The 55,280-nt window shown below is 71.6% G+C and carries 53 protein-coding genes and 1 pseudogene (2 of these 54 cut by a window edge); 33 read left to right on the top strand and 21 right to left on the bottom strand.

Annotated features, from left to right (window positions below):
• From ACWFR3_RS11410 to ACWFR3_RS11390, 5 genes are all read left to right on the top strand, one after another.
• On the top strand, positions 1–27 hold the 3' end of the coding sequence (locus ACWFR3_RS11410) for a PRC-barrel domain-containing protein (RefSeq protein WP_453734334.1). The gene continues 405 nt to the left of window position 1, outside the view; 27 of the gene's 432 nt are visible here — the last part of the coding sequence; its start codon lies off the left edge, out of view; its stop codon occupies positions 25–27.
• A gap of 329 nt (positions 28–356) precedes the next feature.
• A complete protein-coding gene (locus ACWFR3_RS11405; RefSeq protein ID WP_361840963.1) occupies positions 357–560 on the top strand; it encodes a cold-shock protein in 204 nt (67 codons plus the stop codon).
• Positions 561–867: 307 nt separating this feature from the next.
• Positions 868–2,358 carry a DEAD/DEAH box helicase gene (locus ACWFR3_RS11400; protein ID WP_453734333.1) on the top strand — a complete coding sequence of 497 codons (1,491 nt, stop codon included), beginning with the start codon at positions 868–870 and terminating at the stop codon, positions 2,356–2,358.
• Between the two features lie 50 nt (positions 2,359–2,408).
• Positions 2,409–2,717, top strand: a complete 309-nt coding sequence (locus tag ACWFR3_RS11395; RefSeq protein WP_453734332.1) for an SCO5918 family protein — start codon at positions 2,409–2,411, stop codon at positions 2,715–2,717.
• Positions 2,718–3,192: 475 nt separating this feature from the next.
• A complete protein-coding gene (locus ACWFR3_RS11390; RefSeq protein ID WP_453734331.1) occupies positions 3,193–3,531 on the top strand; it encodes a MerR family transcriptional regulator in 339 nt (112 codons plus the stop codon).
• Positions 3,532–3,546: 15 nt separating this feature from the next.
• Here ACWFR3_RS11390 and ACWFR3_RS11385 read toward each other — a convergent pair whose 3' ends face one another.
• Positions 3,547–4,128, bottom strand: coding sequence for a PAS domain S-box protein (locus tag ACWFR3_RS11385; RefSeq protein ID WP_453734358.1), 582 nt, complete (start codon positions 4,126–4,128; stop codon positions 3,547–3,549).
• A 233-nt stretch (positions 4,129–4,361) separates the two neighbouring features.
• Here ACWFR3_RS11385 and ACWFR3_RS11380 point away from each other — a divergent pair, with 233 nt between their 5' ends.
• Positions 4,362–7,595 (top strand): bifunctional cytochrome P450/NADPH--P450 reductase, encoded by a 3,234-nt coding sequence (locus ACWFR3_RS11380; protein ID WP_453734330.1) that lies wholly within the window; start codon positions 4,362–4,364, stop codon positions 7,593–7,595.
• A gap of 42 nt (positions 7,596–7,637) precedes the next feature.
• On the opposite strand, the gene ACWFR3_RS11375 is transcribed toward ACWFR3_RS11380, so the two are convergent.
• Positions 7,638–8,339 (bottom strand): HAD family hydrolase, encoded by a 702-nt coding sequence (locus tag ACWFR3_RS11375; RefSeq protein WP_453734329.1) that lies wholly within the window; start codon positions 8,337–8,339, stop codon positions 7,638–7,640.
• Positions 8,340–8,349: 10 nt separating this feature from the next.
• Positions 8,350–8,925 carry a PadR family transcriptional regulator gene (locus tag ACWFR3_RS11370; RefSeq protein ID WP_453734328.1) on the bottom strand — a complete coding sequence of 192 codons (576 nt, stop codon included), beginning with the start codon at positions 8,923–8,925 and terminating at the stop codon, positions 8,350–8,352.
• 81 nt (positions 8,926–9,006) lie between these two features.
• On the opposite strand from ACWFR3_RS11370, the gene ACWFR3_RS11365 reads away from it, so the two are divergent.
• Positions 9,007–9,399, top strand: coding sequence for a nuclear transport factor 2 family protein (locus ACWFR3_RS11365; RefSeq protein ID WP_453734327.1), 393 nt, complete (start codon positions 9,007–9,009; stop codon positions 9,397–9,399).
• A 13-nt stretch (positions 9,400–9,412) separates the two neighbouring features.
• Here the strand turns inward: ACWFR3_RS11365 and ACWFR3_RS11360 are convergent, their stop codons facing one another.
• A complete protein-coding gene (locus tag ACWFR3_RS11360; RefSeq protein WP_453734326.1) occupies positions 9,413–10,372 on the bottom strand; it encodes a LysR family transcriptional regulator in 960 nt (319 codons plus the stop codon).
• 108 nt (positions 10,373–10,480) lie between these two features.
• Here ACWFR3_RS11360 and ACWFR3_RS11355 point away from each other — a divergent pair, with 108 nt between their 5' ends.
• The 3 genes from ACWFR3_RS11355 (at position 10,481) to ACWFR3_RS11345 (ending at position 13,138) form a co-directional block, all read left to right on the top strand.
• Complete coding sequence (locus ACWFR3_RS11355; RefSeq protein WP_453734325.1) at positions 10,481–11,176, top strand: type 1 glutamine amidotransferase domain-containing protein; 696 nt, start codon at positions 10,481–10,483, stop codon at positions 11,174–11,176.
• 5 nt (positions 11,177–11,181) lie between these two features.
• Positions 11,182–11,748, top strand: a complete 567-nt coding sequence (locus tag ACWFR3_RS11350) for a TetR/AcrR family transcriptional regulator (protein WP_453734324.1) — start codon at positions 11,182–11,184, stop codon at positions 11,746–11,748.
• 61 nt (positions 11,749–11,809) lie between these two features.
• Positions 11,810–13,138, top strand: coding sequence for an aldehyde dehydrogenase family protein (locus tag ACWFR3_RS11345; protein ID WP_453734323.1), 1,329 nt, complete (start codon positions 11,810–11,812; stop codon positions 13,136–13,138).
• A 33-nt stretch (positions 13,139–13,171) separates the two neighbouring features.
• Here ACWFR3_RS11345 and ACWFR3_RS11340 read toward each other — a convergent pair whose 3' ends face one another.
• Complete coding sequence (locus ACWFR3_RS11340) at positions 13,172–13,870, bottom strand: response regulator (RefSeq protein ID WP_453734322.1); 699 nt, start codon at positions 13,868–13,870, stop codon at positions 13,172–13,174.
• Between the two features lie 41 nt (positions 13,871–13,911).
• Entirely contained in the window at positions 13,912–15,303 is a 1,392-nt protein-coding gene (locus tag ACWFR3_RS11335; protein ID WP_453734321.1) for a sensor histidine kinase, read from the bottom strand.
• A gap of 111 nt (positions 15,304–15,414) precedes the next feature.
• Between ACWFR3_RS11335 and ACWFR3_RS11330 the strand changes: the two genes are divergently transcribed.
• The 8 genes from ACWFR3_RS11330 (at position 15,415) to ACWFR3_RS11295 (ending at position 23,785) form a co-directional block, all read left to right on the top strand.
• Positions 15,415–16,380 (top strand): ABC transporter ATP-binding protein, encoded by a 966-nt coding sequence (locus ACWFR3_RS11330; protein WP_453734320.1) that lies wholly within the window; start codon positions 15,415–15,417, stop codon positions 16,378–16,380.
• Positions 16,377–17,948, top strand: coding sequence for an ABC transporter permease subunit (locus tag ACWFR3_RS11325; protein WP_453734319.1), 1,572 nt, complete (start codon positions 16,377–16,379; stop codon positions 17,946–17,948). Before ACWFR3_RS11330 ends, ACWFR3_RS11325 begins: the two co-directional genes overlap by 4 nt.
• Complete coding sequence (locus ACWFR3_RS11320; RefSeq protein WP_453734318.1) at positions 17,945–18,790, top strand: ABC transporter permease; 846 nt, start codon at positions 17,945–17,947, stop codon at positions 18,788–18,790. The genes ACWFR3_RS11325 and ACWFR3_RS11320 overlap by 4 nt, the downstream gene beginning before the upstream one ends.
• Before the next feature lie 255 nt (positions 18,791–19,045).
• Positions 19,046–20,653 (top strand): maltose/glucose-specific PTS transporter subunit IIBC, encoded by a 1,608-nt coding sequence (gene malX, locus ACWFR3_RS11315; protein WP_453734317.1) that lies wholly within the window; start codon positions 19,046–19,048, stop codon positions 20,651–20,653.
• 3 nt (positions 20,654–20,656) lie between these two features.
• On the top strand, positions 20,657–21,850 hold the full coding sequence (locus tag ACWFR3_RS11310; RefSeq protein WP_453734316.1) for a MalY/PatB family protein: 1,194 nt from the start codon (positions 20,657–20,659) through the stop codon (positions 21,848–21,850).
• Positions 21,851–22,170: 320 nt separating this feature from the next.
• On the top strand, positions 22,171–22,455 hold the full coding sequence (locus ACWFR3_RS11305) for a hypothetical protein (RefSeq protein WP_453734315.1): 285 nt from the start codon (positions 22,171–22,173) through the stop codon (positions 22,453–22,455).
• A gap of 123 nt (positions 22,456–22,578) precedes the next feature.
• A complete protein-coding gene (locus ACWFR3_RS11300; RefSeq protein ID WP_453734314.1) occupies positions 22,579–23,067 on the top strand; it encodes an Lrp/AsnC family transcriptional regulator in 489 nt (162 codons plus the stop codon).
• Between the two features lie 25 nt (positions 23,068–23,092).
• On the top strand, positions 23,093–23,785 hold the full coding sequence (locus ACWFR3_RS11295) for an HAD family hydrolase (protein WP_453734313.1): 693 nt from the start codon (positions 23,093–23,095) through the stop codon (positions 23,783–23,785).
• On the opposite strand, the gene ACWFR3_RS11290 is transcribed toward ACWFR3_RS11295, so the two are convergent.
• Complete coding sequence (locus ACWFR3_RS11290) at positions 23,769–25,415, bottom strand: AMP-binding protein (RefSeq protein ID WP_453734312.1); 1,647 nt, start codon at positions 25,413–25,415, stop codon at positions 23,769–23,771. The two genes, ACWFR3_RS11295 and ACWFR3_RS11290, sit on opposite strands and share 17 nt — an antisense overlap.
• A gap of 48 nt (positions 25,416–25,463) precedes the next feature.
• Positions 25,464–26,090: a TetR/AcrR family transcriptional regulator gene (locus ACWFR3_RS11285; RefSeq protein ID WP_453734311.1), complete on the bottom strand. Its 627-nt coding sequence runs from the start codon at positions 26,088–26,090 to the stop codon at positions 25,464–25,466.
• A 70-nt stretch (positions 26,091–26,160) separates the two neighbouring features.
• On the opposite strand from ACWFR3_RS11285, the gene ACWFR3_RS11280 reads away from it, so the two are divergent.
• Complete coding sequence (locus tag ACWFR3_RS11280; RefSeq protein ID WP_453734310.1) at positions 26,161–29,394, top strand: carboxyl transferase domain-containing protein; 3,234 nt, start codon at positions 26,161–26,163, stop codon at positions 29,392–29,394.
• An 18-nt stretch (positions 29,395–29,412) separates the two neighbouring features.
• Here the strand turns inward: ACWFR3_RS11280 and ACWFR3_RS11275 are convergent, their stop codons facing one another.
• Positions 29,413–30,024, bottom strand: a complete 612-nt coding sequence (locus ACWFR3_RS11275; RefSeq protein ID WP_453734309.1) for a hypothetical protein — start codon at positions 30,022–30,024, stop codon at positions 29,413–29,415.
• A 332-nt stretch (positions 30,025–30,356) separates the two neighbouring features.
• Between ACWFR3_RS11275 and ACWFR3_RS11270 the strand changes: the two genes are divergently transcribed.
• Positions 30,357–30,848: a DNA-binding protein gene (locus ACWFR3_RS11270; RefSeq protein ID WP_453734308.1), complete on the top strand. Its 492-nt coding sequence runs from the start codon at positions 30,357–30,359 to the stop codon at positions 30,846–30,848.
• 6 nt (positions 30,849–30,854) lie between these two features.
• Here the strand turns inward: ACWFR3_RS11270 and ACWFR3_RS11265 are convergent, their stop codons facing one another.
• Positions 30,855–31,334 (bottom strand): GNAT family N-acetyltransferase, encoded by a 480-nt coding sequence (locus ACWFR3_RS11265; protein WP_453734307.1) that lies wholly within the window; start codon positions 31,332–31,334, stop codon positions 30,855–30,857.
• Positions 31,335–31,351: 17 nt separating this feature from the next.
• Between ACWFR3_RS11265 and ACWFR3_RS11260 the strand changes: the two genes are divergently transcribed.
• A complete protein-coding gene (locus ACWFR3_RS11260; protein WP_453734306.1) occupies positions 31,352–32,137 on the top strand; it encodes an SGNH/GDSL hydrolase family protein in 786 nt (261 codons plus the stop codon).
• A gap of 7 nt (positions 32,138–32,144) precedes the next feature.
• Here the strand turns inward: ACWFR3_RS11260 and ACWFR3_RS11255 are convergent, their stop codons facing one another.
• Positions 32,145–32,516 carry a hypothetical protein gene (locus tag ACWFR3_RS11255; RefSeq protein WP_453734305.1) on the bottom strand — a complete coding sequence of 124 codons (372 nt, stop codon included), beginning with the start codon at positions 32,514–32,516 and terminating at the stop codon, positions 32,145–32,147.
• 86 nt (positions 32,517–32,602) lie between these two features.
• Positions 32,603–32,953, bottom strand: coding sequence for a hypothetical protein (locus ACWFR3_RS11250; protein ID WP_453734304.1), 351 nt, complete (start codon positions 32,951–32,953; stop codon positions 32,603–32,605).
• Between the two features lie 166 nt (positions 32,954–33,119).
• Between ACWFR3_RS11250 and purB the strand changes: the two genes are divergently transcribed.
• Positions 33,120–34,562, top strand: coding sequence for an adenylosuccinate lyase (gene purB / locus ACWFR3_RS11245; RefSeq protein WP_453734303.1), 1,443 nt, complete (start codon positions 33,120–33,122; stop codon positions 34,560–34,562).
• 3 nt (positions 34,563–34,565) lie between these two features.
• Here the strand turns inward: purB and ACWFR3_RS11240 are convergent, their stop codons facing one another.
• Positions 34,566–35,243, bottom strand: coding sequence for a DedA family protein (locus ACWFR3_RS11240; RefSeq protein WP_453734302.1), 678 nt, complete (start codon positions 35,241–35,243; stop codon positions 34,566–34,568).
• Between the two features lie 134 nt (positions 35,244–35,377).
• Between ACWFR3_RS11240 and ACWFR3_RS11235 the strand changes: the two genes are divergently transcribed.
• Both ACWFR3_RS11235 and ACWFR3_RS11230 read left to right on the top strand, forming a co-directional pair.
• Positions 35,378–36,514 carry a sensor histidine kinase gene (locus tag ACWFR3_RS11235; RefSeq protein ID WP_453734301.1) on the top strand — a complete coding sequence of 379 codons (1,137 nt, stop codon included), beginning with the start codon at positions 35,378–35,380 and terminating at the stop codon, positions 36,512–36,514.
• A complete protein-coding gene (locus ACWFR3_RS11230; RefSeq protein ID WP_453734357.1) occupies positions 36,514–37,149 on the top strand; it encodes a response regulator in 636 nt (211 codons plus the stop codon). Before ACWFR3_RS11235 ends, ACWFR3_RS11230 begins: the two co-directional genes overlap by 1 nt.
• Positions 37,150–37,167: 18 nt before the next feature.
• Here ACWFR3_RS11230 and lysA read toward each other — a convergent pair whose 3' ends face one another.
• Together lysA and ACWFR3_RS11220 are read right to left on the bottom strand one after the other, a co-directional pair.
• On the bottom strand, positions 37,168–38,508 hold the full coding sequence (gene lysA / locus ACWFR3_RS11225) for a diaminopimelate decarboxylase (RefSeq protein WP_453734300.1): 1,341 nt from the start codon (positions 38,506–38,508) through the stop codon (positions 37,168–37,170).
• A gap of 85 nt (positions 38,509–38,593) precedes the next feature.
• Positions 38,594–38,998, bottom strand: coding sequence for an SAV_915 family protein (locus ACWFR3_RS11220; protein WP_453734299.1), 405 nt, complete (start codon positions 38,996–38,998; stop codon positions 38,594–38,596).
• 236 nt (positions 38,999–39,234) lie between these two features.
• Between ACWFR3_RS11220 and mutA the strand changes: the two genes are divergently transcribed.
• The 5 genes from mutA to ACWFR3_RS11195 all read left to right on the top strand — a co-directional run bounded on the left by mutA (position 39,235) and on the right by ACWFR3_RS11195 (position 45,990).
• Entirely contained in the window at positions 39,235–41,085 is a 1,851-nt protein-coding gene (gene mutA / locus ACWFR3_RS11215) for a methylmalonyl-CoA mutase small subunit (RefSeq protein WP_453734298.1), read from the top strand.
• Complete coding sequence (gene scpA / locus ACWFR3_RS11210; protein ID WP_453734297.1) at positions 41,085–43,286, top strand: methylmalonyl-CoA mutase; 2,202 nt, start codon at positions 41,085–41,087, stop codon at positions 43,284–43,286. The genes mutA and scpA overlap by 1 nt, the downstream gene beginning before the upstream one ends.
• A 2-nt stretch (positions 43,287–43,288) precedes the next feature.
• Positions 43,289–44,281, top strand: coding sequence for a methylmalonyl Co-A mutase-associated GTPase MeaB (meaB, locus tag ACWFR3_RS11205; protein WP_453734296.1), 993 nt, complete (start codon positions 43,289–43,291; stop codon positions 44,279–44,281).
• An 89-nt stretch (positions 44,282–44,370) separates the two neighbouring features.
• Positions 44,371–45,438, top strand: a complete 1,068-nt coding sequence (locus tag ACWFR3_RS11200) for an enoyl-CoA hydratase/isomerase family protein (protein ID WP_453734295.1) — start codon at positions 44,371–44,373, stop codon at positions 45,436–45,438.
• 6 nt (positions 45,439–45,444) lie between these two features.
• On the top strand, positions 45,445–45,990 hold the full coding sequence (locus ACWFR3_RS11195; protein WP_453734294.1) for a GNAT family N-acetyltransferase: 546 nt from the start codon (positions 45,445–45,447) through the stop codon (positions 45,988–45,990).
• Here the strand turns inward: ACWFR3_RS11195 and ACWFR3_RS11190 are convergent.
• The 3 genes from ACWFR3_RS11190 to ACWFR3_RS11180 all read right to left on the bottom strand — a co-directional run bounded on the left by ACWFR3_RS11190 (position 45,968) and on the right by ACWFR3_RS11180 (position 48,171).
• Positions 45,968–46,423, bottom strand: a complete 456-nt coding sequence (locus ACWFR3_RS11190) for a hypothetical protein (RefSeq protein WP_453734293.1) — start codon at positions 46,421–46,423, stop codon at positions 45,968–45,970. The genes ACWFR3_RS11195 and ACWFR3_RS11190 overlap by 23 nt on opposite strands.
• 75 nt (positions 46,424–46,498) lie before the next feature.
• A complete protein-coding gene (locus ACWFR3_RS11185; RefSeq protein WP_453734292.1) occupies positions 46,499–47,236 on the bottom strand; it encodes an ABC transporter permease in 738 nt (245 codons plus the stop codon).
• 2 nt (positions 47,237–47,238) lie between these two features.
• Positions 47,239–48,171 carry an ABC transporter ATP-binding protein gene (locus ACWFR3_RS11180; protein ID WP_453734291.1) on the bottom strand — a complete coding sequence of 311 codons (933 nt, stop codon included), beginning with the start codon at positions 48,169–48,171 and terminating at the stop codon, positions 47,239–47,241.
• A 108-nt stretch (positions 48,172–48,279) separates the two neighbouring features.
• Here ACWFR3_RS11180 and ACWFR3_RS11175 point away from each other — a divergent pair, with 108 nt between their 5' ends.
• From ACWFR3_RS11175 to ACWFR3_RS11165, 3 genes are all read left to right on the top strand, one after another.
• Positions 48,280–49,497 carry a sensor histidine kinase gene (locus ACWFR3_RS11175; protein WP_453734290.1) on the top strand — a complete coding sequence of 406 codons (1,218 nt, stop codon included), beginning with the start codon at positions 48,280–48,282 and terminating at the stop codon, positions 49,495–49,497.
• 27 nt (positions 49,498–49,524) lie between these two features.
• Entirely contained in the window at positions 49,525–50,187 is a 663-nt protein-coding gene (locus ACWFR3_RS11170) for a response regulator transcription factor (RefSeq protein ID WP_453734289.1), read from the top strand.
• Positions 50,188–50,293: 106 nt separating this feature from the next.
• Positions 50,294–51,451 (top strand): ROK family transcriptional regulator, encoded by a 1,158-nt coding sequence (locus ACWFR3_RS11165; protein ID WP_453734288.1) that lies wholly within the window; start codon positions 50,294–50,296, stop codon positions 51,449–51,451.
• Positions 51,452–51,481: 30 nt separating this feature from the next.
• Here ACWFR3_RS11165 and ACWFR3_RS11160 read toward each other — a convergent pair whose 3' ends face one another.
• Both ACWFR3_RS11160 and sigJ read right to left on the bottom strand, forming a co-directional pair.
• Positions 51,482–52,243, bottom strand: a complete 762-nt coding sequence (locus ACWFR3_RS11160) for a GntR family transcriptional regulator (protein WP_453734287.1) — start codon at positions 52,241–52,243, stop codon at positions 51,482–51,484.
• A 257-nt stretch (positions 52,244–52,500) separates the two neighbouring features.
• Positions 52,501–53,391, bottom strand: a complete 891-nt coding sequence (gene sigJ / locus ACWFR3_RS11155) for an RNA polymerase sigma factor SigJ (protein ID WP_453734286.1) — start codon at positions 53,389–53,391, stop codon at positions 52,501–52,503.
• Between the two features lie 184 nt (positions 53,392–53,575).
• Here sigJ and ACWFR3_RS11150 point away from each other — a divergent pair, with 184 nt between their 5' ends.
• Positions 53,576–54,421, top strand: coding sequence for an alpha/beta fold hydrolase (locus tag ACWFR3_RS11150; protein ID WP_453734285.1), 846 nt, complete (start codon positions 53,576–53,578; stop codon positions 54,419–54,421).
• Positions 54,422–54,877: 456 nt separating this feature from the next.
• Here ACWFR3_RS11150 and ACWFR3_RS11145 read toward each other — a convergent pair.
• Positions 54,878–55,280: pseudogene (locus ACWFR3_RS11145) on the bottom strand (EamA family transporter) (its annotated part continues 2 nt past the right edge of the window); the annotation flags it as partial.

Below are 55,280 nucleotides of genomic sequence, written 5' to 3'. Positions count from 1 at the left end.
TACGCACTGGTACTCGGCGCCGGGTGATCCCCCGCTGCCACACCCGCGGAGAAACGCTGTGTTTCGAGCGAAGCAATATATGTGCCGGCCGTATGAGAAATCAGCGTGACGCGCTCTGAGAGTTTCTTGTGCGACACCCGGAACGGAATTATTTACCACACGGGGCCGACCGCACCGTGCTACTGTCGTTCTCAGTTGCAGTTGTGGTTCCCAAAAAACTTCAAGTGCCCTCACCGCCTTTTCCGGCCGGTGGGAGCACTTTTGTATTTCCGGTCATTTCCGGCGGGGCGATCATCGCGGCGACACGGAGTTCGCACAGTGCGGGCTCCGGGCACTGCCCCGAATGGAGATTAGACATGGCTATCGGCACCGTGAAGTGGTTCAACTCGGAAAAGGGCTTCGGCTTCATCGAGCAGGACGGCGGCGGCCCCGACGTCTTCGCCCACTACTCGAACATCGCCGCCCAGGGCTTCCGTGAGCTCCAGGAAGGCCAGAAGGTGAACTTCGACATCGCCCAGGGCCAGAAGGGCCCGACGGCCGAGAACATCGTTCCCGCCTGACGCTCACGCGTACTTCGCAGCTGGGGCCCGCACCTTGGGGTGCGGGCCCCAGCTCGTGCATTTTCCGCACCATCCAGGGCCACGGATTTCCCGCGCGAACTCCTTCGTCATCAGTACGGATTCGCTCCTCCGCCGTGCCCCTGTCCGGAACGCCACTCGTTCCCGCGCATCCGCCCGCAGAACATTTGCCGCCGGCCGGATTCGCTTTACGCATCTCCCCGGCCCGTTCTCGCGATTCTCCGCGCTGCGCTCTCGCGCTCCCGCTGCGGAAATTCCTTGGTACGTGCCGCGTCAAGGAAGGTTCCGCATGAACCGCACACACACGAACGACCGCTCCTCCCGCGCCCGCCACGGCGCGCCGTCCCGCGGGCGCTCCGGCGGCCAAGGCCGTTCGGGTGGCGGCGGCTACGGCCGCCGACCGTCCGCGCCGCAGGGCGAGTTCGCCCTGCCGGTCACGGTCACCCCCGCGCTCCCGGCCGTCGAGGCCTTCGCCGATCTCGCGATGCCCGCGCCGCTGCTCGCCGCTCTCGGCCGCGAGGGCATGACCGTGCCCTTCCCGATCCAGGGCGCGACGCTGCCCAACTCTCTCGCGGGGCGCGACGTACTGGGCCGTGGCCGCACCGGCTCGGGCAAGACCCTCGCCTTCGGCCTGGCACTCCTGGCCCGCACGGACGGGCAGCGCGCCGAGCCGCGCCAGCCGCTCGCTCTGGTCCTCGTCCCCACCCGCGAACTGGCCCAGCAGGTCACCGACGCGCTCACGCCGTACGCCCGCGCCCTGCGGCTGAAGCTCGCCACGGTGGTCGGCGGGATGTCGATCGGCAAGCAGGCCGGTGCGCTGCGGGCCGGCGCGGAAGTCGTCGTCGCCACGCCCGGCCGGCTGAAGGACCTCATCGACCGCGGCGACTGCCGGTTGAACCAGGTCGGCATCACCGTCCTGGACGAGGCCGACCAGATGGCCGACATGGGCTTCATGCCCCAGGTCACCGCGCTGCTCGACCAGGTGCGCCCCGAGGGCCAGCGGATGCTGTTCTCGGCCACGCTCGACCGCAACGTCGACCTGCTCGTCCGCCGCTACCTCTCCGACCCGGTGGTCCACTCCGTCGACCCGTCGGCGGGCGCGGTCACCACGATGGAGCACCACGTGCTGCACGTGCACGGCGCGGACAAGCACCGGACGACCACCGAGATCGCGGCCCGCGACGGCCGGGTGATCATGTTCCTGGACACCAAGCACGCCGTCGACCGGCTGACCGAGCACCTCCTGAGCAGCGGCGTCCGCGCCGCCGCGCTGCACGGCGGCAAGTCCCAGCCCCAGCGCACGCGGACCCTGTCCCACTTCAAGACCGGGCATGTGACGGTCCTGGTGGCGACGAACGTCGCCGCGCGCGGGATCCACGTCGACAACCTCGACCTGGTCGTGAACGTCGACCCGCCCACCGACCACAAGGACTACCTCCACCGCGGCGGCCGTACGGCCCGCGCCGGTGAGTCCGGCAGCGTCGTCACGCTGGTGACGCCGAACCAGCGGCGCGACATGAGCCGTCTGATGGCCGCCGCGGGCATCACCCCGCAGACCGCCCAAGTGCGCTCGGGCGACGAGGAGTTGAGCCGGATCACCGGCGCCCAGACCCCTTCGGGCATCCCGGTCACCATCTCCGTACCGGCCTCCGAGCGCCCCCGCCGCGGCAGCTCTTCCTCGTCCCGTGGCCGCCGCAGCCCCGGCGCCCGGGACCGCCGCACCGACCGCGCACCGCGCCGCACCTCCCAGGGCCCGTCGGCCTCCAGTTCAGCGGCCTGAGGCCGCACGACCACCAGGCTCACCCACCCTCTCCGCACCTGCGAGGCATCATGCGCTGCGTCATCGCCCGGTTCCCGTTCGACCTCACCAAGAATGGGGTGCTCGACGCGATGAAGGGGGTCAAGCCCGAGCCCGTCACGGGTGACTCCGTCATCATCGGCCGCCGCCACTACCCCATCAAGCAGGTGGGCGCGGTCATCACCCGGCAGGACCGCCGTGACTTCAGCGCCGGGGAAGTCACCCGCGCCATGACGTCCCTCGGCTTCACCTGCCGCACCCACACCGAGGACGCGGCCCCGCGCGGCCTCACCCCGTTCGAGACCGCGTCGGCCCTGCTCGGCACCTCCGCCGCCGGGTAGCGGAGGCCCGGACAGCAGAAGCAGAGACAGACACAGAGGGTCCCACCGGCGCACGCCGATGGGGCCCTCTCTGCGTGCCGCCGTGCGCACCTCTCTGCGTGCCCCTGTGCGCACCTCTGTGCGAACGTCGCGCAACAGCGCACAAAATCTATGCCCGCCACGGTAGACATTGGGTGCTCACATGATTAGGGTTTCTCCCGTAGCTAGCTGTAGACCAAGTGGGAGAAACGGAGGAGCAGACGCCATCAGGATCGCCCGGCCCGGAACGTTTCGGCCGGGTGCCGCAAGACCCCGGATTGGAAGGTGGTCCTCGGTCACGCATCAGCGATCCCCGCTTCCCGCCCTGTTCTCGGGCCGGACGGCGGAAACAATAGGTCGGCGCAGCGACTGGGCCGACAGATGGTGTTGAATTTCCTTCGGGGCCCTGGTGCCGTACGGCACCAGGGCCCCTCGACGCGTGGCATAACGAGGTGACATGACTGCAGATACCCCGCTCAGTGGTCGTCTGGACGACGACGACTATCCCGCCTACACCATGGGGCGGGCCGCCGAGATGCTCGGCACCACACCAGGCTTCCTGCGGGCCATCGGTGAGGCCCGCCTGATCACACCGCTCCGCTCCGAGGGCGGGCACCGGCGATACTCCCGCTACCAGCTGCGGATCGCCGCGCGCGCCCGCGAACTGGTGGACCAGGGCACCCCGGTCGAGGCGGCCTGCCGCATCGTCATCCTCGAGGACCAGCTCGAAGAGGCGCAGCGCATAAACGCCGAGTACCGCAGGGCCGCGGCCGCGTCGAGCGACACCCCGGGCTGATCCGGCGGGCTCGATTCAGGCGGCCGGAGGCCACACCCCCGCAGTGAGCACCCCCAGCGCATACGCCCGCGCCACCAGCTCCGTCCGGTTCGCCGCGCCCCAGCGCTCCGTGAGTCGGCGCAGGTGGTAGGTGACGCCGTCCGGGGTGAGGCCCGTCTCGCGGGCCGCCATCGCCGTGCTCGCGCCGCCCGCGAGCAGGGCCAGGATGCGGGCCTCGGCAGGGGACGCTGCCGCGACGGGCGCCTCGGCGGGGACGGCGTCCTCGCCCAGGACGCGGAGCAGCACCAGCAGGCCGGGGACCTCGTCGACCGTGTCGCTCACCGGCTCCGCCGTCAGCTCGCCGTGGCGCCGCACCCCGTCAGGAGCCTGCCAGTGCACCGCGACGGGGTAGCGCGAGCGGTGCCGCAGCCGCAGCGCCTCGGCGATCCGCAGGACCTGCGTCTTCTCCTCGGGGCGGAACAACTCCAGTACGTTGCGGCCCCGCAGGTTCCCCGAGGTCTCGCCCCACTCCGCCGTCATCGCCGGGTTGGCCAGGATGATCGCCCCGCTCGCGTCGCACACCGCGACGGGCATCGGGATGCGGTTGAAGAGGAGCATGGCGCGGTTGCGCCACAGGACGGAGTCCTCGGACTTCACGGAGCCCTCCGATTTCACGGAGTCCTCGGGTTTCACGGAGGTCACAGGGCAACTCCTTCCGGCCGGGAGCAGTCAAGAGCAGGGCGTCGTTCATCACTACACAATCATGTAGCGGGACGGCGCAATCCCCCGGGGACCTGCAACGAAGGTTAGGGAGCAGTGACTTCCGTACGGCGAAAGGCAGTTGTCACGCCATGCCCCCCACCACCACCGCACCGCTCTCCCCGGACGCCGGATCCGACCTCGACGGTGTGCCTCTGATCGACATCTCCGCCACCGGACCGGGGCCCGCCCCGCTGCAGCAGGCCATGGAACTGATCCGCCGGCACGGGCCCGTGCTGCGCAGGCGGCTGCACGGCCGCGACGCGCTGTTCGTGAGCGACCTCGATCTCGTGACCGAGCTCGCCGACGAGACCCGCTTCGCCAAGCACGTGGGCCCCGCGCTGCAGAACGTGCGGGAGTTCACCGCCGACGGACTGTTCACCGCGTACAACGACGAGCCCAACTGGGCCCGCGCGCACGACATCCTGATGCCCGCGTTCGCGCTCGGTTCGATGCGTACGTATCACCCGGTGATGCTGCGCGTCGCCCACCGGCTCATCGAGTCGTGGGACCGCGGCGCGCGGGACGGGCGGCCCGTGGACGTGCCGGGCGACATGACCCGGATGACCCTGGACACGATCGGACTCGCCGGGTTCGGCTACGACTTCGGTTCGTTCGAGCGGGCCGAGCCGCATCCCTTCATCGAGTCCATGGTCCGCTGCCTTCAGTGGAGCATGACACGGCTCAGCCGTACGCCGGGCAGTGACCACTCGGCGGCCGACGCCGCCTTCCGGGCCGATGCCGACTATCTCGCGCAGGTGGTCGACGAGGTCATCTCCGCGCGGGCCGACGGCACGCCCGGCGCCGGGCCCGCCGAGGATCTGCTCGGCCTCATGCTCAGCGCCGCGCACCCCGGCGACGGCTCGAAGCTGGACACCGCCAACATCCGCAACCAGGTGATCACCTTCCTGATCGCGGGGCACGAGACGACGTCCGGTGCGATGTCGTTCGCGATGTACTACCTCGCCAAGCATCCCGCCGTCCTCGACCTGGTGCGGCGCGAGGTCGACACCCTGTGGGGCGACACACCCGATCCCGAGCCGACCTTCGACGACGTCGGGCGGCTCACGTACACCCGCCAGGTGCTCAACGAGGCGCTGCGGCTGTGGCCGACGGCTGCCGCGTTCGGCCGGCACGCCCGTGAGGACACGCTGCTCGGCGGCCGCATCCCGCTGCGGGCCGGGCAGGGCGTCACCGTGCTCGCGCCGATGCTGCACCGGCAGCCGGTGTGGGGCGACAACCCGGAGCTGTTCGACCCCTCGCGCTTCACCGCCGAAGCGGAGGCCGCACGTTCCCCGCACGCGTTCAAGCCGTTCGGCACCGGTGAACGGGCCTGCATCGGGCGGCAGTTCGCGCTCCACGAGGCGACCATGCTGCTCGGGATGCTGGTGCACCGCTACCGCCTTCACGACCACGCCGACTACAAGCTGACCGTCAAGGAGACGCTCACCCTCAAGCCCGACGGCTTCACGCTCACGCTCACGCCGCGCACCGCCGCCGACCGCGTGCACGCCGGGCTGCCGGGCGTGACATCCGGACCGGCAGCGGCGGAGACCGTCGCCACCGCCCTGCCCGCGCGCGTCGCGCCCGGCACCCGTGCGCTCTTCCTGCACGGCAGCAACTACGGCACCTGCCGGGACTTCGCCGCCCAACTCGCCGACGAGGCAGCATCGGTGGGCTGCGCGACCGAGGTCGCACCGCTGGACGACTACGCCGGTGCGCTGCCCGCCGACCGCCCGGTCGTCATCACCGCCGCCTCGTACAACGGCCGCCCCACCGACGACGCCACGGTGTTCGCCTCCTGGCTGGACGGTGCCCCCGCGGCCACCGCCGAGAACGTCACGTACGCGGTCCTCGGCGTGGGCGACCGCAACTGGGCCGCCACATACCAGCACGTCCCGACGCGCTTCGACGAACGGCTCGCGTCGCTGGGCGGTGACCGGCTCCTGGAGCGCACGGCGGCCGACGCATCGGGTGATCTCGGCGGCACCGTCCGGGACTTCACGGCGCGGCTGCGGACGGCTCTGCTGGAGCGGTACGGCGACCCCGACGCGCTGGATGCCGCCCCGGAAGCCTCCGCGCCCTCGGATGCGTACGAGGTCCGGGAGCTCACCGGCGGTCCGCTGGACGCGATCGCCGCGCGGCACGGCCTTGTCCCGATGACGGTCAGCGAGGCCTACGACCTCACCGCGCCCGGCCACCCCCGTACGAAGCGCTTCGTACGGCTCGCGCTGCCCGACGGCGTCACCTATCGCACCGGCGACCATCTCACCGTGCTGCCCGTCAACGACCCGGAGCTCGTCGACCGGGCCGCCACCGCGCTCGGCGTCGACCCGGAGACGGTGCTCGACATCCGTGCGAGCCGTCCGCGACGGGACGGTCTCGCCGTGGACCGGCCTTTGACGGTGCGCCAACTCCTCTCGCAGTACGTCGAGTTGCAGGACAGGCCCACCGCGGACCAGTTGGCGGTGCTCGCCGCCGCCAACCCCTGCCCGCCGGAGCGTGCCGTCCTCGGCGCCCTGGCCGACGACGACGCGGCCCGCGCGGCCGACGGGCGCACGCTGCTCGAACTGGTCGAGGCCTGCCCCGCGCTGCGCGGCGCCCTGGAGTGGCCGCGGCTGCTCGACGTGCTCACGCCCCTGCGGCCCCGCCACTACTCGGTGTCCTCCTCGCCGGCGGTGCACCCCGCTCACGCCGACCTGATGGTGTCCCTCCTGGAGGCCCCGGCGCGCTCGGGCAGCGGGCGGCTGTACCGCGGCACGGGCTCCGGCCACCTCAACGGGGTGCGTCCGGGCGACACCGTGCTGGCCCGCGTCCAGCCGTGCCGCGAAGTCTTCCGCATCGACCACGCGGACGCGGCGCCCGTCATCATGATCGCCGCGGGCACCGGCCTCGCGCCGTTCCGCGGCACGATCGCGGACCGGGCGCGACTGACGGCCGCGGGAGCCCGACTCGCGCCTGCCGTCTGCTACTTCGGGTGCGACGACCCGGACGCCGACTTCCTGCACGCCGATGAGCTGCGCGCGGCGGAGGCCGCCGGTGCGGTTTCGCTGCGCCCCGCCTTCAGCGCCTCCCCCGTCGACGGGGTGGCCTTCGTCCAGCACCGCATCGCGGCGGAGGCCGACGAGGTGTGGGACCTGCTGGCCGCCGGTGCAAGGGTGTACGTGTGCGGCGACGGCTCACGCATGGCACCGGGCGTACGCGACGCCCTGCGCACGCTGCACCGGGACCGCACCCCGGGGGCCACGGCGGCGGACTCCGAGCAGTGGCTGGGCGAACTGACCGCGCAGGGGCGTTACGTCGAGGACGTGTACGCGGCCGGGTAGGCGCCCCGAGCCGCTCGCATGCCCGGACCGGCGTGCGAGCGGCTACCGGGCGAGCGAGCTGACGCCGAACAACTCGCCCAAGGCGCGCACCGTTTCGTCGCTGTCCACGTGGTGCAGGCCCCGGATGCCGAGGCGGGCCGCTCCGCTCAGGTTGTGCTCCAGGTCGTCGATCATGACGCAGGCGGACGGTTCGACGCCGAGGCGGTCGCAGGCCGTCTGATAGATGCGGCGGCCCGGCTTGCGGGAGCCGATCTCGCTGGAGATCACGACGACGTCCGCGAGCGCCTCCATGTCGTACCCCTGGTAGCAGTCGTCACCGAGCGCGTTCGACACGATCGCCACCGGGATGCCCTCGGCGCGCAGTCCGGCGAGCGCCGCGAGCATCTTCTCGTCCGGTCGCAGCCCCGCCCCGATCGCGGCGACGAGCCCCGCCGGTTCCACGTCCACGCCCTGCTCGCGCAGCCGCTCGGCGATGCCCCGCTCGAAGTCGGCCTCGCTCATCCGCCCGCACTCGTGCTCCACGAGCAGCGCCGACGCCTCCGTGTCCTTGCGGAACAGCCGCTCGATCAGCAGCGGATCCTCGCTCACCCGCGCGGAGTAGGAGCGGAACGAGTCGAGCACGCTGGTGGTCAGCACACCGCCGAAGTCGGTGAGCACCGCACGCGGCGGCTCCGCCGGCGCGCCTGCCTGCGCACCTGCCTTCGCAGCCTCGGGCACTGCGTCCGCAGCCGTCTTCCCCTCCACTTCTGCCTCCTCAATTCACTTGCTTGTCCGCGTAGTTGAAGCGTCGGTCGAGGATCTCCAGGACCTGCTCGCCCCAGCGCAGGTTCGATTCCTCCAGGGAGCGGCCCGCCATCAGTGTGAGGTAGGGCCCGATGCGTTCGGTGTCGCGCAGGTACTCCGCCTCGTCGCGGCCGGCGAGGAGGTGACGGCGCAGGCGTTCGTACCGGGCGAGTTTGCCGCGCGACCACTCCATGCGCTCCTCGATCAGCGCGCGGGTGGCCGCGGGGTCGGCGCCGTCCATGGCCTGCACCTTGACCATGAGTTCGTCCCGGATGGCGATGGGGCGGGGCGGCTCCGCGGCGAAGGCGTGCAGATCCCGCAGGCCGGTTGCGGTGAGCGTGAACATCCGCTTGTTCGGCCTGCGTTCCTGCTGCACCACGCGCGCGTCGATCAGTCCGTCACCCGCAAGGCGCTCCAGCTCGCGGTAGAGCTGCTGGGGAGTCGCGGACCAGAAGTTCGACACGGAGACGTCGAAGATCTTGGCCAGGTCGTAGCCGGACGACTCGCCCTCCAGGAGCGCCGCGAGCACCGCGTACTTGAGAGACATCTGGACACCGTACACCGATGTGATTAGTCTCCATCGCACCTACTCAACAAATTGACTATCAACGAAGACCGAGGTGTGGGCATGCAGGCTTTCCGCAAGGCCGTCGAGGCAAATGATCACGCGGCGATGGAGGCTCTCCTGGCCGAGAACGTCGTCTTCACCAGCCCCGTCGTGTTCCAGCCCTATCCGGGCAAGGCGACGACCTCCGCGATCCTGCGCGGCGTCACGCGCGTCTTCGAGGACTTCCGGTACGTACGCGAGATCAACGACGCCTCGGGGCGCGATTCCGCCCTCGTCTTCGAGGCCCGGGTCGGCGACCGGCAGATCACCGGCTGCGACTTCCTCCATCTCGACGAGGACGGACTGATCGACGAGTTCATGGTGATGGTCCGCCCCCTGTCGGCGGCCCAGGCGCTCGCCGCGGCCATGGGCGCGCAGTGGGACCAGATCACCGAGGATGCGGCGGGCGCGTAGGCGACGCCATCGGCTACCAGGCGCGGGCCGACTGCACTAGGTGGTCGCGCACGAGCGCGACGTGCGGATTGTCCGCAGAGCCGGGGCGCTGCACCAGGAAGCCGGTGTTGATCGGGGCGTCCTGCGGGTCGTGCAGCAGGGTCAGGGCGCCGGCGGCCAGCGCGTCACGGCAGAGGTAGCGCGGCAGCACGGAGAATCCGGCGCCCGCGATGACGGCCGACAGCACGCCGCGCAGGTCGGGGACGGTGACGGCGGCCTCGCAGGCCAGCCGCTTGCCGAAGACATGGCGCCAGTAGCGGCGGGCGATCGGCAGATCCTCGGCGTAGGTCACGAGCGGCACGCCCTGCAGCACGGCGGGGCCTTCGGCGTCGATCCGCGCGGCGCCACCGATGCGCTCGGCCCACGAGGGCGCCGCGACCAGGACGAACTCCTCGTCCGCGAGGGGCACGGAGCTCAGCGAGCGCCCGCGGGGGCGGGCCGTGGCGATCACCAGGTCGTGCCGCCCCGCCCGCAGCTCGTCCAGGAGCCGGTCCGTCAGACCCGTCGTCACGCGCAGCCGGACCCCCTTCTCGACCAACGGCGCGAGCGCGGGCAGCGCGCAGTGGCAGAGCATCTCCGCCGGGCCCGCCAGATGTACGGGCTCCGCGGGGGCGCCGTCGAAGGGGCCGCCGTGCCCGGTGACGGCGGCGAGGGCGTCGAGGGGATCGACGACACGGGCGGCGAGCGCGTCCGCGAACGGCGCGGGAGCGACACCGCGCGGCAGCCGCCCGAACAGCTCCCTGCCGACCTGCCGCTCCAGGGCCCGGATCTGCGTGGTGACGGTGGGCTGCGAGAGGCCGAGCAGCCGGGCCGCGGCGGTGAAGGAGCCCGAGCGGTAGACGGCAAGGAACGTACGCAGCAGATTCAGGTCCAGCGGCCCCCCGGCGGCCTCCTGCGCTATTCCCGCGGACCCATCGGAATTCCTATCTCCCATATGGGTCAGCCTATTGGATTTCGTCGGGTGCGCCCGCCTACCTTCGAGGACAGCACCACCTGACGCTCTGAGCACAGAACGTCAGAAATCTCAGCCTCGGAGAGACACATGTCCAAGATTCTGTTCGTCGTGACCGGCGCCGACCACTGGACGCTGGCCGACGGCACGCAGCACCCCACCGGCTTCTGGGCCGAGGAGGCCGTCGCACCGTACGAGGCGTTCAAGGCCGCCGGACACGAGATCGTGGTCGCGACGCCGGGCGGCGTCGTGCCGACCGTCGACCAGGCGAGCCTGGCGGCCGAGGTCAACGGCGGCCAGGAGGCCGCCGACAAGATCGCCACGACCCTCGCGGAGAGCAGCGAGTTCCTCGAACCGCTCAAGCTGGCGGAGGTCGACCTCGCCGACTACGCCGCCGTCTTCTACCCCGGCGGCCACGGCCCCATGGAGGACCTCGCCGTCAACGCCGAGTCCGGCAGGCTCCTCACCACCGCCCTTGAGATCGGCATCCCGCTCGGCATCGTCTGCCACGGCCCTGCCGCGGTGCTCGCCGCCACCAAGGAGGACGGCACCAACGCGTTCGCGGGGTACGAGCTGACCGGCTTCACCAATGCCGAGGAGACGCAGGCCGGCTTCGCCGAGAAGGCCAAGTGGCTGCTCCAGGACCGGCTCGTCGCGGCGGGCACCGACTTCCAGGAAGGTACGCCGTGGGCCCCCAAGGTCGTCGTCGACCGTAATCTGATTACCGGTCAGAACCCCGCGTCCGCAGCCCCGTTGGCGGACGAGCTCCTCAAGAAGCTGGCCTGACCCTCATGGCTGCCGACCGGCTCGACGAGGTCCTCGACGCCACCTACGACTCCCTCACCCGGTATGGCGTACGGCGCACGACGATGGACGACATCGCCTCCACGATGGGCGTGTCCCGGTCAGCGGTCTACCAGTACGTACGCAACAAGGACGACGCCTTCCGCAAGCTCGCCGAGCGCCTGCACGCCGAGGCGCTCGCGCGGGCCCGGCAGGCGGCGGCCGGGGACGCCCCGAGCGCCGAGCGCATCCGGGGCGTCCTCGACGCCAAGCTCGACCTGGTCCTGCGCCTGGCCGGGGACTCTCCGCACTCCGCCGAACTCCTCGACGACAAGGCCCGTCTCTTCGGCGACATCTGCCACGGCTTCACCGGATCACTGCGGCGGATACTCATCGATCTGTTCGCCGAAGCGGGAACCCCGGCCGCCGTGGAACCCGCGGAGGCCGCCGACATCTGCATCGCCCTGGTCATCGGCCTGGAGTCCGTGTCCGACGGCCGTGACCTGTTCGCCCCCGCCACGGACGCGCTGCTGACCGGACTCCTGGGCTCACCGGTCACCACGACGACCGGCTGACCGGACCCCCTCCCCATCTCCATCTCCCCTCCCCCACGTACAGATTCCGAGGAGACCCCTCATGCACCACCCCGAAGCACTCGACCCCGGAGCACTCGTCGCCGGGCTCCGTGCCACCTTCGCCTCCGGCCGCACCAGGCCCCTGGCCTGGCGCGAGCAGCAGCTCACCCAGCTGCGCTCCCTGTTCACGGAGCACCGCGAGGACATCGCGGACGCCCTGTACGCCGATCTGCACAAGCCGCGCACCGAGGCGTACACCGCCGAAGTCGACTTCCCCGTAAGGGAGATCGACCACACGCTGGCCCACCTGGAGGAGTGGCTGAGCCCGCAGCCGCTCGCCTCCGGCGCGCTGGCCGGGCTGCCCGAGGGCTCGACCGCCGGTACGCAGTACGAACCGCTCGGCACCGTCCTGATCATCGCGCCGTGGAACTACCCCGTCCAGCTCCTTCTCGTCCCCCTCGTGGGCGCGCTCGCGGCGGGCAACACCGTCGTCCTCAAGCCCAGCGAAGTCACCCCGGCCACCTCGGAGTTGATCGCCCGGCTCATCCCCGAGTACCTGGACACGGACGCGGTCGCCGTCGTCGAGGGCGGTGTGCCGGAGACCACCGCGCTGCTCGCCCAGCGCTACGGCCACATCTTCTACACCGGCAACGGCACCGTCGGCCGCATCGTGATGCGCGCCGCCGCCGAGCACCTCACCCCGGTCACCCTCGAACTGGGCGGCAAGTCACCGGTGTTCGTGGACCGGGACGTCGACGTGGCCGCCGTCGCCACCCGCCTTGCCGAGGCCAAGTTCCGCAACGCGGGACAGACGTGCGTCGCCCCCGACTACGTACTCACCGACCCGGACACCGCCCCCGCGCTCGCCAAGGAGCTGCGCACGGCGGTGGAGCGGGTGTTCGGCGCGGACCCGAAGTCCTCGGACACCTACGGGCGCATCGTCAACGAGCGGCACTTCGACCGGGTGTCCGCGCTCCTCGGCTCCGGGACGACGGCGTTCGGCGGGCAGAGCGACCGCGACGACGTGTACATCGCGCCGACCGTGCTCACCGACGTGAAGCCCGACGAGCCCGTGATGCAGGAGGAGATCTTCGGTCCCGTACTGCCGATCGTGAACGTCGACGGCCTCGACGAGGCGATCGCCTTCATCAACGACCGCGACAAGCCGCTCGCCCTCTACGGCTTCACCGAGAACGAGACGACGCGGCAGCGCCTGGCCGCGGAGACCTCGTCGGGCGGGCTCGGTTTCGGCCTGCCGATGGCTCATCTGCGCGTCCCCGAGCTGCCGTTCGGCGGAGTCGGCGAGAGCGGCGTCGGCAATTACCACGGCCCGCACTCCATCGCCACGTTCAGCCACCGCAAGGCGCGCCTCGACGTGCCGCTGGGCTGACGCCGAGTGGTCCGCCGGGTCGCGGGGCTGCCGTCAGGCCCCCGCCCCGGGCACCACGAGGCCCGACTCGTACGCCGCCACCACCGCCTGGGTGCGGTCCCGCAGCCCGAGTTTGCCGAGCACCCGGCTGACGTGGGTCTTCACGGTCTCCTCGCTGACGTGCAGGCGCCCGGCGATCTCCGGGTTGGACAGGCCCTCCGCGATCAGCCGCAGCACCTCGGTCTCGCGCGGGGTGAGCGCGTCCAGGCGGGCCGCGGGCCCCGCGGGCGGGCCCGGCCTGAGGCGGGCGAACTCCGCGATGAGGCGCCGGGTCACCGTGGGGGCGAGCAACCCCTCGCCCGCGGCCACCACGCGCACCGCGTCGAAGAGGCGCTCGGCCGTGACGTCCTTGAGCAGGAACCCGGCTGCGCCCGCGCTCAGCGCGTCGTAGACGTGCTCGTCGAGGTCGAAGGTGGTGAGGATCAGCACGCGCGTGCCGGTCCCGGCGAGCCGCCCGGTCGCCTCGATGCCGTCCATCACGGGCATGCGTACGTCCATCAGGACCAGGTCGGGCAGCAGTTCCCGGCAGAGTTCGACCGCCCTGGCGCCGTCGGCGGCCGTACCGACGACCGTGAAGTCGGCCTGGGTGGCGAGGAGTCCGGCGTACCCGGCGCGTACGACCTCGTGGTCGTCGGCGATGAGGAGACGCAGCGGAGAGGCGCCGAGGGCGCTCGGGGTACTGGGGCTGCTCATGCGGCACGCTCCTGGATGCTCATGCGCATGTTCCTGGATGCTCATGCGGCATGTTCCCTCACCGGCGCCGGGAAGGTCGCCTCGATCAGGAAACCGCCGCGCCGCGCGGGCCCCGCCCGCAACTCGCCGCCGACCATCGCGGCACGCTCCCGCATGCCGACGAGCCCGTGCCCCTCGCCGAGGCCGGTCGGCAGGTGCGGACTCGGTCCGTTGTCGCGTACGCGCAGGCGCAACGTGTCGCGGCTGTAGCGCAGTTCGACGTCCACGGCGGCGCCCGGCGCGTGCCGCCGGGTGTTGGTGAGGGCTTCCTGCACGATGCGGTACGCGGTGAGTTCGAGGCCGGGATCCAGCGGGCGCACCGGACCCTCGACGATGAGGCGTACGGCGGCGGCCGACGCGTCGCGCGCCTCGTCGACGAGTTCACCGAGCTGTTCCAGACCCGGCTGGGGCCTGCGGTCCGGAGCGCTGTCCCCCGCATCCTCACGCAGCACGCCGAGCAGTCTGCGCATCTCGGTGAGTGCCGTACGGGCGGTGTCGCCGATGGCCAGGAAGCGCTCGGCGCCGACGCCGGGGAGCCCCGGGGTGGTCAGCCGGGCGGTCTCGGCCTGCACCGCGATCATCGAGATGTGATGGGCTACGACATCGTGCAACTCCCTTGCTATGCGGGCTCGTTCACCGCGCGCTGCGTGCTCGAGGAGGGTGTCCGCCATGGCCTGTTCGGCCGCGCTGTTCACGAGGGCGGTGTCCCGCGCGCTCCCCGCGAGGCCGATACCGGCGGCGACGGCGGCGCTCACCGCCGTGAGGACGGTGAGCGTCCCTTCCCCCGCAGTCCCGCCCCCCGCACCGGAGGCCGCGTACGCGATGAAGGGCAGAGGGAGAAGGGCCGCCAGGTACTTCAGGCCCCGGCGTCCGGCCTGGTGGAGCGAGACGAGCAGTGCGCACAGACCGGCGAGCGTCAGCACGTGGAACGGCGCGAGGGAGAGCATTCCCGCCGCAGCGGCGAGGACGGCCGCGGCGGCGAAGCGGCCTCGGGTCAGCCTCACGGCGGTGGAGGGGAGGGTGGAGGGGAGCGCTCGGCCCGGGGGCTCCCCCGCCGGACGGCGCCGACGCGGGCTGTTCCATGACCCGGCGCCCCATCGCCCGCCGCCCCGACGCTCGGCCGGGTCTGCCACGGGGGCCGACGCGACGTTCCCGCCCGCGAGCACCGCGACCGGCAACGTCGTCCCCAGGGCGAGCGACAGGGCAAGCGGCAGCGGAACCTGCCCGTCCGCGCGCAGCAGCACCTCGCTCACGGCACCGACCACCAGGATCGCCGCGGCGACGACCGGGGCCTCCGGGCGGCGCGCGAGGCGACTGCGCCCGAAGCCCGGCCTGAACCCCTTCCCGAATCCCGCCCCGAATCCCACTCTGGCTCTGGAAGATTTCGCCCTCACGCGGGTCATTGTCACCGTCCCGGGGCCCGCCGGAGTCCCTCACGTGAGGGATACGAAGACGGCTCCACCGCGTGACGACCCGCGGCCACGGCGTCTCTAGCCTCGCTTCTCATGGATGGCATCACAGCAACAACCGATGGCACCGAAGCAGCCATCGAAGTGCGGGGACTGCGCAAGCGGTTCGGATCGGTCACCGCGGTGGACGGTCTCACCTTCACCGTCGCACCGGGACAGGTCACCGGATTCGTCGGCCCCAACGGCGCCGGCAAGTCGACCACCATGCGCATCGTCCTCGGCCTGGACTCGGCGGACGAGGGCACCGCCCTCATCGGCGGGCGCCCCTACCGTGAACTTCGCACACCCCTGCTCGAAGTGGGGTCGCTGCTCGACGCCGCCGCCGTGCACCCCAGCCGACGCGGACGCGACCACCTCCTGTGGATGGCGCACTCGCATCGGCTGCCGGTGCGGCGCGTGGACGAAGTCCTCGAACTCGTCGGACTCGGGCAGGCCGCGCGGCGCAGGGCGGGCGGCTACTCGCTCGGCATGCGGCAGCGACTGGGCATAGCCGCGGCGCTGCTCGGTGATCCGCCGGTGCTGCTCTTCGACGAGCCCGTCAACGGGCTCGACCCGGAGGGCATCCGGTGGATCCGCGGCTTCCTCAAGTCACTGGCGGCCGAGGGCCGCGCCGTGCTCGTCTCCAGTCACCTGATGAGTGAACTGGAGGACACCGCGGACCATTTGGTGGTGGTCGGGCGCGGGCGCGTCATCGCCGACACGAGCGTACGAGAGCTCCTTGCCGCCGCGTCGGGCGATCGCGTCGAGGTGCGCACGACCGAGCGGGCGACGGCGATGACCGTCCTCGCGGGCGCCGGGGCGAGTGTCGCGGCCACCGGACGCGACACGCTTGCCGTCTCCCGTCTTGAAGCGGGACGCGTCGTGGAACTGCTCGGCGGGGCGGGCGTCGCCTTCTCCGGGGTCGCCGCGCACCGGGCCACGCTCGAAGAGGCGTACATGGAACTCACCAGGAACGACGCGGAGTTCGCCGCCGAGCACCCGGTCGGGGAGGGCTCACGATGACGACCACTGTGACGCCGCCCCGCCGTCCGGGCACGGTGGCGGTCGGCCACGACGGCTTCCCGCAGCTTCTGCGCGCCGAGTGGACCAAGCTGCGCACCGTGCGCCGCTGGGGCCTCACCCTGCTTGCCGCGGTCCTGGTGACCGTACTCATCTCCCTTTTCTCCGCGTCCAGTTCGGGCGTCGAGATCGCGGGCGGTGGTTCGTCCGCGCCCACCGGTCCCGGCGGCATCTCCCTCCGTGACGACTTCACCTTCGTGCACCGCACGCTCCCCGCCGACGGCAGCATCACGGCACGGGTGACGGGACCCACCGGCGTGAGCCCCGATCGGGCGCCCGGGTGGGCGAAGGCCGGAGTGATCGTCAAGGAGAGCACCAAGAGCGCGTCGGACTACGCGGCGCTGATGGTCACCCCCGGGCACGGCGTGCGCTTCCAGCACGACTTCACCCACGATGTCGCGGGCGGTGCGGCGTCCGCGGACACACCGCACTGGCTGCGGCTGACCCGGACGGGCGGCACGGTCACGGCGTACGCGTCGGCCGACGGCCGCGACTGGGAGAAGATCGGCAGCGCCGGGCTCGACAAGCCGGCGGGCGCGGTGCCGGTCGGTCTCTTCGTGGCGTCGCCCAACATCGCGTCCATGACGCGCGAGTTCGGCAGTGTGGCGGTCAGCGACACCCCTTCGCGCTCCACCGCGCGCTTCGACGAGGTGACGGTCAAGGGTGCGGCGAGCGGAGAGGACTGGCAGCGGACCGACGTGGGTCAGACCAAGCGCGGCCAGGACGACCCGGGGGGCCAGGAGGGCCAGCGGAACCAGGGCAGCCAGGGCGAGCTGCGCCGTTCCGGCCCGTCCGGCGGTACGTTCGCGATCACCGGCTCCGGCGACATCGCGCCCGGTACGCCCATGCAGCCCGACCTCGTCGCGACCGCCCTGAACGGCACCCAGCTCGGCCTCGTCCTGATCGCGGCGCTCGGTGTCCTGTTCATCACCGCCGAGTACCGGCGGGGCATGATCCGTACGACGTTCACGGTCAGTCCGCGCCGGGGCAGGGTCCTGGTCGCCAAGGCGGTGGTGGTCGGCGTCGTCGCCTTCGCCGCCGGGCTCGTGGCGTCCCTGGCATCGTTCCTGATCAGCATGCCCGTGCTGCGGGCGAACGGGCACAAGCCGCCGCAGTTCCCCGAGATCTCGCTGACCGACGGCCCTGCCCTGCGCGCCGTGCTCGGCACCGCGGCCCTGCTCGCCCTGATCGCCGTACTCGCTCTCGCACTCGGCGCCCTGCTGCGCAGCACCGCCGCCGCGATCACCACCGTCGTCGTGGTGATCGTCCTGCCCCTGATCCTGGTCAGCGTGCTGCCGCTCGGCCTCTCGCAGTGGCTGCAACGGCTCACGCCGGTCGCCGGTTTCGCGATCCAGGAGACGACGCCGCGCTACGACCAGGTGGCGAGCCTGTGCCTCCCGGAGGACGGCTGTTATCCGCAGGGCACGTGGGCCGGCTTCGCGACGCTGGCCGCGTACGCCGTCGTGCTGCTCGCCGTCGCGGTGTGGCGCATCCGGAAGAGGGACGCGTGAAGGGCGGACGGTCTGCGCGGGACGGCCGGGGTGTGCGGGGCGGCGGTGGGGCGCGTGCGCGGGACGGCCGTGCGCTCGGCACGCTGCATGCCGAGTGGACCAAGCTCCGTACGCTGCCCAGCACGTGGTGGCTCCTGTTCGCCGTGGTGGCCCTGACCGTCCTCGCGGGCGCGGCCACCGCCGCGTCCCTGACCGCCGGGGACTGCCCGGTCCCGGCCGAGTGCCACGAGGACACCGTCAAGCTCAGCCTCACGGGGGTCTGGCTCGGCCAGGGCGCGGTCGTCGTCCTCGCGGTGCTCACGATGAGCGGCGAGTACGGCACGGGCACCATCCGTACGACGCTGGCGACGGAGCCCGGCCGCGTACGGCTGCTCGCCGCCAAGGCCCTCGTCCTGTGCGCCCTGACGGCGGCGGCCAGTGCCGTGGGGGTGATCGGCGCGCTCCTGGCGGGGCGGATGCTGCTTTCCGCCGACGGCTTCGTGATCCCGGATCTCACGGAGGGGCCGGCTCTGCGCGCGGCCGTCGGCACGGTCATCTACCTCACGCTGGCCGCCCTGATCGGGTTGGGCGTGGCCACCGCGCTGCGCGACACGGCGACGGCCGTCACCACGGTACTCGGCCTCTTCTACGCCTTTCCGCTGCTCGCCGGGCTGCTCGCCGACCCCGACTGGCAGGACTACGCCCGGCGGGCGGCCCCCGCGACGGCCGGGCTCGCGATCCAGTCGACCGTCGACCTGGACCAACTGCCGATCGGGCCGTGGGCGGGGATCGGGGTGCTTGCCGCGTACGCGGGCGCGGCGCTCCTCGCGGGCGGCTCGGTGCTGCGGATGCGGGACGCCTGAGGGCCGGCGCGGCAGGTGCACCGGCCTCCGGGCGGGGCGCCGGGACCTTCGCCCATGGACAGTCCACGAGCGGCTGTGATCTCATCCGTCCGGGCGGATCGATCGACCTTCGGCGTGGATCGACGGACTTTCCACGCTGGTCGGCAGGCGATCCCTGCGTACAGCATGTGACCGGCCACCGTCCTGGCCCGCGCGCCCCCGCGTCCGTGGGCCGGTCATTGCACGCCTCCGCTCAGGCCCGAAAGACCCGCACACATGCAGAAGACCAAGTCCGCGCTCTGGGAGTTCCTCCAGGGCCTCGGCAAGACGTTCATGCTCCCCGTAGCCCTGCTCGCGTTCTGCGGCATCATGCTGGGCATCGGCTCCTCGCTCTCCAGCGAAGCAGTCACGGACAACCTGACCTTCCTCCAGGGCGAGGGCTTCCACCTCGTCTTCACGTGGATGGCCAGCACCGGTCTCGTCGCCTTCAAGTTCCTGCCCGTGATGTTCGCGATCGCCATCCCGCTGGGCCTTGCCCGCGAGGACAAGGGCGTCGCGGCGTTCTCCGGTTTCGTCGGCTATGCCGCGATGAACCTGGCGGTGAACTTCTACCTCACCGCCAAGGGCGTGGACCTCGAGGACGAGAAGGCCATCGCGCACTACGGAATCGCCGACGTGATCGGCATCCAGTCCATTGATACGGGACTGCTCGGCGCGGTAGCTGTTGGCATCGTTGTCAGCATCCTCCACCAGCGGTTTCGTTCGCAGCGGATGCCGGACGCGCTGGCCTTTTTCGGCGGTCTGCGGTTCGTCCCGATCATTTCCACGCTCGTACTCAGCCTGCTCGGTCTGCTGATCCCGCTGGTGTGGCCGACGTTCAACGGCTGGATCACGGATCTGGGGCGCGCGATCGGTCACGCGGGCGTCTTCGGCCCCTTCTTCTTCGGCATGGGCGAGGTGCTGCTGCGGCCGATCGGCCTGCACCACATCCTGGTGGCCATGTTCCGCTTCACCGATGTCGGCGGCTCGGGCGCGGTGTGCGGCGACCATGTCTCCGGCGCGCTCAACCTCTTCTACGCGCAGCTCAACTGCTCCGGCGCGCCCGGCGAATCGGTCACGACCGCCACCCATTTCCTGTCCCAGGGCAAGATGGCGGTCTACCTCGGCGGGCTGCCTGGCGCGGCCCTGGCGATGTACCACTGCGCGAACAAGAAGATGCGCCCGGAGATCAAGGCACTGCTGATCTCGGGTGTCGTCGCGTGCGTCGTCGGCGGCATCACCGAGCCGCTCGAGTTCCTGTTCCTGTTCATCGCCCCGTGGCTCTACCTCATCCACGCCGTCCTGGTCGGCCTCGGCTTCCTGACCGCCGCCGTGCTCGGCGTGTTCATCGGCAACACCGACGGCAATGTCATCGACTGGCTGGTCTTCGGCGTCCTGCAGGGCACGACCACGAAGTGGTACCTGATCCCCGTCATCGCCGCGGTGTGGTTCGCGGCCTACTACTTCCTCTTCCGCTGGGCCATCGTCCGCTTCGACCTCAAGACGCCGGGCCGCGACGAGCCGTCGGAGGAGGAGGCCGAGGAGACCGAGGCCGGCAAGGCGAGCGGCGCCGATGAGGCTCCGCGTGAGCTGGTCGCCGGGAAGTACGACGCGGTGGCGATCCTGGCGGCGATCGGGGGCGCCGAGAACATACAGACCCTGGACAACTGCATCACCCGCCTGCGCATGACGGTCGCGGACGCCGAACAGGTCGACGAGGCACGTCTGAAGAAGCTCGGCGCGGTGGGCGTCATCAAGCTCGACGCGCACAACGTCCAGGTCATCATCGGCCCGCAGGTGCAGTCGGTGAAGGATGCGATCGCACCGATGGTCAAGGTGAGCTGACACGTGAGCGCACCCCTGTCCTCCCCCGCGTACGACTTCGACGCTCCCGTGGACCGGCACGGCACCTGGTGCACGCAGTGGGACTACGTGGAGGACCGCTTCGGCGTCCCCGACCTGCTGCCCTTCACCATCTCGGACATGGACTTCGAGACGGCCCCGGAGGTCCTCGCGGCGCTCCGCGGCCGGCTCGACCACGGCGTGCTCGGCTACTCCCGCTGGCGCCAGGACGACTTCCTCTCCGCGATCGTCGACTGGTACGCCGCGCGGCACGCCACCGAGGTGACCCCGGAGTCGATCGTCTACGGCCCGTCCGTGATCTACCAGATCTCCCGGCTCCTGCACCTGTGGTCGCGCCCCGGCGACGGCGTCGTCGTGCACACCCCGACGTACGACGCCTTCCCCAAGACCATCGCGGCGAACGAACGACGGTTGCTGGGCTGCGCCCTTGACGACTGGCCGGAACTGGAACGCCTGCTGGCCCTGCCGTCCACATCGATCCTCCTCCTCTGCTCCCCCCACAACCCCACGGGCCACGTGTGGACGGAGGCCGAGCTGGACCGCATGGCAGAGCTGTGCGCGCGGCACGGTGTCGCGGTGATCAGCGACGAAATCCACTCGGACCTCGCCCACGCCCCGAATGTGCACCGTCCCTGGTCCCTGCACGGCGCCGAGGGCACCCGCTGGGCGATCGTCACATCGGCCTCGAAGTCCTTCAACATCCCGGCGCTGACGGGCAGTTACGGAATCATCGGCGACCCCGCCACCCGCGACGCGTACCTGCACCACCTCAAGGAAGCAGACGGACTCTCCTCCCCGGCGGTGCTGTCACTGGTGGGCCACATCGCGGCATACCGAGAGGGAGCCCCCTGGCTGGACGCCCTCAACACCTACGTGCGCGGCAACCTCAACCTGGTCGCCGACCGCCTGACGAAAGCGTTCCCGACCCTGAACTGGACCCCGCCCGATGCGGGCTACCTGGCCTGGATCGACGTACGCTCCCTGGGCCTGCACGACGAGGCCCTGCAACGCGAACTGATCGAAACGCAAAAGGTAGCCATCATGCCCGGCACGTCCTACGGCTCCCCCGGCCACCTGCGCCTGAACGTGGGCTGCCCCCGAACGAAGACCGAACGGGGCGTCACGGCACTGATCGAGGCGGTGCGGGCCGTTCAACGGGCAGCCACTACTGGCCCGTGAGCCACTCACACTCATCCTAAACATGCGAATGCCGACCATTCGGGCGAATATGAAGTAAACGACAGATAAGTACCTCGTCGGCCCTCGACCACGGGTGGCGCTGCCTGACGGCGACCGCCCGGTTCGAGCGCCAAACCGGCCTGTCGGGCCCGGTATCGGGCTCGACGACCACCACCCCCGCGATACCGGCGCTAAGCAGTACCGCAACAAACAACTCAAAAGGCGACATCGCCATGAGTAACCACGGAAAGACGCATGCGGCTTGGGGGACTCCCCAGTGGAACGCCTCCACCCCGCCCCCACCTCCGCAGAATCCACAGGTGGCTCCCCACCCGCAGGTCCCCGCCCCCACGCGAAAGCGCCCGCGGTGGTTCATGTGGGCATTCCTCGCACTGCAGGTGGTGTTCCTGCTCTGGGTGATCTTCGGCGTCCGCTCTGGTGCGGGCACCCCCGACGATTGCGGCACCCTCGATACGCGGACCTGTAACGCCGCCGAGAACACCGGAACGGCGATCGGCGTTGGCCTCGTCATCCTTCTGTGGGCCGTCGTCGACATCATCCTCGGCATCACGTACGCGGTCGTCCGGATCGCCCGGCGCCCGTAAATCGGTACAGCAGTCTGGACCGAGTGGCGACCAGCAGGGTCTACAGGAGCGAACCCACTGCCCCATTGGTACAGTCGCGAGATTCCCCCAACCCAGCCGGACCTAGCCGGGAGACCTTGCGTCATGGCCGTCGACGAGCTCGACACCCGTATTCTGCGGCTCCTCCTGGAGCAGCCCCGTACCAGCGTTCGTGAGTATGCGCGGGTGCTCGGGGTGGCTCGTGGGACTCTGCAGGCTCGGCTTGACCGGCTGGAGCGGGATGGGGTGATTACCGGGACCGGGCCCTCTCTTTCGGCTGCCGCGCTCGGGCATCCCGTGCTCGCCTTCGTGCACATCGAGGTCACGCAGGGGCATCTGGACGAAGTGGGCGACGCGCTTGCTGCCGTGCCGGAGATCATCGAGGCCTTTTCGATCACCGGTGGCGGTGATCTGCTGACCCGCGTCGTCGCCCGGGACAACGGGCACCTCGAGGATGTCGTCCAGCAGCTGATCCAGATGCCGGGCGTGGTCCGTACCCGTACGGAGATGGCCCTGCGCGAGCGCGTCCCGCACCGTCTTCTTCCGCTCGTCGAGTCGATCGGCCGGGCAGCCTCCGCCCCACAGCAGCGATGACGTGCGGGTTTGGCATGCTTGGGGCATGAGCGACCTCGGCGGCATCTCCGTCATCTTCGATCTCGACGGCACTCTCGTGGACAGCGAGCCGAACTACTACGGGGCGTCGCGCGAGCTGCTGGCCGAGCACGGCATCGAGTACACCTGGGCCGACAACGAGAGTTACGTCGGCATCGGCACCCAGGAAACGCTCGCCACGTGGAAGGACCGGTACGGCATCGGCGTACCGGTGGCCGAGCTTCTCACCGAGCTCGACCGGCGCTATCTCGCGCTTGCCCGCGCCGGCACCCACGTGTTCCCCGAGATGCGCAAGCTCGTGGAGCGGCTGCACGGAGCCGGTGTGCCGATGGCCGTGGCCTCCGGTTCGTCCCGTGCCGCCATCGACGCGATCCTCTCCGGCACCGGCCTCGACGCGTATCTGACCACGGTCGTCTCGGCGGACGAGGTCGCGCACGGCAAGCCCGCGCCCGACGTCTTCCTGGCCGCGGCCGCGCTCCTCGGCGCGGACCCGGCCCACTGCGTGGTCCTGGAGGACGCCGCTCCGGGGGCAACAGCGGCGCACGCGGCGGGCATGCGCTGCATCGCGATCCCCTACGTCACCGCCCACGCGGACGCACCGGCGTTCGCGTCGGCGGGACTGTTGCTGCGGGGCGGGCAGTCCGAGTTCACGGCGCAGGGTGCCTGGGACCATCTGGCCTCGCTCAGTCGGCAGGCGTAAGCCCCGCCGCCCGTTCCGCGAGCTCCGTCTTCTTGATCTTGCCTGTCGCGGTGAGCGGCAGTTCTTCGAGGAGTTCGATCGCCGGCACCTTGTACTTCGCCATCGTGCCTGCCGCCCAGGCACGCAGTTCCTGCGCCGTGAGCGCGCTGCCGGGAGCGGTGCGCACGTACGCGTAGGGGCGCTGGCCCGCCTCCGGGTCCGCGACGGCGACCACGGCCGCCGCCAGGACGTCGGGGTGCCGGGCGAGCAGGGTCTCGACCTCGGCGGGGAAGACGCTCATGCCCTTGACCTTGATCATGTCCTTGTCGCGGCCCAGGTAATAAAGGCAGCCGTCCTCGTCGAAGCGCCCGATGTCGCCGGTGTGCAGCCGGCCGCCGTCGCGCAGGGCCGCCGCCGTCGCCCCCGGAGCCCGCCAGTAGCGGGTCAGCACCGAAGGGCCGCTGACAGTGATCTCCCCCGGCTCCCCGATCGGCACCGGCTCGCCGGTCGCGAAGTCGACGATCAGGAAGTCCGTGCCGGGGACGGGCAGCCCGCAGAACGTCGCGTCGCCCGACAGGTCGTGATCGCCGTCCTGGAAGCCGCGCGTGTTCGTGTCGCTGGTGTGGGTCTCGGTCATGCCGTACGACGCCTCGCGCAGCACGCTGTCCGGGCCCACGGCCGCGCGCCAGCGGGCCCGCAGTTCCGGGGTCAGCTTGCGGATGAAGGACACGGTGAGCGGATCGGTCAGCGAACGCAGGTCGTGGCGCCCGAAGTCGGGGTGGGCGAGGAGTTCCAGGTAGTTCTCCACCGTCCCGGCCATCGTGGTCACCCGGTGCCGCGCGATCGCCGCCAGAACGGCGGCCGGATCCCAGCGGGGCAACAGCACACTGGTGCCGCCGGAGACGAGCGGGGCCAGGATGCCGAGGTTCTCCCCCGCTATCCAGAAGACGGGCAGGAAGCAGAGCGAGATGATGCCCTCGTCCGGCGGCAGGGGCCCGCGGCCGTTGTCGATGGCGGTGGCCGTGTAGACCATGTGACGCTGGGTGTGCTCACAGCCCTTGGGCATCCCGGTGGTGCCGCCGGTGTAGTTGAGGGCGGCGAGCGCGTCCAGGTCGCCGGCGATCCGTCCGAGCGGCGCATGTCCCACGGCCGCGCCCCAGGCCGCGCTGTCGTCGGCCACGAGCACGTCCCTCACGGCCGTACCCTCGCGTGCCTCGTCGAGCATGCCGGCCAGCGAACTGTGCGTGACGACGACCTCGGGCCCGGCGTCCCGCAGTTCATGGCCCAGCTCCGCCGCGCGGAACATCGGGTTGACCGGCACGTGCACCGCACCGGCCCGCAGCACGGCGAGCATCGCGATCACGAATTGCGGACAGTTGGGCAGCTGCACCCCCACCCGGTCACCGGCACGCACACCCCGCGCGTCCAGCCACCCCGCCAACCGGTCGCTCAGCAGGTCGAGTTGGCGGTACGAGATGACCTCGTCGCCGAAGACCAGTGCGGGCCTGTCGGGCGCGACCCCGGCCCAGTGCTCCACGTATCCGGGCACGGTGCGTGTCCCCGCGCGGTGCTCCGCCGTTTCCGGCTGACGCCCGCGCCGCGCCTTCTCCTGGCGGGCACGCAGGTCACGCAGCTGGTCTTCTATACGCATGGGGGCGGCTCCTCGGCGTGAGGCGGGGTGCTGGGTGCGGAGTGCGGGTCAGCGTGGCGGGTGGACTCCGAGCAGGTGCAGGAACATGGCGGTCACGTCGCGCACGGCCGTGTCGTACGTCTTGGGGTCGGCCGCCGTGAGCCGGGCGAACTGGATGCTCATGCCGCCCACCGCACGGGCCACGGCGAGCGGATCGGCGACCGGATCGGCCCTGCCCTCGGCCGCGAGCCGCCGGATGTAGCGGGCGGAGCGGTGGATCGGGCGCTCCTGGGTCTCCTCCCACAGGGCACGCACGTCGTCGTCGGTCTGTGCCTGCTGTTCGAGGAGACGCAGGAGCGGCAAGTGCCGTGCGTACGCGGCGATGAAGGCGGCGGTGGACGCCCCGACGACCTCGCGGGCGTCGTCCCGGTCGACGCCCGGCACGTCCTGTGCGGCCAGGAACGCGTCCCGCACCCGCACCGCCAGGACGCGGAAGATCTCCTCCTTGGACGCGAAGTACACATAGAAGCCCGCCCGCGAGACCTCCGCCTCTGCCGTGATGTCGGCGATGGTCGTCGCGCCGTAGCCGCGCCGGGCGAACACGGTCTCGGCGGCGTCGAGGAGCCGCCCGCGAGCCGGGGCGTCGCTGCGGTCGCGGGCGGTGCGGGTCGCCCAGGGCTGTTGGTTGCGTGCCACGCGGCGAGCTTATTGACGTTGACGCCAATGTCAATGAGAGTGGCGGCGCCGGATACTTCAGGAGGGCTTCATGGGTTCTGCCGCCGTGCTCGTCGCCAACCGCGGGGAGATAGCCGTCCGCGTCCTGCAGGCCGCCGCGGAGGCCGGACTGCGCACCGTCGCGGTGTACGCCGAGGACGACGCCGCCGCACGGCACGTCCAACTGGCCGACGAGGCACAGCCGTTGAACGGCACGGGCCCTGCCGCCTATCTGGACGCGGACGCGGTGCTCGCCGCGGCCCGGCGCTCCGGGTGCGAGATGGTGCACCCCGGATACGGCTTCCTGAGCGAGGACGCGGACTTCGCGGCGCGCTGCGCGGAAGCCGGGCTGCGGTTCGTGGGGCCGTCGCCCGAGGTGCTCGGCCTGTTCGGCGACAAGGCACGCGCGCGTGAGCTCGCCGTACGCCTGGGTGTGCCCGTCCTTGCGGGCACATCGGGGGCCACGAGTCTCGCCGGGGCCGCCGAGTTCCTGGCCGGGCTCGGCCCGTCGGGCTCGGTGATGGTGAAGGCCGTCGGAGGGGGCGGCGGGCGCGGCATGCGGGCCGTGCTGCACCCGGACGACCTGGCGGACGCCTGGGAGCGCTGCCGCTCGGAGGCATTGCAGGGCTTCGGGCGCGCCGAGCTGTACGTGGAGGAGCTCCTTGTCGGCGCCCGGCACATCGAGGTCCAGATCCTGGGCGACACGACCGGCGAGGTCACCCATCTCTGGGAGCGGGACTGCAGCGCCCAGCGCCGCCACCAGAAGCTCGTCGAGATCGCACCGGCGCCCGGACTCTCCCCGTCCATGAGGGAGAAGCTGGTGTCCGCGGCGCTCCTGATGGCCCGCGAGTGCGGCTACACGGGGCTCGGCACCTTCGAATTCCTGGTCACGGACGAGGAGTTCCACTTCATCGAGGCGAACCCGCGCCTCCAGGTGGAGCACACGGTCACCGAGGAGGTGACGGGCGTCGACCTGGTGGTGGCACAACTGCGCCTGGCCGCGGGCGATTCGCTCGCTTCGCTGGGCCTCGCGGGTCCGCCGACCGAGCCGCGCGGCTACGCGCTCCAGGCGCGCGTCAACGCCGAGACCCCGACCGCCGACGGCACCGCGCTCCCCTCCACGGGCACCCTCACCCGCTTCGACCTGCCGACGGGTCCCGGTGTGCGGGTGGACACCGCGGCGCGCAACGGCGCGGAGATCGGGGCGCGTTACGACTCGCTGCTCGCGAAGGTCATCACGCACGCGCCCCACGGGGACTTCGCTGCGGTCTGCGAACGTGCGTCCCGCGCGCTCGCGGACTTCGCCGTCGAGGGCGTACGCACCGGAATTCCGCTGCTCCGCGCGCTGCTCGCCCATCCGGGTTTCACCGCGGGCGGCGCGCACACCGGCTTCGTGGCCGAGCACGTCGCGGAGCTGCTGCCCGATGAGCCGCGACCGCAGCCGCAGCCGCTGCCTCTGCCGGTGCCGGGAGACGCGACGATCGCCGCCCCCATGACCGGGACGGTCGTCGCCGTCGACGTCACGGTGGGCGAACAAGTGGCGGCCGGGCAGCAGTTGCTCGTACTCGAAGCGATGAAGATGGAGCACGTCCTGCGCGCGGACGCCTCCGGCACCGTGACCGCCCTGCACGCGCGCGTGGGCGACACGACGGCGGAGGGCCACCCCTTGGTGACGGTGGACGCGTCGACGGCTGACGAAGCGGCCACGGCGCACACCGAGGAGGCCGTGGACCCGGACGCCGTCCGCCCCGACCTGGCCGAAACCCTGGCCCGGCACGCCTTCGGCCTGGACGAGCACCGCCCCGAATCCGTCGCCAAGCGTCACCGCATCGGGCGCCGCACCGCACGCGAGAACATCCGGGACCTGTGCGACGAGGGCACCTTCACGGAGTACGGCGCGCTCGCCATCGCCGCCCAGCGCCGCCGCCGCTCCCTGGACGACCTGATCGCCTCGACGCCCGCCGACGGCATGGTCACCGGCACGGGGCGGATCGACGGCGTGCGGTGCGTGGCGATGTCGTACGACTACACCGTGCTCGCCGGCACGCAGGGACTGCAGAACCACCGCAAGACGGACCGGATGCTCCAGCTTGCCGGGGAACGGCGGCTGCCCGTCGTGCTGTTCGCGGAGGGCGGCGGCGGGCGCCCCGGAGACACCGACACGACGTCCGTGGCCGGGCTCGACGTGACGACGTTCCACCAGATGGGCCGCCTGAGCGGGCAGGTGCCGCTGGTGGGCATCGCGTCGGGACGCTGCTTCGCGGGCAACGCGGCGCTGCTCGGCTGTTGCGACGTGGTCATCGCGACGCCGGAGGCGAGCATCGGGATGGGCGGCCCGGCGATGATCGAGGGCGGCGGTCTCGGCGTGTTCCGCCCCGAGGAGGTCGGCCCGCTGTCCGTCCAGGTGCCGAACGGCGTCGTGGACATCGCGGTGGCCGACGAGGCCGAGGCGGTGCGGGTGGCGCGCAAGTACCTCGCGTACTTCACGCACTCGCACGACCCGTACGACCCGTATGACTCATCCGGCTCACCCGACGACGGGGCGGGCCGGAGCTGGGAGGCGCCGGACCCGCGGCTGCTGCGGCACGCGGTCCCGGAGAACCGGCGCCGCGCCTACGACGTACGGGCCGCGATCGAGGGCATCGCCGACACGGACTCGGTCCTGGAACTGCGGGGCGGCTTCGGCGCCGGGATCATCACGGCGCTCGTACGCGTCGAGGGGCGGCCGATGGGGCTGCTCGCCAACAACCCCGGACACCTGGGCGGGGCGATCGACCGTGACGCGGCAGACAAGGCGGAACGCTTCCTGCGGCTGTGCGACGCGTTCGGCCTTCCGGTCGTCTCGCTCTGCGACACACCGGGCTTCATGGTGGGCCCGGACGCCGAACGGACCGCGACCGTACGGCACTTCTCGCGCCTCTTCGTGACCGGAGCCCAGCTTCGCGTGCCGCTGGTGAGCCTGGTGCTTCGCAAGGCGTACGGGCTCGGCGCGATGGCCATGATGGGCGGCTCCACGCGCGCGCCCGTGGCCACGGCGGCGTGGCCGAGCGGCGAGTTCGGCGGGATGGGGCTCGAGGGCGCCGTCCGTCTGGGCTACCGCAAGGAACTGGCCGCGATCGCCGATCCCGAAGAACGGCAGCGGGTTTTCGAGGGCCGGGTCGCCGAGCTGTACGAGCACGGCAAGGCGGTGAACGCCGCGGCGGCACTGGAGATCGACGCGGTCATCGACCCTGCGGAGTCGCGGAGTTGGATACTGGCGGCGCTGGAGGGTGCGGTCGGCCGGTGACCCGGTCGGCACGCCCGCTCAGTACATGATCCCCACGAGCCCGTCCCCCTGCTCCGCGCAGACGAGCCCGCCCGTGCAGCAGGCACCCCAGCTGCCGGATCCGGGCCCGAAGAGGGTCACCCGCTCCCAGTGCTCCGCGGTCGGTCTGGCCCGCGAGAGGCGCAGGCCCAGCTCGTCCACCGCCATCTCGGCGAGCGGCGGCGCGTCGGGCGCCGCTGCGGCGCCGGGCAGCACGGCGACGATCTCCGCGGCGGGATAGCCGAACAGGTCGATGTCGTCCCAGGCCACCGGAATCGCTTCCGGCCCGTCCTCCGTCCGGACCCGTGCCTGGATCTCCACGCGGGCCAGGCGTTCCGTGGCCCCCGGGCCGCCACCGCCGAATCCGACGACGACGCCGTCGAGTTCGGCGTCGAAGCTCCACTCGGGCTCGAAGAGGAGGCCGCCGAGCCAGGCGTCGTGCGCGTGCCGAAGCTCCGCGTACTGGCCCAGGGTCAGCCCCATGCACTGCCGGTGGTGCGTGACCCGGTCGGGCGGCAGCAGTTCCAGGATCTCGCCGGGAGTCATCCCGAACTTCAACAGTCCCGCGCCGCCCGGCAGTTCCACGCCGACTTCTCGCAACAACTCCAACATTGCACCATTGTTCACCCGTTGACCCAGGTGGCAAGGCTGTTGACGAGATCACCCAGAAACCGGCGGGCGGTCGGCGGTCAGGACTGGGGGCGGCTGCCGTGGTTGGCCGCGTGCTTACGGCGTGCCTTCTTCTTGCGGCGTCGTTTCGATGACATCGAATTCCCCTCTCACCAGGTTGACCACGAGTGGCATTTGTTCCGTTTTCTACGGTTCCACACCAGGACTCGACCGGCGACCGGACCCGACGGGACCCGATCGACCCCCGGCGAGAGCAAACAGATTGTTCACAATGAAACGTTGACAACGCGCCGTGCGGCATCGATGCTGATCTCATGTCCACGACTCCGCAGCAGCAGCCCGACGAGACCGACCCCTTCAGCCCCACGCACCCGGACCAGGTGCGCGCCGGTCGCGCTCCCGCGTCCCTCTTCCGCATCGCCGAACGGCACGCGCCCACCCCCGAACAACGCCACCGGCAGGTGCACGCCACGATCGTGCTGCCCCACGAGGCGGTACGGCTCGTGACGTTCCTGATGACCGGGGCCGCGGACCGCGCGGCGGACGAGCCGGAGGTGGACCAGGCGGACATCACCGCGGCACTGACACTCGTTCCGACGGCGCGCGCCGATATGGACGACGTGGAGGCGGCCCTGCTGAAGATGGCGCGTGGTCGCGGCATGACCTGGCCGGAGATCGCCTTCGGTCTCGGCCTCGGCACTCCGCAGGCGGCGAGGCAGCGCTACGAACGGCTGATCGGCCGTACGACGCCCGGCCCGGAAACCGACTCCCCGGCCGGCCCGGAAACCGACTCTCCGGCCGAGTAGGACGCTTCACTCCCCCGCATGCCGGAGCCACACATAGCTCACCGGCTGCGGGGCGTTCCACGCCGCGGCCAGAGCGGGGTCGACGGGCAGGAAGCCGGCACCGCGATAGCAGCGCAGGGCGGCGGCGTTCCCCGGATGTACGCGCATGAAGATCTCCGTGTACCCGACCCGCAGGGCAAGACCGGCAAGACCCCGCACCAGCCGCCGCCCGACGCCCCGCCCGCGGGCATCGGGCGCCACGATGATCCGGGCGAGTTCCGCCTCGTCCTCCTCCTCGTCGCACCACACCTCCCCGTAGCCGAGCAGCCGGGCCCCCTCGGCAAGCACCTGGCCACGCACGTCCCCGTCCAGTTGCCACCCGGCGACCACCCGCGCGGTCACGGGAAAGTCCCGGAGCCCGCACCACAGGGCCGCCTCGTCGGCGGAGGCGGGCCAGCCCGCCACGGTGACCGCGTCCGCCGCCACGGCGAAGGGCCGAAGCTCCATGTACGATCGCTCCCGCCATGCAGATGAATGCCAACTACACCAGTCTCGTCGCCGTCGGCGACTCCTTTACCGAGGGCATGTCGGACCTGCTGCCCGACGGCAGCTACCGCGGCTGGGCAGACCTGCTCGCCGCCCGGATGGCTGCCGTGTCCCCCGGTTTCCGGTACGCGAACCTCGCGGTGCGCGGGAAACTCATCAAGCAGATCGTCGACGAGCAGGTGGACGTCGCGGCCGCCATGCAGCCCGATGTGATCACCCTGGTGGGCGGCCTCAACGACACGCTGCGCCCCAAGTGCGACATGGTCCGCGTACGCGACCTCCTGGAGCAGGCGGTCGAACGCCTCGCCCCCGCCTGCAAGCAGCTGGTCCTGATGCACAGCCCGGGACGCAACGGCCCGGTGTTCCAGCGTTTCCGCCCGCGCATGGAAGAACTCTTCGTCCACATCGACGAGTTGGCGGCACGGCACGGCGCCACGGTCGTGGACCTGTACGGATCGGCCGTGCTCGGCGATCAGCGCATGTGGGACGTGGACCGGCTGCACCTGACCGCCGAGGGCCACCGCAGGGTCGCCGAAGCGGTGTGGCAGTCGCTCGGCCACGACCCCGAGGACGACTGGAATTCCCTGCTCCCGGACAGCGCCCCGCCGAACTGGGCGGCGCGCCGGGTCGCCGACGCCCGCTTCGCCAGGCAGCACCTGGTCCCGTGGATAGGCCGCCGCCTCACGGGCCGCTCCTCCGGGGACGGCCTCCCGGCCAAGCGTCCGGACCTGCTGCCGTACGAGTCCGGGGACCCGCGCGCGTAGGTACCCGCTACGTACTCTCCCTGGCCGTGTCGGCGAACCGGGCGAGGCCCTGCGCGAGCGCGTCCATGCCGCGGTCGAAGGCCTGCAGCTGCTCGGCGGTGACCGCGGACGGGCCGGTGCCCGCGCTCCACCGGGTGACGAGCAGCAGCGGCTCCGCGACCAGGTCCGTCGTGCGTACCGCCTGCCGGTAGACCCGCCGCGGCCCGGCCGGCATCAGTACCGCGTGCTTCGTGACGAGCTCGCGGTACCGGGCGTCGATGTCGGCGGCGCGGGCACGCGCGGTCGCGGCGTCCAGGGGCTCGTACAGATCGGCCGGGCCGGTCGGCCCCGGCCGGAAGTGCCGGCCGACGTCGACGAGCTCCATGCGGATCTGTGCCACCAGCGTGAGGTAGGCGAGGCACGCTTCCTGCCGCGCGGCACCCTGCCGGATCAGGCGTCACAGCCTAGGTCCGCCGTGCGCGCCGCCTACTCCTCGACCTCGTCCTCGAAGTGCAGCGCGATGGACTGCAATACGTCCGCCGACGTCACGTCGGTGCGCCCCTCGTCGTGGGCCTCGGCGAGCTGGGCGAAGGAAAAGGCGAAGGCCGAGGTGATCTGCTCGATGACGGGACTCAGTTCCCGGCCCACCACCTCGGCGACCTCGATGGGAGAGGCGTCCGCGGGGATTTCGATGCGCGGCAGCATCTCCTCGAGCATCGTGCCGACCGCGCCGCTGGGTTCGACCTCGCCGTCCGGGTTCTCCCGTACCTGTCGGCGCATCTCGATCGCCTCGGTCAGGATGCCGACGACTCTTTGGATGATCTCGCGCTGCTCCATGCGGTGAAGCCTAGACGTACGTGGATCACCAGGAGTTGCGGCACCGCCGGAGCCGGCACATGGACGGCACCCGGGCCGCGCCCTGGACGATGCTCCAATGCCCCGGGCCCTGCGGACTGTAGGGACGGTCAAAGGCCAGGTCGGGCGGCAGGTAAACTCCGTGCACGTGACTGCCGCGCCTGCAAAGCCCCGTATCCCGAACGTCCTCGCCGGGCGTTACGCCTCCGTCGAGCTCGCCACCCTCTGGTCGCCCGAGCAGAAGGTCAAGCTGGAGCGTCAGCTCTGGCTCGCCGTCCTGCGGGCACAGAAGGACCTGGGGATCGAGGTTCCGGACGCCGCCATCGCCGACTACGAGCGGGTCATCGACGACGTCGACCTCGCCTCGATCGCCGAGCGCGAGAAGGTCACGCGCCACGACGTGAAGGCCCGCATCGAGGAGTTCAACGCACTCGCCGGGCACGAGCAGGTCCACAAGGGCATGACCTCGCGCGACCTGACCGAGAACGTGGAGCAGCTGCAGGTCCGGCTCTCCCTGGAGCTCGTGCGCGACCGCACCGTCGCGGTCCTCGCGCGCCTCGGCAAGCTGTCGGGCGAGTACGCCGAGCTGGTCATGGCCGGGCGCTCGCACAACGTGGCCGCGCAGGCGACGACCCTTGGCAAGCGTTTCGCGACGACCGCCGACGAGCTGCTCGTCGCCTACCGCCGCGTCGACGACCTCCTTCGCCGCTACCCGCTGCGCGGCATCAAGGGCCCCGTCGGCACCGCGCAGGACATGCTCGACCTGCTGGGCGGCGACGCCGACAAGCTCACCGACCTGGAGCAGCGGATCGCCGGGCACCTCGGCTTCGACCGCGCGTTCACCTCGGTCGGCCAGGTCTACCCGCGCTCCCTGGACTACGAGGTCGTCACCGCCCTGGTGCAGCTCGCCTCGGGTCCCTCCTCGCTGGCCAAGACGATCCGTCTGATGGCCGGGCACGAGCTCGTCACCGAGGGCTTCAAGCCGGGCCAGGTCGGCTCGTCCGCGATGCCGCACAAGATGAACACCCGCTCCTGCGAGCGCGTCAACGGCCTCACCGTCATCCTGCGCGGCTACGCCTCGATGACCGGCGAGCTGGCGGGCGACCAGTGGAACGAGGGCGACGTCTCCTGCTCGGTGGTCCGCCGTGTCGCCCTGCCCGACGCGTTCTTCGCGCTCGACGGGCTCCTGGAGACCTTCCTGACGGTGCTCGACGAGTTCGGCGCCTTCCCGGCCGTCGTGGCGCGCGAGCTGGACCGCTACCTCCCCTTCCTCGCCACGACCAAGGTCCTGATGGCCTCGGTGCGTGCGGGTGTCGGCCGCGAGGAGGCCCACGAGGCGATCAAGGAGAACGCGGTCGCCTCCGCGCTCGCCATGCGCGAGCAGGGCGCCGAGCGCAACGAGCTCCTGGACAAGCTCGCCGCCGACTCCCGGATTCCCCTGGAGCGCGCCGAGCTCGACGAGCTCATGGCCGACAAGCTGTCCTTCACGGGCGCGGCGGGCGACCAGGTCGCCGCCGTCGTCGCACAGATCGAGGCGGTGCTCAAGGAGCACCCCGAGGCCGCGGCCTACACGCCGGGCGCCATTCTCTGAGCGCTACCGCGACGCACGGTGCTCGCCCTTGCCCGCCCTGCGCACCCGCAGCGCGACGAAGGTGAGCACCGCGAGCGCCACCACGGCGAGAACTCCCTTGGAGTACAGGCCCACCAGGTCGGTGACCTGGTGCCAGCGCGAGCCGAGCGCGTGGCCGATCAGGATGAAGACGGCGTTCCAGATGAGGCTGCCCGCGGTCGTCAGGGCGAGGAAGACGGGCAGCCCCATCCGCTCGACGCCCGCCGGCACCGAGATCATGCTCCGGAAGACCGGGATCATCCGGCCGAAGAAGACCGCCTTGGTGCCGTGCCGGGCGAACCACTCTTCCGTGCGCCGGATGTCGGACGCCTTCACGAGCGGGAGCCGCGCGGCGATGGCCAGGGTGCGGTCCCGGCCGAGCAGCGCGCCGACCGCGTAGAGCGCGAGCGCGCCGATCACGGAGCCCGCCGTGGTCCAGAACAGCGCCTCGACCAGGCTGAACTTGCCCTGGCTCGCGGCGAATCCGGCGAGCGGCAGGATCACCTCGCTGGGCAGCGGCGGGAACAGGTTCTCCAGGGCGATGGCCACTCCGGCGCCGACCGCGCCGAGCGTGTCCATGAGGTCGGTGGCCCAGCCCGCGATACCGCCGGTGGGCGGTTCGTCGGCGGCGGCGATGGCTTCGTACGCGGAGTTGAGGATCATGCACTGAACGGTAGGAAACGGCGGTGCGCGCCGGTATGAGGGGGGCCGCACAGGTCCTGTGCGGTGGGCCGCAGGGCAGCGTTGTGGTTTTCCGCAGTCCCCGCGTCCCGGCCGCTGGGCTAGCGTGGCCGATCATGCGTACGCATCTACAGCGCTGGCTCCGGGTGACGGTCGGCGTACTCGCCGGCGCCGTCACGGCGGTCGCCGAGCTCGCCTTCGCGCTGGTGGCAGGGCTCTGGCTGCTCGCCACGCTCGGGCGGCGCACCGGACGCGGCGCCGAGGCCCGCATCGTGGCCGGCGCCCGCAGGCTCGCCGAGCTTGAGCGGCGCCGTATGGCCGCCTTCTTCGGCACCGAACTCGCGGCGGCGCCGACCGGCCGCCCCGCCGTGAACTACATCGCCTCGCGCTGGTCCCTGGGCCTGCTCGGCGGGGTGGTGCTCGGCTGCGCGCTGCTCGGGGCGGGGTATGCCTCGCTGGCGGTGTGGGGGTGGTTCGTCGCCGACATCAGCTCCCCCGGCACCCTGATCCTCTCCTCGATCGCCGGGCTCTTCCTGCTCTACCTGTGCGTCCAGGGGACGTACGGCGTCGCGCTCGCGGACGAGCGGCACGCGCGCCGCTTCCTCGGCCCGAACGACGGGCAGCTCATGGAGCGCAGGATCGGCGAACTCGTCGCGAGCCGCGCCGGGGTCGTGGAGGCCGTGCACGACGAGCGGCGCCGCATCGAACGCGATCTGCACGACGGCGTCCAGCAGCGCATCGTCGCCCTCGGGATGCTCCTGGGCCGCGCCCGGCGCGCGGCCGACCCGGAGAAGTCGGCCCGTCTCCTGGCGCAGGCGCACGAGGAGACCCAGCAGGCCCTGGTCGAACTCCGGGACGTCGCCTGGCGGGTCTACCCCGCCGCCCTCGACGAGGGCGGGCTCGCAGCCGCCCTGGAGACCGTCGCCGAGCGTGCGGCGATCCCCGTACGACTCGACTGCGACCTGCACGAGACCCCTCCCCCGACGGCGCAGGCCGTGGCGTACTTCGTCGCCGCCGAAGCCGTCACCAACGCCGTCAAGCACTCCGGCGCCACCCTCGTCACCGTCCGTGCCGAGCAGCGAAATGCCGTGCTGCACCTGCGCGTAGAGGACGACGGGCGGGGCGGCGCCGATCCGTCCGGCGGCGGTCTGCTCGGGCTCACCCGGCGCGTGGCCGCCCTGGACGGCACCCTCACCGTAGCCAGCCCCGCCGGAGGGCCCACCCTCATCACCGCGGAGCTGCCATGCGCGTAATGCTCGCCGACGACTCGACGCTGCTGCGGGAGGGCCTGGCCCGGCTGCTCGCGGACGAGGGGCACACCGTCACGGCCTCGGTGGGTGACGCGCGGGAGCTGCTCGCCGCCGTGGCCGGGGATCCGCCGGACGCCGCCGTCATCGACGTACGCATGCCGCCCACGCACACCGACGAAGGGCTGCGGGCCGCGCTCGAGATCCGGGCGACATGGCCGCAGACGAGCGTCCTCGTGCTTTCGCAGTACGTCGAACGCCGTTACGCCACCGAGCTGTTGACCACCGCCACCGAGGGCGTCGGCTATCTGCTCAAGGACCGGGTCGTCCAGGTCGACGAGTTCCTGGACGCCCTGGAGCGGGTCGCTTCGGGCCAGACCGCCTTCGACCCCGAGGTCGTACGGCAGTTGCTGACCCTCAGCAGCCACACCGACCCACTCCAACGCCTGACCCCGCGGGAGCGCGAGGTGCTCGGCAAGATGGCGCAGGGGCACACCAACGCGGCGATCGCCGGGCAGTTGTACGTCTCGCAGAGCGCCGTCGAGAAGTACATCGCCGCGATCTTCGACAAGCTGGAACTGGCCGGTACGACCGGTTACAGCCGTCGTGTGCTCGCCGTCCTGCGCTATCTCGGGTCCTGACCGACAGCTGTCCCTGAGTTACAGGCCGACGTCCCGGCTGCGGAAGTCCTCCAGGGACTCGCGCCGCACCAGGAGCCGCGCGTGCCCGTCGGCCACGGCCACCACGGGCGGTCGCCCGACGAGGTTGTAGCCGGACGCCATGGAGAGGTGGTAGGCGCCCGCCACCGGCACGCCCAGGATGTCTCCCGGCCGTACGTCGCCCGGCAGTTCGATGTCGGAGGCGAGCACGTCGCCGGCCTCGCAGTGCCGCCCGACGACGGTAACCGGCGCGGCGGGGGTCGTGGAGTGCCTGCCGATCAGGCGCGGCGCGTACCGCACGCCGTACAGCGCGGGCCTCGGGTTGTCGCTCATCCCGCCGTCCACGGCGACGAAGGTGCGTCCGCCGGTCCGTTTGACGGCGAGCACGTGGTAGAGGGCCACTCCGGCGGGGCCCGCGATGGCGCGGCCCGGTTCGATGAGCAGCTTGGGCACCGTGAGTCCGGCCGCCGCGCAGCTCTCCGTCAGCGCGGCGCGCACCTTGCGGGCGAGCGCGGTGATGTCCAGGGCCGCCTCGCCGGGGCGGTAGGCGATGCCGTGGCCGCCGCCGAGGTCCAGTTCGGGCAGGGTGACGCCGTGCTGGTCCTTGATGCGGGCCATCAGGCCGACCAGTCGGCGTACGGCGGCGAGGAACGGCTTCTCGGTGCTGATCTGCGAGCCCAAGTGGCAGTGCAGGCCGGTCAGTTCGAGGCCGGGCTGGCCGATGATGCGGGCGATGGCGTGCTGCGCGGAGCCGTCGGTGATCGACAGGCCGAACTTCTGGTCGTCGGTCCCGGTACGGATCTTCGCGTGGCCGCCCGCCGCGATGCCGGGCACCACCCGGACCATCACCTTCTGGCGGCTGCCCGGCGGGACGGCCGCCGCAAGCCGGGCGATCTCGGACGCGCTGTCGATGACGATGCGCCCGACGCCGAGCCGCAGCGCGGCGTTCAGGTCGTGCGGGCTCTTGGCGTTGCCGTGCAGCACGATGCGCTCGGCGGGGAAGCCCGTGGTCACCGCGAGTTCCAGCTCGCCCGCCGAACAGACGTCGAGCCCGAGCCCTTCCTCCGCGACCCAGTGGGCCATCGCGCGGCACAGGAAGGCCTTGGCGGCGTAATGCACCTCCGCGTCGGGAAAGGCGTGCAGGTAGGTGCGGCAGCGTGTGCGTACGTCGTCCTCGTCGATGAGGTAGGCCGGGGTGCCGAAGCGCTCGGCGATCTCGGTGAGCGGTACGCCGCCGACGGCGAGGTCGCCGTGGGCGAGTCGCGCGGTGGTCGCGGGCCAGACCGACAGGTCGTCGTCGGCGGTGGCGGCCGGGGTCAGGGGTTCGTGCAGGGTGGTCATGGCAGGTTCTCTCTTCGCCTCGTCCTGTTCCGCGTCTGCTTCTGCTTCTGCGCCTGCTTCTGGTTCGGCTGCGGCTTCCGTGTCCTCAGCCGATCCAGGCGGTCAGGGCGCCGACCACTGCGGCGGCCCCGGTCACCCGCAGCGCGCCGACCGCGTTGCGGTCCCACTCGCGCCAGGCGGGGACGCGCCGCTCCGGTGCGGCGACGGGGTGGGCCGCGAGCCGCGGGTCGACGGTGACCTCGCGGACGCCGAGCGGCTCGGTGAGCGCCCGCAGCGCGGGCTCCGAGAGCCTGATCCAGGCCTGGCGGGCGCCGAGGGCCGCGCTCAGCCGCTGAGGGGTGGTGAAGGCGACGGCGGTACGGGCGCCGACGGGGGTGCGGAACAGGCGGGCGACGCAGCCCGCGGGTCCCGGCCGGACGGGGACGAAGAGCGGTCCGGCCGGGCCGGGTTCACAGGGCTCGGGGTCCTCGCCGCACTGGGGCTCTGCCATGGGGTTCTCCTCCTTGAGCGTGCGTCCTGCTCGGTCTGTACCGAAGCTATGCCCGGCCCCGAGTGCCGCCCGCCCTCCATGACGGGACGTTGACGGCGGTGGGACCCGCGTTGACGTGGGCTTGACGGGCCCGACGTAGCCGCCCGCTCTTTTGAGATCAATAGCGTTCGGAAGAGGCCAAGGTCACAGCCCTGTACGGCACCCAGTGCCAGGGGTTGCGCCCTAGCATCATGCGCATGACGGTCCTGCCTGACGACGGGCTTTCCCTGGCCGCCGAGTTCCCTGATGCGACCCATGAGCAGTGGCAGCGCCTGGTGGAAGGCGTGCTGCGCAAATCGGGTAAGGATGTATCGGGGCCGGCCGCCGAGGAAGCGCTGTCCACCGCACTCGAGGACGGGCTCAGCACCCGCCCGCTGTACACCTCCAGGGAAGCCGCGCCCGACGCCGGTTATCCGGGTTTCGCCCCCTTTGTCAGGGGCGGCACCGCCGCGGGCAGCGCCGCGGCCGGCTGGGACGTACGGCAGCGGCATGCGACCACGGATCCCGCCGGTACGAACGAGACCGTGCTCGCGGACTTGGAGAACGGCGTCACCTCGCTGTGGCTCGGCGTCGGCCCCGGCGCGCTCCCGGTCGCCGGCATCGAGCGTGCCCTGGACGGCGTCTTCCTCGACCTGGCGCCCCTCGCCCTGGACGCGGGCAGCGAAGTCGGCCCCGCGGCACGTGAGTTGTTCCGGCTCTACGAGGAGCGGGGTATCCCGAAGGACGCGGCGCGCGGCACCCTCGGCGCCGATCCCCTGGGCCACGAGGCCCGCACCGGCGAGCGGCTCGACCCCGCCGACGCGATCGATCTTGCCCGGCTGTGCGGCCAGGAGTACCCGAACCTGCGCGCGCTGGCCGTCGACGCCCTGCCGTACCACGAGGCGGGCGGCTCGGCGGCGCAGGAGCTCGGCGCATCGCTCGCCACTGCCGTCGCCTATCTGCGCGAGCTGACCGGGGCCGGGCTCACGGTCGAGGCGGCCTGCGCCCAGCTGGAGTTCCGGTACGCGGCCACCGCCGACCAGTTCCTGACCATCGCCAAGCTGCGGGCGGCGCGGCGGCTCTGGGCCCGCGTGGCCGAGGTCTGCGGCGCGCCGGACGCGGGGGCACAGCGCCAGCACGCCGTGACCTCGCCGGTGATGATGTCGCGCCGCGATCCGTGGGTGAACATGCTGCGCACGACGGTGGCCTGCCTCGGTGCGGGCGTCGGCGGCGCGGACTCGGTGACCGTCCTGCCCTTCGACCACTCGCTCGGCCTGCCGGACGCGTTCGCGCGCCGCATCGCCCGCAACACCTCGACGATCCTCCTGGAGGAGTCGCACCTCGCCCGGGTGATCGACCCGGCGGGCGGCTCCTGGTACGTGGAGCGCCTCACGGACGAACTCGCCCACGCGGGCTGGGAGTTCTTCCAGGAGATCGAGCGCGCGGGCGGCCAGGCGGCGGCCCTGCGCTCCGGCCTGATCGGTGAACGCCTCGCCGCCACCTGGGCCAAGCGCAGCGAGAAGCTGGCCAAACGGCGCGAACCGATCACCGGGGTCAGTGAGTTCCCGAACCTGACGGAGCGTCCCGTCGAGCGCGTGGCTCCGCCCGCCGAGGCGACGGGCGGCCTGCCGCGCGTCCGCCGCGACGAGGCGTACGAGGCCCTGCGCGCGCGCTCGGACGCCCACCTCGCAGCGACGCAGGCCCGCCCCCGGGTGTTCCTGGCCGCGCTGGGCCCCGCCGCCGCGCACACCGCGCGGGCCTCCTTCGCCTCGAACCTCTTCCAGGCGGGCGGCATCGAGGCCGTCCACGACCCGGTGTCGGTGGACGCGACGACCGCCGCCGACGCGTTCAAGGCCAGCGGTGCCACGGTGGCGTGCCTGTGCTCCAGCGACGCGCTCTACGAGGAGCGGGCCGCCGAGGTCGCCGACGCGCTCAAGGCGGCGGGCGCGCGGCGGGTGTTCCTCGCGGGGCGGCCCGCCGAGTACGCCTCCGTCGACGCGTACGTCTTCGCGGGCTGCGACGCCGTGTCCGTGCTCTCCTCCACCCTCGACCACATGGGAGTGGCGTAATGGCGATCCCCGACTTCTCCGGCGTCGGCCTGACGTCCGATGCCACCCCTGAAGTTGCCAAGGACCAGTGGCGCAGCGCCGTCAAGGAGTCCACCGGCAAGGCCGACGACGACCTGCTGTGGGAGACCCCGGAGGGCATCGCGGTCAAGCCGCTCTACACGGGCGCCGACCTCGAAGGCCTCGACTTCCTGGAGACGTACCCGGGTGTCGCGCCCTACCTGCGCGGCCCCTACCCGACGATGTACGTCAACCAGCCCTGGACGATCCGGCAGTACGCGGGCTTCTCCACCGCCGAGGAGTCCAACGCCTTCTACCGCCGCAACCTCGCGGCCGGCCAGAAGGGCCTCTCGGTCGCCTTCGACCTGCCCACGCACCGCGGCTACGACAGTGACCACCCGCGGGTGACGGGCGACGTCGGCATGGCGGGCGTCGCGATCGACTCGATCTACGACATGCGTCAGCTCTTCGACGGCATCCCGCTGGACAAGATGACCGTGTCGATGACGATGAACGGTGCGGTGCTCCCCGTACTCGCGCTGTACATCGTGGCCGCCGAGGAGCAGGGCGTACCGCCCGAGAAGCTGGCCGGGACCATCCAGAACGACATTCTCAAAGAGTTCATGGTCCGCAACACCTATATCTATCCGCCCAAGCCCTCGATGCGGATCATCTCCGACATCTTCGCGTACACCTCGCAGAAGATGCCGCGCTACAACTCCATCTCGATCTCCGGGTATCACATCCAGGAGGCGGGCGCGACGGCCGACCTGGAGCTCGCGTACACCCTCGCCGACGGCGTGGAGTACCTGCGGGCCGGTCAGGAAGCGGGCCTGGACGTCGACGCGTTCGCGCCGCGGCTCTCCTTCTTCTGGGCGATCGGCATGAACTTCTTCATGGAGGTCGCCAAGCTCCGCGCGGCGCGCCTGCTGTGGGCGAAGCTGGTCAAGCAGTTCGACCCGAAGAATCCCAAGTCGCTCTCCCTGCGCACCCATTCACAGACCTCGGGCTGGTCGCTCACCGCGCAGGACGTGTTCAACAACGTCACGCGTACGTGCGTCGAGGCGATGGCGGCCACGCAGGGCCACACCCAGTCGCTGCACACGAACGCCCTCGACGAGGCGCTCGCCCTGCCCACCGACTTCTCCGCGCGCATCGCCCGCAACACCCAGCTGCTCATCCAGCAGGAGTCGGGCACGACGCGCACGATCGACCCGTGGGGCGGCAGCGCGTACGTCGAGAAGCTGACGCACGACCTGGCGCGGCGCGCCTGGCAGCACATCGAGGAGGTCGAGGCGGCGGGCGGCATGGCGCAGGCCATCGACGCGGGCATCCCGAAGCTGCGCGTCGAGGAGGCCGCGGCCCGTACGCAGGCGCGCATCGACTCGGGACGCCAGCCCGTCATCGGCGTCAACAAGTACCGCGTGGAGACCGACGAGCAGATCGACGTTCTCAAGGTCGACAACTCCTCCGTACGCAGCCAGCAGATCGCCAAGCTGAAGCGGCTGCGCGAGGAGCGCGACGAGGCGGCCTGCCAGGACGCGCTGCGGGCGCTGACGGCGGCGGCCGGGAGCGACCCCGGCCCGGGCCTTGAGGGCAATCTCCTCGCGCTCGCCGTGGACGCGGCCCGCGCCAAGGCGACGGTCGGCGAGATCTCCGACGCCCTGGAGACCTCGTACGGGCGGCACGCGGGACAGATCCGTACGATCTCTGGTGTGTACCGCACCGAAGCAGGCTCGTCCCCGTCCGTGGAACGCACCCGCACGCTCGTGTCGTCCTTCGAGGAGGCCGAGGGGCGCCGGCCGCGCATCCTGGTCGCCAAGATGGGCCAGGACGGCCACGACCGCGGCCAGAAGGTCATCGCCACCGCCTTCGCCGACCTCGGCTTCGACGTCGACGTCGGCCCGCTGTTCCAGACCCCGGCGGAGGTCGCGCGCCAGGCGGTCGAGGCGGACGTGCACATCGTCGGCGTCTCGTCGCTCGCCGCCGGGCACCTCACCCTCGTACCGGCGCTGCGTGCGGAGCTGGCCGCCGAGGGCCGCGAGGACATCATGATCGTCGTGGGCGGCGTGATCCCGCCGCAGGACGTGCCGACCTTGCTGGAGATGGGCGCCGCCGCCGTGTTCCCGCCCGGCACGGTGATCCCGGACGCCGCGTACGACCTGGTGAAGCGGCTGGCGGCCGACCTCGGCCACGAGCTGTGAGCATGGCGGCGCCGCGGATCGACATCGACGCGTACGTCAAGGGCGTGCTCGACGGGAAGCGGGCGCAGATCGCACGCGCGATCACGCTCGTCGAGTCGACACGTCCCCAGCACCGGGCCCTGGCACAGGAGTTGCTGACGCAGCTGCTTCCCCACAGCGGGCGGGCGCGGCGGATCGGCATCAGCGGGGTGCCCGGCGTGGGCAAGTCCACGTTCATCGACGCGCTCGGCACGATGCTGACCGGGCTCGGGCACCGGGTAGCGGTGCTCGCCGTCGACCCTTCCTCCACCCGGACGGGCGGCTCGATCCTCGGCGACAAGACGAGGATGGAACGCCTGGCGGTGGACCCGGCGGCGTTCGTGCGTCCGTCGCCCACCGCGGGGACGCTCGGCGGGGTCGCGAAGGCGACGCGCGAGTCGATCGTGGTGATGGAGGCGGCAGGCTACGACGTGGTGCTCGTGGAGACCGTGGGCGTGGGCCAGTCGGAGACGGCGGTCGCGAACATGGTCGACTCGTTCCTGCTGCTCAGCCTGGCCCGCACCGGCGACCAGCTGCAGGGCATCAAGAAGGGCGTCCTGGAACTCGCGGACGTCCTGGCCATCAACAAGGCGGACGGCCCGCACGAGCGTGACGCGCGCTCGGCGGCGCGGGAACTGGCGGGCGCCCTGCGGCTCATGCACCCTGCCGACGCCGCCTGGACGCCGCCGGTGCTCAGCTGCAGCGCGCGGGAGTCCAGCGGCCTCGACGAGGTCTGGGACCGCCTGGAACAGCACCGCTCGCTTCTGGACTCCACTGGGCGCCTCGCCGCCAAGCGGCGGGACCAGCAGGTCGACTGGACGTGGACGATGGTGCGGGACGAGCTTCTGGACCGGCTGCGGGGTCACGGGGCCGTACGCGAGCTGGCTCCCGGCCTTGAGCAGCAGGTGCGGGAGGGCACGTTGACGGCGACGCTGGCGGCGGAGCGGATTCTGGGGGCGTTTCAGGGGGACGGCTAGGGGGTTTCCTACGCCGAGGATGCGATGCGGGGTAATCGGGCGGGTGGGCGGGAAACATCCGCCGCGAAGCGGCGGTCTAGATTTAACCCATGACCACAGCAGCGCCCGACGAGGCCCCCGTCCTCCTGCACCAGGAGGGCCGCACAGGCCACATCACGCTCAACCGCCCCCGGGCGATCAACGCGTTGAACCACGCCATGGTCCGCTTGATGGACGAGGCCCTCTCCGCCTGGGAGAAGGCGGACGACATCACCACGGTCCTCCTCACCGGCAAAGGCGCCCGCGGACTCTGCGCGGGAGGCGACATCCGCTCCATCCACGACGACATCCGCGCGGGCGGCGGCGCCGCCTCCACGGCCTTCTGGCGTGACGAGTACCGGCTCAACGCCCGCATCGCCCGCTTCCCGAAGCCGTACGTCGCCGTCATGGACGGCATCGTGATGGGCGGCGGAGTCGGCGTATCGGCGCACGGCAGCGTGCGGATCGTCACCGAGCGCTCCCGGATCGCCATGCCGGAGACGGGGATCGGCTTCGTACCGGACGTCGGCGGTACGTATCTGCTGACGCGGACGCCCGGCGAACTGGGCACTCACCTCGCGCTGACCGGCACGGCGGTCGGAGCGGGCGACGCCCTGCTGTGCGGCCTCGCCGACCACTTCGTACCGTCCGAGCGGCTGCCGGAGTTCACCGCGGCGCTGGCCGGCGCCGACGTGAGCGAGGTCGTCGCGCGGTACGCCACCACCGCGCCCGCGGGCGAACTCGCCGCCCACCGCGAGTGGATCGACGCCTGCTACTCCGCCGACTCCGTGGAGGAGATCGTGGACCGGCTGTACGACTCCGGCGAACGGGCGGCGAAGGAGGCGGCGGAGACCGTCCTCGGCAAGTCGCCGACCTCCCTGAAGGTCACGCTCGCCGCCCTGCGCCGGGCCCGCTCCCTCGCCTCGCTGGAGGAAGTGCTCGACCAGGAGTACCGCGTATCGGCCACCGCGATCACCGCACCGGACATGGTCGAGGGCATCCGTGCCCGGGTGGTCGACAAGGACCGCGATCCGCACTGGTCCCCCGCCGAGCTCTCGCAGGTGACCGACGCGGACGTTGCCCGGCACTTCACGCCGCGCGAAGGCGACGAGCTCGGTCTCGCCGCCGGCAGGGGCTGACCCGCGATGCCTCTGATCCAGACACCCCGCCTCGTGCTCAGGCGCTGGCGCGAGAGCGACATCGCCCCCATGGCCGTCATCAACTCCGACCCGGAGGTGATGCGGTGGATCGGCGACGGCTCCGTCCACGAGAGCGAGGAGGAGACCCGGTCCCGCATCGCGATGTGGGAGCACGAGTGGGAGACCGAGGGCTTCGGGCTCTTCGCGGTGGAGGTCCGCGCCACCGGTGAACTCGCCGGGTTCACCGGGCTCTCCGTGCCGCACTACCTCCCCGAGGTGCTGCCCGCGGTGGAGATCGGCTGGCGGCTCGGACCTCCGTTCTGGGGACAGGGCCTGGCCACCGAGGCGGCGCGCGCTGCCCTGGGCTTCGCCTTCGCCGACCGCGGTCTCGAGCGGGTCGTCAGCATCGTCCAGGTGGGCAACAACGCTTCCGAACGCGTCATGAACAAGCTCGGGATGCGCGTGGAGCGGGGCGCCGTCGATCACCACTGCGGTCGCCCCATCCGCATCCATGTCCTCGACGCGCCCGCTACGGGGGATCGATCTCGGTGACCACGGCGAGGAGCTGGAAGGGCAGTTCCCTGTCCCACTGGGAGACGCCGAGGGCGATCCATCTCCCGTCGGCACGCCACAGGTGAAGATCCGGGACGGAGGAGCTCAGGGTGCCCCACGGCTCCGGTATGTCCTCGCTCGCACTGTCGTATCCGTCGCCCTGCGCCCGCTCGAGCACGCTCGCCAGGCTGAATATCTGCGGCGCTCCCCAGCGCTCGGCGAGCAGGACGCTCAGGCCGTCGCGCTCTGCCTCGTACTGATCGGCGGCCGCCTCCACCTGCGTGATGTCGGCATCCCAGAAGTCGTCACTCGTCAGTAACTCGGCGATGCGATACCCCGGACCACCGTCGCCGTCGTCCGACCTGCCGTGCTCCACCGGGAACTCCCGTGAGCGCAGCAGGTCGATCGCGGCGAGATGCTGTGCGGTACTCATGGCATCCAGTAAAGCGGCCACCACTGACAACTGGCCCGCCGTCAGGCCCTCGGCGGCACGATTTGGACATACGCCTCACGCGTCGCGTCGCCGCAGCGCCCACCAGCCCGCGAGAAGCGCGGCGGCCGCCCATGCCGCCGTAACGGCAAGTCCCGCCCACGGTCCCAGAGTTCCCGTCGGGTTCTCGTGCAGGATCTGCTGACCCGCGCGGTCCGGCAGGAAGCCCGCGACACCGTTCGCGACATCCCCGATCACGAAGGGCACGATGAGCGTGAACGGGATGAGGATGCTCAGGACGGCGACCCCGCTGCGCAGCAGCGTGGTCAGGCCCGCGGCGAGCAGCGCCATCAGCGCGAGGTAGATGCCCCCGCCGACGCACGCCCGCAGGGCACCGTCATGGCCGAGGCCGATGGCGTAGTCCCCCATGAACGCCTGGCCGGACAAGAACCCCGCGAAGCTGGTCAGGAGGCCCACACCGAGCGCCAGCGCGCCCACCACCGCGACCTTGGCCCCGTAGAAGAGCCCTCTGCGCGGCACCGCGGAGAGCGAGATCCGCAGCGCGCCGTTCAGGTACTCCGAGGACATCGCCGTCGTACCGAAGCTGATGGCGGCGACCTGGCCGAAGTTGAGCGCGTAGAAGGCGAAGAAGAGCGGTTCGTAGTCGGCGTTGTCGGCCTCCGCCGTGCCGACCGAGGCGAACGCGAGCACGGTGATGGCGAGGGTGGCCACGAACACGGAGATGAGCGAACCGAGGCTGGCCCGCACCGACCTGATCTTGATCCACTCCGAGCGGAGTACGGCGGTCGTCGACATGGTCAGGCCTCCTGGCGGGGCGTCGTGGCGGTGGCGGCGAACTCGGTGTCGTCGGCCGTGAGGGCGAGGTAGGCCTGCTCCAGGGAGGCCTGCTCATCGGAGAGTTCGAGGAGCGGAATGCCGTGACCTGCGGCGATGGATCCGATCTCGCCGGCCTGCGCGCCTTCCACCGTCCAGCGGCCGTCGTCCCCCGCGGCCATCACGTACCCCTTGTCCGTGAGGAGGCCCCGCAGCCGGTCGATCGAAGGGGTGCGCAGCCGGACGCGCGGGCTGCTGTGCGCCGCGATGAAGTCCGGCATCGAGGTGTCGGCGAGCAGCCTGCCCCGGCCGAGGATCACCAGGTGGTCGGCGAACGTGGCCGTCTCGTTCATGAGATGGCTGGAGACGAGGACCGTCCGGCCCTCTCGGGCGAGGCGCCGAAGGAGCTCGCGGATCCAGATGATGCCTTCGGGGTCGAGGCCGTTGGACGGCTCGTCCAGCATGATGACGCGCGGGTCGCCGAGCAGCGCGGCCGCGATGCCGAGGCGTTGGCGCATGCCGAGCGAGAACGTCTTGATCCGGCGCCCCGCCACGGCGGCGAGCCCCGCCTCTTCGAGTACCTCCTCCACCCGGCGGGCAGGGATGCGGTTGCTGGCGGCGAGGGCGAGGAGGTGGTTGCGGGCGGTACGCGATCCGTGGGCGGCCCCGGCGTCGAGCAGGGCCCCCACGTGGTGCAGGGGTTCCTCGATGTCCGCGTAGGGGCGGCCGCCGATCGTCGCGGTGCCCGAAGTGGGGCGGTCGAGGCCGAGGACGAGACGCATGGTGGTGGACTTGCCGGCGCCGTTGGGGCCGAGGAACCCGGTGACCTTCCCCGGGCGGACGGTGAAGGTCAGTTGGTCCACCGCGCGGGTGGTGCCGTACTCCTTGGTGAGGTCTTGGACGTCGATGCTGGTCATGGGTCCAGACTCGCGGCCGGGCGGCTGTCGGGGCTTCCCCCGGCCGGGGGCTTCGTCTCCCCCTCACGGGGGAGCCGGGCCGGGGTGTGCGGCTGGCACGATGACTCGATGCCCCGCTTCCTCCGGCCGGTCACCCGAGCGGTGACCTATACGCGCTGGCTGCACCTGCTCATCGGCTCGGCCATCGCCTTGATGGGTGCGTTCGTCACGCCGGGGCTCAGCAGTCCCTCAATCGGCCCCTGGACGCAGATCGCGCTTCAGCCGATCCCGCTGGTGGCGACGGCCGCCCTGCTGCTGCCGTCCCTGCGCAGGGCGGAGGGGCTGCAGGCACGGCTGATGCTGTTCCCGGGGCAGCACGCGCGCGTGCCGGGTGACGACGAGGACTCCGGCATCTCCGTGGTCCCCTCCGCTTCGTGGCGTGACCGGGGCAGGACCGCGCTGTGGGCCGTGTTTCGCCTGGAGGCAGGCTTCGCGGCGGGGTTCGTCACGGTGCAACTCCTCGGGACCGCGCTGGCCCTGGTGGACACGGCGTCCGAGCCCGGCGACGGGGCCGGGCTGCTCCTTCCGCTGCCCGGCCAGAACCCGCTGAACGCACTGCTCGTGCCGGTCCCGATCGCGATGCTCCTCGCGGTGATCGTGGCCGGGGGCAGGCTGACCACGTGGACCGCTCGCCGGCTGCTCGGCCCCTCCCCCAAAGAGCGCCTCGCCGTCCTGGAGGAGCGCACGGAGCAACTCCTCGAACGCACTCGCATCGCGCGCGAACTGCACGACTCCATCGGTCACGCGCTGACCGTCGCGGTCGTCCAGGCGGGCGCCGCACGGGCCGCCGCCGACCCGGAGTTCACCGACCGCGCGCTGGACGCCATCGAGGAGACCGGCAGGGCGGCCCTCGAAGACCTGGAGCGTGTCCTGCGGGTCCTCCGGGAGGACGAACGACCCGCGAGTCAGCGGCCCACGCTCGCCGACGCCGACCGCCTCCTGGAGTCCGCGCGGGCTTCGGGGGCAGAGGTCGACACCGAGGTGTCGGGCCCCCTGGAGAGCGTGCCGGGACCGGTGTCCCGCGAGGGTTACCGCATGCTCCAGGAGTCGCTCACCAATGTGTTGCGCCACTCCGGGCCGGTGCCGGTGAGCGTGCGGATCACGGTCGGCGACGGCGTGCTCGGCATGCGGGTGCGCAACACGCTGCCGCCGGGGACCGCACCGACCGGCCGCGGCGGCAGCGGCCTGCGCGGCATCCGGGAACGGGCCACCCTTCTGGGCGGCCGGGCCACCACGGGCCCCCGCGAGGGCGAGTGGCAGGTGCACGTCGAGCTGCCCCTGGGGTGATCCCCCGGGGTGATCTACGCTGACCGGATGCCGGTCACTGTCCTCCTCGTCGACGACGAACCCCTCGTACGCGCCGGTCTGCGCGCCGTCCTGGAGGCGCAGCCCGACATCGAGGTGGTCGGCGAGGCGGCCGACGGCGCCGCGGTGATTCCGCTCGTGCGCCAACTGCGGCCCGACGTGGTCGCCATGGACGTCCGCATGCCGCTTCTCGACGGCATCGAGGCCACGCGGGCCGTCGTGCGCACCGTGCAGGACCCGCCGAAGATCCTCGTCGTGACGACCTTCGAGAACGACGAGTACGTGTACGAGGCGCTGCGCGCGGGCGCCGACGGTTTCCTGCTCAAGCGCGCCCGGCCCGCCGAGATCGTGAACGCCGTCCGGCTCGTCGCCGAGGGCGAGTCGCTGTTGTTCCCCGCGGCGGTGCGGCAGCTGGCGGGCGAGTACGGGCGGCGCCCCGGCAACACCGCGGCCAGGGCCGCCCTGGAGCGGGCCGCGCTCACCGAGCGCGAGTCGGACGTGCTGCGTCTGATGACGCGCGGTCTGTCGAACGCGGAGATCGCGAGGGAGCTGGTCGTGGGCGCCGAGACCGTCAAGTCCCACGTGAGTTCCCTGCTCGCCAAGCTGGGGGCCCGCGACCGGACGCAGGCGGTGATCACCGCGTACGAGTCCGGTTTCGTCGCACCGGGGTAGACATGGCCGATCAGCACTCTGCGTCACAGGAGGGCCCGGCACTCGCAGTGGTCGGCCCCGGCGAGTACGATCCGCCCATCATGCGCACGAGCTGGGAGGACGGACGTTGGGGCGGCTGACCGGCGGGGATCCCTCTCTGCTGCGGCGGATCAACTCCGCGGTGGTGCTGCACGCTCTGCGTGCGGCGGACTTCGCGACACTCACCGAGATCACCCGGATCACCGGGCTTTCACGACCGACCGTCGAAGGCGTGGTCGAAGGGCTCATCGAGGCCGGGCTCGTGGTGGAGACCGCCGCCGAGGAAGGCGCGGCCAGACGCCAGGGACGTCCCGCACGGAGGTTCCGCTTCCGGGCCGAGGCGGGGCATCTGCTCGGTCTGGAAATCGGCCCGCACCGGGTGGCCGCCGTCCTGTCGGACCTGGACGGCCGGGTGATGGGCACGGCGGCCAGGGACGTGGACGAGACGGCCTCCGCGGACGAGCGCATCGAGCGCCTGCGCACGGCGGTGGCGGACCTGCTGCGCCGGGGCGGGATCGCCCGCAGCTCCCTGCGCGCGGTGGGCGTCGGCAGCCCCGGCATCGTGGAGGCGGACGGCACGGTCCGCCTGGGCACCGCGCTGCCGGAGTGGACGGGACTCCCGCTGGGCGAGCGCCTGCGCAGGTCCTTCAAGTGTCCGGTCCTGGTGGAGAACGACGCGAACACGGCGGCCGTGGCCGAGCACTGGAAGGGCGCGGCGACCGAGTCCGACGACGTGGTGTTCGTCCTGGCGGGGCTCAGCCCGGGAGCCGGGGCGCTGATCGGCGGACGGCTGCACCGCGGGTACGGCGGCGCCGCCGGGGAGATCGGCGCCCTGCACCTGCTCGGCCGTGACGTGACCCCCGAGACGCTCCTGTCGACCACGGACGAGCCTTTGCACCCGCTCGACGAGCAGGCGGTTGCGGAAGTGTTCGCCCACGCGCGCGAGGGTGACGAGCGGGCCCAGCAGGCCGTCGAGCGGTACATCCAGCGTCTGGTGCACGACGTGGCGGCGCTGGTGCTCGCCCTGGACCCCGAACTGGTCGTCGTGGGCGGCTGGGCGGCCGGTCTCGACGGCGTGCTGGAGCCGCTGCGCCGCGAGTTGGCCCGTTACTGCCTGCGACCGCCCAGGGTGGCCCTGTCGATGCTCGGCGAGGCCGCCATCGCGACGGGCGCGCTGCGTCTGGCCCTCGACCATGTCGAGGAGCAGCTGTTCGCGGTGGAGGGAACGGTCACGGCGCGCCGCTGAAGCGACGCGCCGTGGACAGCAAGAGCGGTGTCAGGAGGCCTGGCGCTCCGGGCCGTGGTGGATCTCGACGCCGCCCGCGTCGCCGAACGTGAGGCGGCAGGTGTCGGCGCGGTAGGTCGCCACGGACACCGCGGCGGTGCGTCCCTCTGCGAAGAACCGGGTGGTCACGACCAGGACCGGGGCTCCGGGCAGCCGGTCGAGCGCCTTGGCGTCGTCCGCGCGGGCGGAACCGAGCTCGACGGCGCGGTCCTGTCCTTCGAGGCCGAGCCGGTGCAGCTCGCGCAGCACGCCACGCGCGCGTGAGGGTCCGGTCGGGGCGTCGATGGCGGAGAGCTCGGCGACGGACGATGTCGGTACGTAAAGGAGCTCGGCGGCCACGGGCTGGCCGTGCGAGACGCGGGTGCGGCGCACGACGTGCACCTGCTCGTCCGCGGGGGCCTCGAGCATGCGGGCCACCTCGGCGGGCGGTACCGCCGGTGCGCAGTCCGCGGGCTGCCAGGCGTCGCCGACCTCGCCCGGCCAGGTGCCTTGTGCGGAGCCGACCGCCACGCCCATCCGCGGCGGGGCGACGGTCGTGCCGACGCCGCGGCGGCGCTGCAGCCTGCCTTCCAGCTCCAGCTGTTCCAGTGCCTGGCGGAGCGTGGCCCGGGCGACGCCGAACCGGGCCGCGAGATCACGCTCGTTGGGCAGGATCTCGCCGACGGCGAACTCGGAGTCGAGTGCCTCGCTGAGCACGGTCTTGAGGTGCCAGTACTTCGGCTCCGGAGCCGCTTCCAGCTGCGTGGTCCCCACCCTGTCCTCCGCAATCGCCGTGTGCCGGCGGCTTTTTAACGCCCTTGTTTATTAAAGGTCCTTGCACTATCTCTGGCGACGATAGAACGGCACCCACCCTTGGTCAAGACCAATCCTCGATCCGTTACAGCGCGCACAGGGACGATGCCACAGAGCATTCACGCGTTGTTGGCGTCGGTCCACGCGCGCGTTGCGAACAAGACAAAAACCCCCGCCTTGGGTGACGGGGGTCTGTCATCTGCGGTTTCGGCTGCGGCCTAGGAGGCGAAACCGATCAGCTTGTCCGGGTTGCGCACGATGTAGATGCGGGTGATCCGCCCGTCGACGACGTCCAGTTGGAAGACCGAGTCCGGTTTTCCGTCGACCAGGAAAAGGACTGATTCGGCGCCGTTGAGTTCCAGGAACCGGGCCTCGAGCTCCGCCCCCTCCGGTACGCCCTTGCGGGTCGCGCCGCCGAGGAAGCGGCCCACCTTGTCGGCCTTCTCGATGACACGCAGCGGCCCCCGGGCCTTGCCGCCGCTGTCGCCGACCAGGCGTACGTCGGGGGCGAGCAGGGACATCAGGCCGTCCAGGTCGCCGCTGGTCGCCGCGGCGAGGAACCGCTCGGTCAGGTCACGGCGCTCGCCCGGATCGACCGCGTAGCGCGGCTTTCCCTCGTCGACGTGCTTGCGGGCCCGCGCCGCGAGCTGCCGCACGGCCGGCTCACCGCGGTCAAGGGTGAGGGCGATCTCCGAGAACGGGAATCCGAAAGCCTCCCGCAGCACGAACACCGCGCGCTCCAGGGGTGACAGTGACTCCAGTACGACCAGGACGGCGATGGAGACGGAGTCGGCGAGGACCGCCTGCTCGGCGGTGTCCGGGGCGGTCGGGCCGTAGTCGGTGACGAGCGGTTCGGGCAGCCATTGGCCCACGTAGAACTCGCGCCGGGACTGCACGTGGCGCAGCCGGTCGATGGCGAGCCGGGTGGTGACGCGCACCAAGTAGGCACGCGGCTCGCGCACTTGCGCCCGGTCGGCCGCCGACCAGCGCAGCCAGGACTCCTGCACGACGTCCTCCGCGTCGGCCACCCGGCCGAGCATGCGGTAGGCCACGCCCATCAGGACGGGCCGGTGCTCTTCGAAGACGTCGGTCACGGTGTCGGTCGCCACACGTCCATCCCAGCCGACGGGCCACGCGGTGTCCAGGCGGGACGGGTGCGTCGCTCCCCACACGGGCCCGGGGCTGCGGCTGCGCCCGCCCTCTTGAACTGGAGGCTACTGAGCGGTAATTGTTGCTGACAAGGTGTCTAAGGTGTCTGAGGACCGTCGCCGGGCGACGGGGACTGGAGCAGCAATGGCCGCAGAGGTGTCTTTCAGCGTCGAATCACCCGGCGGCCCGCGGGCCTTGTCCGTCGCCTACGAACGGGCCGGCGAGGGTGAGCCGCTGCTCCTGCTGCACGGCATCGGCCACCACCGCCAGGCGTGGGACCCGGTGTTCGGCATCCTGGCCGCCGAGTACGACGTGACAGCCGTGGACCTGCCGGGCTTCGGGGAGTCCCCCGCGCTCCCCGAAGGGCTTCCCTACGACATCACCACGGTGGTGTCCGTGCTCGGCGCGCTGTGCGAGGCCCTGGAGATCGAGCGTCCGCACGTGGCGGGCAACTCGCTGGGCGGTCTGCTCGCCCTGGAGCTCGGCCGGGAGAAGCTCGTGCGCTCGGTCACCGCCCTGTCCCCCGCCGGCTTCTGGACGCCCGGCGAGCGGCGCTACGCGTTCAACACGCTGCTCGCGATGCGGCACGGCGCGCGGCTCCTCCCGCTGCCGCTGATCGAGCGGCTCTCCCGGACCGCTGCCGGGCGTGCGGCGCTCACCAGCACGATCTACGCCCACCCCGGCCGCCGTTCACCCGAGGCCGTCGTCGCCGAGACGCTCGCGCTGCGCGACGCCCGGGGGTTCGAGCAGACTCTCGCCGCCGGACGTGACGTGCTCTTCGGCGACGACGTGCCCGGACTGCCGGTCACCGTCGCGTGGGGCGCGCGCGACCGCATCCTGCTGCGCCGCCAGGGGATCCGCGCCAAGCACGCCGTCCCCGAGGCCCGCCTGGTGCGCCTTCCCGGCTGCGGGCACGTCCCGATGAACGACGATCCGGCCCTCGTCGCGCGTGTCGTCCTCGACACGTGCCGCCGCCCGGCGGCCGCGTAGCACGCCGGAGCCCAGGGCCACCCCGGCGCCGACGAGCGCGCTCCCCACGGCCTGCGGGACGCCGTAGGCGCCGGTCCCGACCAAGGGGGCGGTGAAGGCCGCCGCCACGGGAATCAGACCGGAGAAGAGGGTGGCCCGCTCGGCGCCGATGCGCTGGATGCCCGAGTACCAGCAGACGAACCCGATGACGGTGACGATCGCCGCCTGCCACAGCAGGGCCGCTGCCTCGGTGGTGCCGGGCACCCGCAGAAAGTCCCCGCCGTCGGCCACGACGCCGATGAGGGCGGACTCGGCGGCGGCGATCCCGCACACCGTGGCGGAGAGCAGCTTCGGGCCGAGCGGTCGTAGGACGGGCACGGCGAGCACCGCGAACCCGACCTCGCCGGCGAGCGCGCACACGGAGAAGAGGATGCCGACGGCGTCCGTACGGCCCCACCCCTGCACGGTGAAGGCGCCCGCCGCGACGATCAAGGCACCGTAGATGACGGCCCGTTGCGGCTGCCGTCCCTCAAGAAGCGGCACGATGACCGCCACGACGACCGGGGCGCATCCTACGAAGACACCCGGTACGGCAGGTTCCGCGGTGCGTTCGGCGGCCAGGATCGCCAGGTTGAACCCGACCATGCCGACCGCTGCGAGCACCGCGAGCCGCCCCCACTGGCGCCGGGTCAGGCGGGCGAGCGGCGCCGTGCCGCCCCGCCCGAGCAGCGGCAGGAGCAGCAGACAGGCCAGGGCGTAGCGCAGGAACTGGCCGCCGGCGTACGGGTAGTCGCCGAGGAGGCTGTTGGCGGTGAAGGAGCCGCCGACGAGCAGGCAGGCGAGGGCCGCGAGCAGGGACCCCCGCGTGAGGTTCGTGTTC

The organism is Streptomyces sp. NPDC055189, assembly GCF_053606765.1.
The sequence above is the reverse complement of the archived record's forward strand: the minus strand, read 5'-3'. Positions and strand labels throughout refer to the sequence as shown.

Bases quoted from the DNA above. Each gene is read 5' to 3' on its own strand.
- ACWFR3_RS11405 (WP_361840963.1), top strand. From the start codon at position 357: ATGGCTATCGGCACCGTGAAGTGGTTCAACTCGGAAAAGGGCTTCGGC.
- ACWFR3_RS11400 (WP_453734333.1), top strand. From the start codon at position 868: ATGAACCGCACACACACGAACGACCGCTCCTCCCGCGCCCGCCACGGC.
- ACWFR3_RS11395 (WP_453734332.1), top strand. From the start codon at position 2,409: ATGCGCTGCGTCATCGCCCGGTTCCCGTTCGACCTCACCAAGAATGGG.
- ACWFR3_RS11390 (WP_453734331.1), top strand. From the start codon at position 3,193: ATGACTGCAGATACCCCGCTCAGTGGTCGTCTGGACGACGACGACTAT.
- ACWFR3_RS11385 (WP_453734358.1), bottom strand. From the start codon at position 4,128: ATGCTCCTCTTCAACCGCATCCCGATGCCCGTCGCGGTGTGCGACGCG.
- ACWFR3_RS11380 (WP_453734330.1), top strand. From the start codon at position 4,362: ATGCCCCCCACCACCACCGCACCGCTCTCCCCGGACGCCGGATCCGAC.
- ACWFR3_RS11370 (WP_453734328.1), bottom strand. From the start codon at position 8,925: ATGTCTCTCAAGTACGCGGTGCTCGCGGCGCTCCTGGAGGGCGAGTCG.
- ACWFR3_RS11365 (WP_453734327.1), top strand. From the start codon at position 9,007: ATGCAGGCTTTCCGCAAGGCCGTCGAGGCAAATGATCACGCGGCGATG.
- ACWFR3_RS11360 (WP_453734326.1), bottom strand. From the start codon at position 10,372: ATGGGAGATAGGAATTCCGATGGGTCCGCGGGAATAGCGCAGGAGGCC.
- ACWFR3_RS11355 (WP_453734325.1), top strand. From the start codon at position 10,481: ATGTCCAAGATTCTGTTCGTCGTGACCGGCGCCGACCACTGGACGCTG.
- ACWFR3_RS11350 (WP_453734324.1), top strand. From the start codon at position 11,182: ATGGCTGCCGACCGGCTCGACGAGGTCCTCGACGCCACCTACGACTCC.
- ACWFR3_RS11345 (WP_453734323.1), top strand. From the start codon at position 11,810: ATGCACCACCCCGAAGCACTCGACCCCGGAGCACTCGTCGCCGGGCTC.
- ACWFR3_RS11340 (WP_453734322.1), bottom strand. From the start codon at position 13,870: ATGAGCAGCCCCAGTACCCCGAGCGCCCTCGGCGCCTCTCCGCTGCGT.
- ACWFR3_RS11330 (WP_453734320.1), top strand. From the start codon at position 15,415: ATGGATGGCATCACAGCAACAACCGATGGCACCGAAGCAGCCATCGAA.
- ACWFR3_RS11325 (WP_453734319.1), top strand. From the start codon at position 16,377: ATGACGACCACTGTGACGCCGCCCCGCCGTCCGGGCACGGTGGCGGTC.
- malX (WP_453734317.1), top strand. From the start codon at position 19,046: ATGCAGAAGACCAAGTCCGCGCTCTGGGAGTTCCTCCAGGGCCTCGGC.
- ACWFR3_RS11300 (WP_453734314.1), top strand. From the start codon at position 22,579: ATGGCCGTCGACGAGCTCGACACCCGTATTCTGCGGCTCCTCCTGGAG.
- ACWFR3_RS11295 (WP_453734313.1), top strand. From the start codon at position 23,093: ATGAGCGACCTCGGCGGCATCTCCGTCATCTTCGATCTCGACGGCACT.
- ACWFR3_RS11290 (WP_453734312.1), bottom strand. From the start codon at position 25,415: ATGCGTATAGAAGACCAGCTGCGTGACCTGCGTGCCCGCCAGGAGAAG.
- ACWFR3_RS11280 (WP_453734310.1), top strand. From the start codon at position 26,161: ATGGGTTCTGCCGCCGTGCTCGTCGCCAACCGCGGGGAGATAGCCGTC.
- ACWFR3_RS11275 (WP_453734309.1), bottom strand. From the start codon at position 30,024: ATGTTGGAGTTGTTGCGAGAAGTCGGCGTGGAACTGCCGGGCGGCGCG.
- ACWFR3_RS11270 (WP_453734308.1), top strand. From the start codon at position 30,357: ATGTCCACGACTCCGCAGCAGCAGCCCGACGAGACCGACCCCTTCAGC.
- ACWFR3_RS11265 (WP_453734307.1), bottom strand. From the start codon at position 31,334: ATGGAGCTTCGGCCCTTCGCCGTGGCGGCGGACGCGGTCACCGTGGCG.
- ACWFR3_RS11260 (WP_453734306.1), top strand. From the start codon at position 31,352: ATGCAGATGAATGCCAACTACACCAGTCTCGTCGCCGTCGGCGACTCC.
- ACWFR3_RS11250 (WP_453734304.1), bottom strand. From the start codon at position 32,953: ATGGAGCAGCGCGAGATCATCCAAAGAGTCGTCGGCATCCTGACCGAG.
- ACWFR3_RS11240 (WP_453734302.1), bottom strand. From the start codon at position 35,243: ATGATCCTCAACTCCGCGTACGAAGCCATCGCCGCCGCCGACGAACCG.
- ACWFR3_RS11235 (WP_453734301.1), top strand. From the start codon at position 35,378: ATGCGTACGCATCTACAGCGCTGGCTCCGGGTGACGGTCGGCGTACTC.
- ACWFR3_RS11230 (WP_453734357.1), top strand. From the start codon at position 36,514: ATGCTCGCCGACGACTCGACGCTGCTGCGGGAGGGCCTGGCCCGGCTG.
- lysA (WP_453734300.1), bottom strand. From the start codon at position 38,508: ATGACCACCCTGCACGAACCCCTGACCCCGGCCGCCACCGCCGACGAC.
- ACWFR3_RS11220 (WP_453734299.1), bottom strand. From the start codon at position 38,998: ATGGCAGAGCCCCAGTGCGGCGAGGACCCCGAGCCCTGTGAACCCGGC.
- mutA (WP_453734298.1), top strand. From the start codon at position 39,235: ATGACGGTCCTGCCTGACGACGGGCTTTCCCTGGCCGCCGAGTTCCCT.
- scpA (WP_453734297.1), top strand. From the start codon at position 41,085: ATGGCGATCCCCGACTTCTCCGGCGTCGGCCTGACGTCCGATGCCACC.
- meaB (WP_453734296.1), top strand. From the start codon at position 43,289: ATGGCGGCGCCGCGGATCGACATCGACGCGTACGTCAAGGGCGTGCTC.
- ACWFR3_RS11200 (WP_453734295.1), top strand. From the start codon at position 44,371: ATGACCACAGCAGCGCCCGACGAGGCCCCCGTCCTCCTGCACCAGGAG.
- ACWFR3_RS11195 (WP_453734294.1), top strand. From the start codon at position 45,445: ATGCCTCTGATCCAGACACCCCGCCTCGTGCTCAGGCGCTGGCGCGAG.
- ACWFR3_RS11190 (WP_453734293.1), bottom strand. From the start codon at position 46,423: ATGAGTACCGCACAGCATCTCGCCGCGATCGACCTGCTGCGCTCACGG.
- ACWFR3_RS11185 (WP_453734292.1), bottom strand. From the start codon at position 47,236: ATGTCGACGACCGCCGTACTCCGCTCGGAGTGGATCAAGATCAGGTCG.
- ACWFR3_RS11180 (WP_453734291.1), bottom strand. From the start codon at position 48,171: ATGACCAGCATCGACGTCCAAGACCTCACCAAGGAGTACGGCACCACC.
- ACWFR3_RS11175 (WP_453734290.1), top strand. From the start codon at position 48,280: ATGCCCCGCTTCCTCCGGCCGGTCACCCGAGCGGTGACCTATACGCGC.
- ACWFR3_RS11170 (WP_453734289.1), top strand. From the start codon at position 49,525: ATGCCGGTCACTGTCCTCCTCGTCGACGACGAACCCCTCGTACGCGCC.
- ACWFR3_RS11150 (WP_453734285.1), top strand. From the start codon at position 53,576: ATGGCCGCAGAGGTGTCTTTCAGCGTCGAATCACCCGGCGGCCCGCGG.